Consider the following 57269-nt stretch of genomic DNA (forward strand, 5'->3'; position numbering starts at 1 on the left):
GACCAGGCGGGCCGCCGCGGCGGCGGCCAGCAGGTCGCCGTCGCGGTGGACCACCACTTGCGGATTGCTCACGAACTCGCCTTCGCCTTGGACTTCTTCGCAGCGGCGGCCGGGGCCTTGCCGTTGGCGGACTCCTCGGCGGGAGCCTCGTCCGCGGGCTTCGCGGCGGAGTGCGTGCGGCCCTTGGTGACCTTCGACAGCGACTTCAGCGCCGCGGCGTAGACCTCGTCCGGGTCGAGACGACGCAGTTCCTCCGCGAGGCAGTCACGGATCGAACGGCGCTGCAACGCCACCCGGCGCGACGGCTGGCCGGGCTGCGCGAGCGTGCCCACCTTGCCGTCCGGGCGGACCAGTTCGACGGCACCGGACGCGCGGTCCAGCTTGACCTCCACGATGCCTTCGCCCGTGGTCGCCTTGAAGCGCTTCGCGGAGACCTTCAGGCGATCCGTCAGCCAGGCGGCCAGCAGATCGGTGGACGGCGAGTCGGCCTCACCGGTCACCTCGGCGTCGATGATCTTCTCGTACGGCGGCAGGTCCAGCGAGGCCGCCAGCATGGCGCGCCACAACGTCAGACGCGTCCACGCCAGGTCCGTGTCACCGGGCGCGTAGTGCGCACGGCGGGACTCCAGGGCCTTGATCGGGTTCTTCTCGGCGGCCGCGTCGGTGATGCGGCGCTGGGCGAGCTGGCCGATCGGGTCCTTCGACGGCGACACCGGCGCGTCGAACGGCCACCACGCCACCACCGGGGTGTCCGGCAGGAGCAGCGGCATCACGCAGGACGCGCCCTCCTTGGCGAGCTCGCCGTACAGGCGCAGGACGACGACTTCGGACGCACCCGCGTCGCCGCCGACGCGGATCTGCGCGTCCAGGCGAGGTGCCGCCTGGCGAGCGCCGCGGGCCACGACGATCACGCGACACGGGTGCTCGCGCGAAGCGTCGTTGGCCGCGTCGATCGCGGCGTCGGTGCGCTGGCCGTCCTCGGTGACGATCACGAGCGTGAGCACACGGCCCAGCGTCGTGGCGCCACCCTCGTCCCGCAGCCGGACCAGCCGCGAGTTGATCTGGGACGTGGTGGTCGAGGGCAGGTCGATGATCACGGACGCCTCCAGTGCCTTCCGGTCCTGGCGGTCATCGCGTCCGCCGACGGCGGGCCCCAGGTTCCAGCCTTGTACTTCTCGAGCGCGGGTTCGTCCTTGCGCGCCCAGAAGTCGAGGATCGGGTCGAGGATCTCCCAGGAGAGCTCGACCTCGTCGTTCTTCGGGAACAGCGAGGGCTCACCGAGCAGGACGTCCAGCAGCAGCCGCTCGTAGGCCTCCGGCGACGACTCGGTGAACGAGTGGCCGTAACCGAAGTCCATCGTGACGTCGCGGACCTCCATGGTGTTGCCCGGCACCTTCGACCCGAACCGGATCGTCACGCCCTCGTCCGGCTGAACCCGGACCACCAGGGCGTTCTGGCCGAGCTCCTCGGTCGCGGTGTCGTCGAACGGCAGGTGCGGCGCCCGCTTGAACACGACTGCCACCTCGGTGACGCGGCGGCCCAGGCGCTTGCCGGTGCGCAGGTAGAACGGCACCCCGGCCCAGCGGCGGGTGTTGACCTCGCAGGTGATCGCGCCGAACGTCTCGGTCTTCGACTCGGGCGAGAAACCGCCCTCCTCCAGCAGACCGGGCACCTTCTGGCCGCCCTGCCAGCCACCGGTGTACTGGCCGCGCGCGGTGGTCTCCTCGAACGGCTCCGCGGGACGCGTCGCCGAGAGGATCTTCACCTTCTCCGCGCGGAGGTCGGCAGGCTTGAACGAGACCGGCTCCTCCATCGCGATCAGCGCGAGCAGCTGCAGCAGGTGGTTCTGGATGACGTCCCGCGTGGCACCGATGCCGTCGTAGTAGCCGGCGCGGCCACCGAGACCGATGTCCTCGGCCATGGTGATCTGCACGTGGTCGACGTAGTTCGAGTTCCAGATGGGTTCGTACAGCTGGTTCGCGAACCGCAGCGCCAGGATGTTCTGCACGGTCTCCTTGCCGAGGTAGTGGTCGATGCGGAACACCGACTCCTCGGGGAAGACCTCGTTGACCGTCTTGTTCAGCTGCTTCGCGCTCGCCAGGTCATGACCGAACGGCTTCTCGATCACGACCCGGCGCCACTGGTCGGCCTGCGTCTGCGCCAGGCCCGCGCGCTTGAGCTGGTTGACCACCGTCGGGAACGCGCCCGGCGGGATCGACAGGTAGAACGCGTGGTTGCCGCCCGTGCCGCGGTCGGCGTCCAGAGCGGCCAGGCACGACGCGAGGTTGTCGAACGACTGGTCGTCGTCGAACGTGCCCTGCACGAACCGGATGCCCTCGGCGAGCTGCTGCCACACGGACTCGTTGAACGGCGTCCGCGCGTGCTCCTTCACCGCGTCGTGCACGACCTTCATGAAGTCCTGGTCGGCCCAGTCGCGGCGGGCGAAGCCGACGAGACCGAAGCCCGGCGGCAGCAGACCCCGGTTCGCGAGGTCGTAGATCGCGGGCATGAGCTTCTTGCGCGACAGGTCACCGGTGACACCGAAGATGACCAGGGCGCTCGGGCCCGCGATGCGGGGCATGCGCTTGTCGCGCGCGTCCCGCAGCGGGTTGCGCCACTTGGCGGCGGATGAGGTCACGAGCCGTCCTCCTGGACTGCCTCGACGAGCTGGGCCAAGCCGGCGATGCGGTCCTCGAGGTGGAGACGCAGCACCGGACGACCGTGTTCGACCAGCACCTGACCGTCGCCGAGTGCCTGCGCGAGCTGCAGCTGCGCCAGCGTGTAGGGACGGCCGGGCACCTCCAGGTCGTCACCGGACTCGCCGGTGATCTGGATGAACACGCCGTTCTGGTGACCGCCCTTGTGGTACTGGCCGGTCGAGTGCAGGAAGCGCGGACCCCAGCCGAACGTGGTCTGCAGGTGCGTCCGCTTCGCGATCTCCGCCCGGAGCAGCGCGAACGACGCGTCGTCGATCCTGTCCAAGTACGCCTGAACCGAGATGTAGCCGTGGTCGGGCGCCACTTCAACGAGGGCCGCAAGCGCTTCCGCGACGGTGTTCACCTTGCGCGGGGCCCAGTCGGTGCCGTGACCCTCGACCGGTCCATCCACAAAGGACGGGACGGTCGCCGCCGCGGCCGGCGCGTCGAGCAGCGCACGGGAGGCCTTCTTCGCGGCCTCGACGTCGGGCTGGTCGAACGGGTTGATGCCGAGCACCCGGCCGACGAGCGCGGTCGCGTACTCCCACAGCAGGATCTGCGCGCCCAGCTTGCCCTCGACGGCCACGTTGGCCGAGCCGGTGGCCGGTCCGATCGCGACTGTCGTCGCGTCCGAGCGGGCGTCCACGAAGCCGGGAGCGCCGGGACCCTCGACGACGACCGGCAGCAGGCCGGTGCCGTTCTTGCCGGTCGACTCGGCGATCAGCTGCTCCGCCCAGTCACCGAACCCGACGATGCCGGAACCGGTGTCGGCGAACACGATCTTCTCCGCGCCGTGCGCGTGCGCGGCACCGAAGATCGCGGCCAGCACCACGGCGGGGTTCTCGACCGAGTCCTGCGACACGAGCTTCGCGACCTCGGCCGCCTCGTCCAGCAGCGACTCGACGTCGGCGCCGGCGAGGTAGGACGGCACCAGGCCGAACGCGGTCAGGGCCGAGTAGCGGCCACCGACGTTCGGGTCGGCCAGGAACACCTTGCGGTAGCCCGCTTCCTCGGACGCCTTCTGCAGGGGCGAGCCGGGGTCGGTGACCACCACGATGCGCGACGCGGCGTCGATGCCCGCGTCGGTGAAAGCCTTCTCGAAGATGCGCCGGTGGCTGTCGGTCTCGACGGTCCCACCGGACTTGGACGACACCACGATCACCGTGCGCTCGAGATCACCGGCGAGAGCGTCGGCGACCTGGGCGGGATCGGTGGTGTCCAGCACGATCAGCGGCACGTTCTGCGTCCGCGTGATCACCTCGGGGGCCAGCGACGAGCCACCCATTCCGGCGAGCACCACGCGGTCGACGCCCTCGGCGTGCAGATCGGCGCGCAGGGCGACGAGTTCGGGGAGCAGTGAACGGGACGTCTCGTGCAACGTCGTCCACGAGAGGCGGATGCTCGCCTCGGACTCGGCTTCCGGCCCCCACAGGGTCGGGTCCTGCGCGGTCAGCTTGCTCGGCACCGAATCCGCGACCAGGTCAGCAGCGATGATGCTGACCTGGTCGGCGTTCGGTGACCTCACGATTTCGACGGAGGTCACTTCGTGATCAGCCCTTCAGTTGAGCCAGTTGGTTCGTCACCGTCTCGAGCAACTCTTCCCAGGACTTCTCGAACTTCTCGACACCCTCGGTCTCCAGGACCTTGAACACGTCCTCGAGGTCGATTCCCACGGCGGCGAGCTGGTCGAACACCTCCTGGCCCTCAGCGGCGCGTCCGGTGACCGTGTCACCGACGATCTTGCCCCCGTCGGCGACGGCGTGCAGCGTCTTCTCCGGCATCGTGTTCACGACGCCGGCGACGACGAGCTGGTCGACGTAGAGGGTGGGGGAGTAGCTCGGGTCCTTCACGCCGGTCGACGCCCACAACGGACGCTGCGCGTGCGCGCCGTCCGCCTTGAGAGCCTCCCAGCGCTCGCCCTGGAACTTCTTCTCGAACGCTCCGTAGGCGATCCACGCGTTGGCGAGAGCGGCCTTGCCCTTCAGCGCCTTCGCCTCGTCCGTGCCGATGGCGTCCAGGCGCTTGTCGATCTCGGTGTCCACCCTGGACACGAAGAACGACGCGACCGAGTGGATCGAACGCAGGTCGTGGCCGTTCGCCTTGGCCTGCTCCAGCCCGGCGATGTAGGCGTCCATGACCTTCTCGTACCGCTCGGTGGAGAAGATCAGCGTCACGTTGACGCTGATGCCCTCGGCGATCGTCTTGGTGATCGCGGGCAGACCGGCCTCGGTGGCCGGGATCTTCACCAGCAGGTTCGGCCGGTCCACGGTCTTCCACAGGTCCTGCGCCTCGGCCACGGTCTTGTCCGTGTCGAACGCCAGGCGCGGGTCGACCTCGATGGAGACGCGGCCGTCCACACCACCGGTCGAGTTGTAGATGTCGCGGAACTTGTCGCACGCGTTGCGCACGTCGGTCGTGGTGACCTCGCGGATGGTCGCCTCGGTGTCGGCACCCCGGTTGGCGAGCTCGCGGACCTGCTCGTCGTAGGACTCGCCCTTCGACAGCGCGCCCGCGAAGATCGTCGGGTTCGTCGTGACCCCGACGACGTTCCAGTCGCGGATCAGCTCGTCGAGGTTGCCGCTGGTGAGACGCTCGCGGGACAGGTCGTCCAGCCAGATCGAGACACCAGCGGACGACAGCGCGTCGAGATTCGGCTTGCTCACTGGATTAACCCCTCACTCGGTCAAGGGAACGGCGGGCGGCGGCGACGACGTTCTCCGTCGTGAAGCCGAACTCCTTGAACAGGACCTGGTAGTCGGCCGAGGCGCCGAAGTGTTCGATCGAGACGATCTCGCCCGCGTCGCCGACGTAGCGGTACCACGGCTGCGCGATGCCGGCCTCCACCGCGACGCGCGCCTTGACCGACGACGGGATGACCGACTCGCGGTACTCGGCGTCCTGCTTCTCGAACCACTCGATCGACGGCATCGACACCACACGCACTGCAACGCCGTCCGCCTGCAGGGCCTTCCCCGCCTCGGCGGCGACCTGCAGCTCGGAGCCTGTGCCGATGATCACGATCTCGGGGTTCTCGTCACCGAAGAGCACGTAACCACCACACTTGACGCCCTCGGCGGAGGTGCCCTCGAGGGTCGGCAGGTTCTGCCGGCTCAGCGCGAACCCGACCGGGCCGAGCTGCTCGATGACGGCCTTCCACGCGAACGCGGTCTCGTTGGCGTCGCCGGGGCGGACGACCGTGAAGTCCGGGATCGCGCGCAGGGCGGCGAGGTGCTCGATCGGCTGGTGCGTCGGGCCGTCCTCGCCCAGGCCGATGGAGTCGTGCGTCCACACGTACGTGACGGCGGCCTGCATGATCGCGGCGAGACGCACGGACGGACGCATGTAGTCGGAGAACACGAGGAACGTGCCACCGAACGGGCGGGTCGGGCCGTGCAGCGCGATGCCGTTGAGGATCGCGCCCATCGCGTGCTCGCGGACACCGAAGTGCAGCACGCGGCCGTACGGGTCGGCCTTCCACATGCCGGTGGAGATCGACTCCGGGCCGAACGACTTGGCGCCCTTGATGGTCGTCAGGTTCGACTCGGCGAGGTCGGCGGAACCGCCCCACAGCTCGGGCAGGTGCTTCGCCAGCGCGTTGATGACCTCACCGGAGGCCTTGCGGGTCGGCACGCCCTTCGCGTCCACCGGGTAGGTCGGCAGGTCGGCGTCCCAGCCCTCGGGCAGTTCGCGCGCCACCAGGCGGTCCAGCAGCTTCTTGGCCTCGGGGTTGGCCGACGCCCACGCGTCGAACGAGGACTGCCACTGCGCCTTGGCGTGCTCACCGCGCTTGACGACCTCGCGGGCGTGCGCCAGCACCTCGTCGGCGACCTCGAACGTCTGCTCGGGGTCGAAGCCGAGGATCTTCTTGGTGGCCTTGACCTCGTCGACGCCCAGCGCGGCGCCGTGCGCGGCACCGGTGTTCTGCTTGTTCGGCGCCGGGTAGCCGATGATCGTGCGCAGCAGGATGAACGACGGCTTGTCGGTGACGGCCTTGGCCTTCTCGACGGCATCGAGGATGCCCTTGACGTTCTCGCCGGACTCCACGACCTGGACGTGCCAGCCGTAGGCCTCGTAGCGCTTCGCGGTGTCCTCGGACAGCGCGATCGTCGTGTCGTCCTCGATGGAGATCTTGTTGTCGTCGTAGAAGACGACCAGGTTGCCCAGCTGCTGCGTGCCCGCGAGCGAGGACGCCTCGGAGGTGACGCCCTCCTCGATGTCGCCGTCGGAGGCGATCACGAAGATGTGGTGGTCGAACGGGCTGGCGCCCTGTGCGGCGTCCGGGTCGAACAGACCGCGCTCGCGCCGGGCGGCCATCGCCATGCCGACCGCGGAGGCGAGACCGGAGCCCAGCGGGCCGGTGGTGATCTCGACGCCCCTGGTGTGGCCGTGCTCCGGGTGACCCGGCGTCTTCGAGCCCCACTTGCGCAGGTTCTTGAGGTCGTCGAGCTCCAGGCCGTAGCCCGACAGGAACAGCTGGACGTACAGCGTCAGGCTGGAGTGGCCGGCGGAGAGCACGAACCGGTCGCGGCCGATCCAGTCCGGGTCGGCGGGGTCGTGCCGCAGGACGCGCTGGAACAGCGTGTAGGCCAGCGGCGCGAGGCTCATCGCGGTGCCGGGGTGCCCGTTGCCGACGTTCTGCACGGCGTCCGCAGCGAGCACGCGCGCGGTGTCGACAGCGCGCTTGTCGAGGTCGGTCCAGTCGTCGGGCAGATCGGCCTTCGTGAGCCGGGTGATGTCGTCGGTGACGGTCACGGACTACAGCTCCACTCTTATCGCTTGGGCGGGCCAGGTGTATCGATACCGAAAGGCCTGACCCGCGTCTCTCCCACGTCCGCGGTCAAGCCTAGTCCTGACAGTTGCCGATGTTGCTCTGAAAGGTCCCAGCTGGGTGTGTGCCCAGGCACACCAGCACCCAAACGGGCTGTGAATTCTGTGCGCGGTTACCATCAGTCGCTGGAATTCCCACCACTTCCACTGCCAGGAGCGTTCACGCGATGAGTGCCGACAGTCTCGTTGCCGAGGCCCCCGCCAGGTCGCCTCGCCAGGTTGTCGGCGCCTACGTGGCACTCACCAAGCCGCGGGTCATCGAGCTCCTGCTGATCACCACGATCCCCGCGATGCTGCTGGCCCAGCACGGCCTCCCGCCGCTGTGGCTGATCGCCTGCACGCTCACCGGCGGCACCCTCGCCGCGGGGTCGGCAAATGCCCTCAACTGCTTCGTCGACGCCGACATCGACTCGGTCATGAAGCGGACCACGGCCCGGCCGCTCGCTCAGAACACCATTCCGCCGCGCAACGCCCTGATCTTCGGCATCGTGCTCGGAATCGTCTCGTTCGCGTTCCTCTGGATCTTCGTCAACCTGATGTCGGCCGCTTTCGCCGTCGCGACGATCCTCTTCTACATCTTCGTCTACACGCTGGTGCTCAAGCGCCGCACCTCCCAGAACATCATCTGGGGCGGCATGGCGGGCTGCATGCCGGTCATCATCGGCTGGAGCGCGGTGACGGGCACCGTCGAGTGGCCGGCGCTGGTGATGTTCGGCGTCATCTTCTTCTGGACGCCGCCGCACACCTGGGCCCTCGCGATGAAGTTCAAGGAGGACTACGCCCGCGCAGGCGTGCCGATGCTGCCGGTGGTGGCCACAGCTCAGCAGGTGACGCGGCAGATCGTGATCTACAGCTGGATCACCGTCGTCTGCACGCTCGCTCTCGCTCCCGTCACCTCGTGGATCTACGTGGCCGTGGCGGCCCTGTCCGGCGTGTGGTTCGCCGTCTTCGCGCACAAGCTGCACAACGTCGTGCGTCGTGGCGGGTCCACGAACACCATGAAGTTCTTCCACATGTCGAACCTCTACCTGATGCTCGTGTTCTGCGGTCTCGCCGTGGACGCCGTGGTCGGGTTGCCGGTGCTTGGCTGGCCGTTCTAGCTGCACCTCCAGGCGTACGGCTGTGGCGCCCGTTGAGTTCACCGTCACCGGTGGTGAAGGTTCACCGCTGGACTTCGCCGCCGCGTTCGTCCCCGGCAAGTCGCTCGTCGTTCTGACCGATCCGGGTGGATGGGCGCTGGTCAGCAAGGGGCTTGTCCCTGGTCACGCCGCGTCCACCACGGTCGCCACACGGGTGCGTGCGCTCAAGTTCGCCGTGCTGGACCTGAGGCACTTCTCGTCCGCTTCTCAGCTGCCGCCGATCACGGACGTGCCCGGCGACGTCGTGGCGCTGCACGACACGCGTGCCTGGGACACCACCTCCTTGGTCCAGGCGCTGCGCGGGCTCGGCCGGCCGGTCCTGCTGTTCACCGCCGTGCACACGTGGGTGTCCGGAGTGGACTCCGCGTCGGTGCTGATGGGGTGGAGCGCCCCGCACGTGGTGCTCGCGGTGCCGGCCGGCTCCGGCGAGGGCAGGGTCGAGGACGTCGTCTGGCAGTTCCGCGAACTGGAGCGGCGCAGGCTGGTCCGCTACACCGCGCTGCCGGAACCGGTGGTCGTCGAGGACCGCGCGGTGACCGTCGTGGTCGCGCTGCCCGGTGCGACCGAGGGGATCGCGGGGACGTTGCGACCGGGCGCCGAGTACGAGGTGTGGGTGCACGTCGGCGCCCATGCCGCGGCTCTGCCGGGCGACCTGGAACTGCGGGCGGTGCTCGGCATGTCCGGCCGCGAGGTGCAGGCCGAGTCGTTCGTGCTGCCGGCGGAGGGATCGAGCCCGTGGGTGAGCTTCCCGGTGACCACGCCGTACGCGTCCGTGCCGTGGGCCGGTGAGCTGGTCATCTATCGCGGCGCGGTGCCGGTGCACGTCCAGCACGTCGTCCTGCCGGTCGGTGCGGGAGAGTCCCAGTCGCGGCTGAGGTTCCGGCTGTCGCGGACGTTCGCGGATCTCGCGCCGCTGTCGTCGCGGGTGGCGTCGGTCCTGGTGCTCGGCGAGCGCGCACTGGTGGCGACCGGCGGCGTGCCGTCGTGGATCAGCCTGGACGGCGCCGGCGCGCTGCCGCCGGTGTCGGGGCTGGATCCCTGGTACGGCAAGGACTTCCCGTCGTACTGCGCGGATCTCGCCGCGGCCGCGGTGCGCGGTGCCGCGTTGCACGGGATGTTGTTCCCCGACGGCGCGGTGGTCCGGCGCGGCGGCGTGATCACGGTCGTCGGTCAGACGAAGGTGTCGTGGGCCGGCGTGTACGACCTGCCGTTCGCCGACGGGCCGTACCGGGTGTGCGCGTCGATGGCGAGGTTCGGGCCGTTCGGAGCAGGAGGGCCGGTGCCCTCGCGGTGCCCGGATCCGGACCACAGCGGGAACGTGTTGTGTCCCTTCGGTTTCTGGGGCCTGTCGAGCGTGCTGGAGCACCCGCCGGGACCATTGGCGTGGCGGGTGGCGCCCGGTGCACGCCCGGTCGAGGTGGCGCTGTCCGTCGATCCCGCGCTGGACCGGACGCTCACCCAGCGGCACGTGGCCGAGCTGATGTCGTTCCTGCCGCCGGAGTCGATCTCCTCCGCGTACGTCAGTCCGTCGGGGCTGGCACGGGCGTTGGAGGACGAACGCGCGGACGTCGTGCACCTGGTCTACGACGAAGGCGTGCTGGAGGCCGTGGACATCGACGCCTGGCCGCACCGGCCGTTGGTCGTGACGACCTCGCCGTCGGCGGACCTCGTGGACGCCTTCGTGAACCAGGCCGGCGCCGCGGGCGTGATCTGCCCTGAGGTGCCCGTCGACCAGGGCATGGCGGGGTGGGTGAGCGGCATGCTGCTGGCCCGGCTGGCCGAGGGGATGCCGGCGGGGGAGGCGCTGCGGCGCGCCCGCTGGGAGATGCTCGGCCGCGGCAACGTCCTGGGCCTCGCCTACACGCTGCACGCCGGCGCGGATCTCCGGTTGCGCTGATCTACCGCCGCCGTGCGTTCAGGTGGTTCTGGTTCTCGACCATCTGCCACTGGCTCAGGATCGCCGAGCACATGATCGTGCCGGCCGCGACGATCGCCGCCGTCGCGTTGACGCCGCCCTGCAGGTACAGCCAGCAGCCGGTACCGATCACCAGCAGGCGCCACCATCTCAGCCAGTGGAAGTAGGTGTTGGAGACGTAGTACGCGAGCTGGTGGAAGGCGAGCACGATCACCGCGACGACCCAGCGCCAGTCGTGGGTGAACGTCAGCCAGACCAGCACGGCGAACGAGCCGAGGAAGAACGCGACGAGGAAGACCACCTTGACCCCGAGCGTGGTCCGGGCGGTCCGCAGCATCGCGTCCCTGGTCCGCTGTCTCCTCTTCGGCCACATCAGGTAGGTCGGGCACCACCTGGCCAGGTGGAAGACCGGGAAGAGCGTGTTGTCCTCGTCGGTGTTCCGGTTGTACGCGGTGACCTCGTAGCCGTCCCGCGGCTCCTGCCGGCGCCAGCGGAACAGCGCGGTCGGCGGCCACGTCTTCAGGCCGTGCAACGTCACGAGCGACTCGCGCAGCGATCGGGGGTTGCCGAGGGTCGCGAGGTACATCACCACCGACCCGGCGGTGATGACCTGGACGGCGAGTCGCAGGGCAGGCAGCAGCGTGTCGAGCGCGAAGTCCATCAGCCGAACAACCAATCCACGAGGTCCGCGGCGACGTCGGTCAGGTCGAGCGGATCACCAGGACCGGTCGCCAGGTCCACCATCACCTCTCCGAGGATCCGGGTCGCCCGTGAGTCGGTGTGCCGCAGTGCGTGCGCGAGCGTGGCGCCGCCCGCGATGACGAGCGCCCACACCGCGACTTTCCTGCCCGCGCCACGTGCGGTCGGCGGCGCTTCGAGCCCACCGGCGAGAGCCATCGCGGTCAGCAACGCGCCACCGCGGCGGGGGTCGGCCAGGTCGTCGAACAACATGGCCGTCGCGGAGGTGAACGACCTGCTCGCCAGGGTGCGCGCGAACTCCTCGGGGGCTGGAGGCTGTTCGCGGGCGCGTTGCACCAGCACCGCGAGCCGGGGTGAGGTGAGCTGGGCGAGCTGACCCTCCCAGCCCGGCGGCAGCTTCTTCGCGGTCACCACGGGCCACAACGCGAAGACGACGAGGTCGAGCACGATCTGGGCCGCTACCGGCCGGTCGGGAGGTGCGCCCGGCCGGGCGAGGTAGCCGACCATGCCGGCGATCATGAGCCGCCGCACCGCGTCCGCCGAGGAGGGATCGGCCACCGCTGCCCGTACCTGATCCAGCTGGCGTGCGTGCTGGTCCTGCCCGGCGGCGATGTGCTCGACCCACTGCCGCAGGGTGAGCAGGTCCAGCGGTTGCCTCGGGGCGGCGTGATGGTGGATCTGCCCGGAGAAGGTGCCCGTCTGCACCACCGGCCCGATGATCACGGCGTTGTCGGCGATCTCGTTGCGGACCTGGTCAGGTTCGTTCGTCCCCACTCCCTGACAACGCCTCCGGCCGCCCGGCCGTAACGCTTCCGGCCGAGTGAATCGTCGTCTCAGGTGGATCACGGGGTGAACCACCGGTACCTCGTGGTCCGTTGTGCTGGGCATGCTGAACTCGGAGGCTCAACTGCGTCAGGCGATTGAGGAACTGACCGTCCGCTTCGGTGACCGGGTCTCGGATCACGAGATCTTCGAGGCCGCCGCGGCCGCGTACGACGGTCTTAGCCGCGCGTCGACCGTGCACGCTCATCTCGCCGTGTTGACCGTGCGCCGTGCCGCTCGCGAGCTGGCGCTCACGGCCGTTGGTGTGCAGATGCCGACTCAGCAGACGGCTGGGCTCACGCCGGCTCGGTGACCTCGACGTAGACGTGCTGGGCTCGGCTCACGGCCGTGCGCGCGAGTTTCGACAACTCGCTGAGGTGCGCGAATGCCTCGTGGAAGCCCATGTCGATGAGGGGCGCCCACGACAGCGCGACGTCGTGCATGCGTGCGGGGTCTGCTTTGACGAGCTGTGCCACCAGTGCGTCCGGGAGTGGGAACACGCTGTCTTCCGGCTGCGGTTCCCACACGCCGTTGAACACCTCGTGCCACACGACTACGGCGTCGCGTGCGTCGTAGTCGCCGGCGGTCACGGACTCCGCGCGGTCGGAGTCGCCGGCTTTGATGAAGAACGTGCTAGGACGCCACCTTGGTCAGCAGGTCCTCGACGCACGGGTCGTCGAGGGACTCGACGATGCACTTCCACAGCAGGAGGTTCGTCTCGGCCCACTTGGTGTAGGTCGCGGCGGCCTCCGCGTCGTAGAAGTAGTAGCCCTCGTCGGCCTTGCCCACCTGCTCGCCCACGATCTTGTACGCGAGCTCGCGCAGGGTGATGCCGTTCTCCTGGAGGTACTTGTGCGCCAGCACGACCGGCGTGACGGGGAGCGCCTTGAACAGCGTGTCCGCGTCCGACAGCGCCTGCGCCTCCAGTGAGATGTCGCGGCCGCGAGTGCGCATCTCGGCCTCGACCACGATCCGTTCGATCCACTCGATGTCGCCCTGGGAGACACCCGCGACGAAGAGGACCTTCCTGCGCAACGCCTCGCCGTCGGTCGGCAGCGAGTTGCGGCGGACCATGTAGTTGAGGTCGTGCACCAGTGCGGCGACCTCGACGACGTCCCGCGCGGCGCCGTTGCGCCCGGCGAAGTGCACGGACTTGTCGCGGACGAAGCTCACGTGGTGCCAGCCGTGGAACTGCAGCTTCGCGGCCAGGTCCTCGCACAGCCGCCTCACGCGCTGCTCCACGTCCGCGATGACAGACCTAGGAATAGTTGTGCGCGTACGCATCATCAGCCCTCCCACCGGGTGGGCTGATGGTAGGCGTGCCGCAGGGCGTTTACAGGTTGTTCGTCAGATCCTCCAGCCGATCCTCGACCGGCACGTGCCGGTGGCTGATCCCGGTGTCCGGGTCGTAGCTGAGGCTCCACGGCGTGACGGCGCGGGACTTGACGAGGAACGTCATCGTCCCCTCCGCGGCGCGTGGAATGCGGTGGAACTCGTGTGCGAGCAATGTGCCGGTGGTGCCTTCGGCGCACTGAGTGCGATTCGTGAGCTCTGTGGCGACGATCGTCCGTCCGCCGAGGCCGAGCCGGGCGTCGAAACGTTCGTGCAGGTAGGCGCCGCTCAGGATGGTGGTGCAGAAGTGGTACCGGTGGTTGTGGACCGAGTCCGCGTAGCCGGCGCGCCAGTCCGTCAGCGGTTTGTACTCGTGCAACCAGAACGTGAACGGTTCGTCCGATTCGTCTCTCAAGCACCACGCGAAGTGCGTCGTCGTCTCACGCGAATGCGCGATCACCCATGTCGCCTCCTGCGGGGTGAGCCCGTCGATGTACGCACGCAGCTCCTTGCGCAGATCCGGCCGGGAAGCCCACTCGCGAAACCACGAACCGACTTCGGTCCAGTGGTCCACGACGGGAAATTCGGCGCGCTTCACCCGAGCGGCGAGCTCCTCGAGCGCGGACAACCCGGTGAACTCGGCTAGCAAGATCGATCAGCTCCTCAACTGAGCGGATGTGGAGAATTCGCGACGGAATGCGTGGAACTTCTCTTCCAGTTCCTTGAACCCGTCCGCGTTGAGAGTGTCGCCGGTGATCTTCTCGTACAACGCCAGAAAGTCGTTTCTCGACGTACCTGGCGTGATGACGAAGTGGTAGCCGGCCCGGGAATTGCTGATCCGCAGGAACTCGGCGCGTTCCATCGAGTACAGGAACGAGCTCTCGGTGAACCTGAGCGTCCGCGGATATGGTCTCAGCACTCCGGCGGTGTTGCTGTAGAGCGTCATCCAGACCGAGTCGTCGAACAACTCGAGCCGGTCGAGCGGTGGATCCGAAACGATGGTGACGTCGATCCTCGTGCACCGGCTGCGGGCCGCGTAAAGCCCCACGAGCCCGATGCCGATCTGTTCCTTGAGCCGCGTCTGGATCTCGCCGTAGTCGCCGTCGGCACCTTCGTTGCGCAGCAGGTACCGCGCCCGGCCGCTGATCGCGTTGTCGTCGCGCGGATCCGCCAGCACGGCCCTGAGCTCGCATTCCGTCTGCGAGAGCAGCACTCTGCCCGCCGCGTACCGCCCGGCGAACCCGCGGAAGCAGTACAGCCGCGTCCGCTCCAGGTCCTGCATCATGAGCTGGTTGAACACCGGATCGGGCTTGGCCGTCGGCTCGAACACGTGACTGGGGAAGAACTCCCGGTCCAGCGCCCGATACTCCGCACTGAGCTCCTCGAGAGCCTTGCGGGTCTCCTCGACAACCGGCGTGAGAAGAGCCTTCTGCGTGGCTCTCGACGTGATCAACGTCTGCGTGAAGCTCACCACCGCGGAAATGAGCGTGCCGGTGCCCAACGCCGTCAGGAAGTTTCTCCCTGCCCCGGAATCCATTTGACTGGAAATGGCCAGCGACGCACCCGACGTCACGACGAGTATGAGGAGGAGCAACCCGGTCCGAGTCCAGAACAACTCCTGGATCAGGTTGCTGCGGATGCCTCCGGCCTCCGCGGACACGTGTCCCACCTCCTGGGTCACCTCAACGGCTGCTACCCGAACGGACGAATGCGGTCGGTGTCCGATCAAGTGCGCGGAGTTACTGTACGCGTCGGTCAAAAGATAAGGAAGCTGCTATTCGTGCGACATTTAGTCCCGGAATAACCGCCTTTGAGCCCAGCTGTCGGCCCGCACTCGTGCACTTCGGTGACGCCCTGTCGCGGGTGGCGCCGAACGAGTCGGATGAGGGTGACCCACCACCCGAACGCACTCACGCCGAGTGTCTTAGCCCGCTCGGCGCCTGCCCGCGTTCGCCCGGCAGGCCGAGCCCTCCGCCCGCGACCGCCGCACCGACTTCCCAGCGGGCTGGACGCCGCCGGCCGGGCCCGCGCACCCCGCCCCGGCAACGCCGAGGAGGCGTGTCGGCGCCCGCCCTGCCGCCGCACCCAGTACGACAACGCAGAAGAGGTGTGTCGGTACGCCCCGCCTGCCCGCCGCACCCGCCCCAGCAAAGCCGACGAGGCGTGTCGCGGTGCCCACCTGCCCGCCGCACCCGCCCCGGCAACGCCGACGAGGCGTGTCGCGGCGCCCGCTTGGGCGCTGCCCCCGCCACGGCGTCACCGCGCAGGCGTGTCGGCACCCCGCTCGGGCGCCGCGCGACCCGTGAAGCCGAAGACGACCTCAAGGTCGTGAGACGCGAGCCGCGATCCCCGATGCCGTGATGGGTGCGCCGTGTGGCGATGCGAAGCGAGCCGTGAAGACTTGTGCCGCGCCGGCCAAGCGGCGATGAGGTGACCACACGCGGTACGGGCCTGCGCGGCGACCTGCTACACCCCGCTAACACCCCTCCGAATACGCTCACCCACCATGCGTAACGTCCTGCTCATCGCGTCCCTGGCGCTCGTAGCGGCCACCGGCCTCGCGGGCTGCGGCAGCTCGGCCCAGCCCTCGACGGGCTCCGGCGCGCCGACCTCCCCCTGCAAGGCCGACGACTTCAAGGTCACCGGCGAGTTCGGTTCGGCGCCCAAGGTCGAGATCCCCGCCTGCAAGCCCACCGACGAGCTCATCATCAAGGACCTGGTGCAGGGCACCGGTGCCGAGGTGAAGGCGGGCACGACGGCCACGGTCAACTACCAGCTCACCACCTTCTCCGACAAGAAGGTGCTGGACAGCTCGTTCGAGCGCGGCCAGCCGTACGACGTCGAGAACGTCGGCCAGGCGCCGGTCATCGACGGCTGGAACGAGGGCATCGTCGGCCTCAAGGAGAAGGGCCGCCGTCTGCTGATCGTGCCGCCGGCCAAGGGCTACGGCCAGGGCGGTCAGGGCATCCAGCCCAACGAGACCCTCGTGTTCGTGATCGACGGCGTGAAGGTCACCCCCGCCGCCTGACACCGCGGCGGAACGGCCCCCGACCGGGTCAGAGGTCGGGGGCCGTCCGCACCAAACGCCAAACGTCACGGCGTCACGGCGTCACGGCAGGAGCAGCAGCTTCCCGGTGGTCCGGCGCGACTGCAGGTCCGTGTGCGCCTGCGCCGCCTCCTCCAGCTTGTACCGCCCGCCGATCCGGATGTTCAGCGTCCCGTCCACGATCGCGCCGAACAGGTCCGCGGCCCGCCACTCGAACTCTTCCCGGTCCAGCAGGTACGCCCCGGTCGACGGACGGGTGAGGAACACCGACCCGGCCGCGTTCAGCCGCTGCGGATCCACCGGCGGCACCGGCCCGGACGACGCCCCGAACAGCGCCAGCAGACCGCGTGGCTTCAGCGACGCCAGCGACTGGTCGAACGTGTCGCGCCCCACGCCGTCGTACACGACGTCGACCTTCTCGATCTGCGACGCGAAGTCCCCGTACCGCAGCACCTGGTCCGCGCCGGCCTCGCGGGCCAGCGCCTCCTTCTCGTCGGTCGACACGGTCGCGACGACGAAAGCGCCCTTCGACTTCGCCCACTGCGTCAACAGCAACCCGACGCCACCGGCCGCCGCGTGCACCAGCACCCGGTCGCCTTCCTTCACGGCGTGCGTCGAGTGCGTGAGGTAGTGCGCGGTGATGCCCTGCAACAGCGCGGCCGCGGCCACTTCCACGTCCAACCCGTCGGGCACCCGCACGGCGGACGCGGCCGGCACCACGACCTCGGACGCGTAGCTGCCCAGCACGGTCATCCACGCCACGCGGTCGCCCACGGTGAAATCGGAAGAGTTCGAGGCGACGACCACGCCCGCGCCCTCAAGGCCCAGAGCGGTGGGCAACGGCACGGCGTACTGCCCGCTGCGCTGGTAGGTGTCGATGTAGTTGACACCCGCCGCGGCGACCCGCACCAGCAGCTCGCCGTCACCGGGCACGGGCGACGGCACGTCGGAGTGTTCCAGCACCTCCGGGCCACCGGCCGAACGCACCACCACTGCCTTGGGCATCTGTCCTCCTTGATCGACTCAACCCGGTCAACCCCGGCCGGGACCGCGATGTTCCCGGTCCCAGCACCTGAGAACGATGCCGTCAGTCCTCGCCCAGCGCCACGCGGCGCGCGAGTCCGAGCGGCAGCGCACCCGACCCGGCGATGCGGTCGTGGAAGTCGCGCAACGACCCCAGTCCCGCGGCCAGGTACTCCTCCCGGATCAGGTCGATCTCCAACGCACCGGTGAGGTACGACGGCGCCTGCGTCGGCCACGCGCAGTACCGCTTGACCTCGCCAACGGCCGTGCCCGGTGTCAGGGCCGTGCGTGCCACCATGAACGACTCGGCTTCCGCCGGTGTCATGTCGCCGCAGTGCAACGCCGTGTCGACGACCATGCGCGCCGCACGGAACAGCCGTGCCTCGACGTGTCCCATCAACGAGGCCTTGGTCGTGTAGTAACCGACCGACCGCAGCAGCTTCTCCGAGTACAGCGCCCAGCCCTCGGAGAAGTACGACGTCCGGAACACCTTCCGCAGCGGGTGCGCCGAGCCCTGCGCCGCCACCCAGGCCGAGTGCCAGTGGTGACCGGGGTAGGCCTCGTGCACCGAGATCGTCGGCATCTGCGGCCGCGCGTTGGTGCGCAGGCGGTGCGTGATCTCCTCGTCCGTGGCGTTGTCCGGGGTGAACGGCACGAAGAAGTAGCCGGCCCGCCTGGACGTCAGCGGCGGCGGGCCGAGGTAGCTCGCGACGGCCATGATCGCGCGGTGGAACGGCGGCGACGGCACGACGCTGCACTCCTCGCCGTCGGGCAGCGTCACCAGCGAGTGCTCGACCAGCGCCGCACGTGCCCGTCGCGTCTCGGCCTCGTACTCGGCGCGCATCGCCTCCAGCGTCGGCGGGTGGTCGTCCTGCAGCGAACTCATGACCGTGCGCCAGTCCGCGGAGCCGGCCAGTTCGATCAGCTCTGCTTCCAGCGACGCGTAGGCGTCCTGCCCGCGCTGGTGCAGCTCCGGTGCGCCGTACCCGAGCAACTCCTTGTCCTGCAACAGGGTCGAGTAGAGCTTCTCGCCCATCCGCCAGTCGCCACCGGCCCGCAGTGCGAGGTCGTCCAGGAACGCCGCGTGCCGGTCGAACGCCTCGGCGGCGGGCACGGCGGCCTCGACGAGTTTCGCGCGCAGTTCGGGGGAGGACACCTCCAGCGGCAGCGAGTCGAGCACGAACGAACGCCCCGTCTTCACCTGGTCGCCCGCCCGCCGCACGACCAGCGCCGACGCCAGCGACGCGTCGAGGTTCGCCTCGGCGGCGGCGAAGACCGACGGCACCTCGCGCAGCTTCGCGATGGCGCACGCGACGAGTTCGGCTTCGGGCAGCAACCGGTGCAGGAACGGCGCGAGCAGTCCGAAGAAGACCATTCCCGAGTACTCGTGCGGGTCACGCCGCCACCCCGGCCACGTCTCCGCCGCCAGCGAGCCGCGCAGCACCGACAGCGCGAGATCGCGGTCCACCGACCTCGGCAACGGTTCCAGTCGCGCCAGCCACTCGCCCTTGTCCCTGGCCCGCTGCTCGAACGCCGTCGCGGAGAAGTCCCCGAACGTCGAGTAGTGCTCCAGTGAGCCGACCTGCGCCGCGTGGGCGGGGTGGTGGTCGAAGTACCACGAGAGGAACGACGTGAGCGTGTCGGTGGTCACCCGACTGAAGTTACCCGGTGGTTTTACAGTGTGGGGGTGTCTGATCAAACCACGCAGAAGCGCATCGCCGAGTTCGTGAAGGCCCACGGCAAGCCGGGGACGGCGGTCAGGGCGGTCGTCGAGCCGATCGGCCGGGCCGGCGCGCGGATCGTGCTGGTCGGCGCGGACGGCGCCATGGGTGACGTGATGGCGAAGGACGTCGAGTCCGCCACCAAGGCCGTCGAAACCGCCGCCGACGTCGAGCAGGCCGAGTGGGACCGCGAGACCACCGCCGCCACCCGGATCGGCTCCGCACACCGCCGCAAGATGGCCAAGATGCAGTCATGAAGGTCGTGCTCGCCTCGTGCGACCGGCTGCCCTCCGGCGACGGCGACGAGGAGTCGTTCGTCGCCGCCCTCGAACGGGACGGCGTCGACGTCTCCTGGCAGCCCTGGGGCCTCGAGGTCGAGGCCGACCTGGTGGTCCTGCGCACGACCTGGGACTACCCCGACCGCCTGGACGAGTTCCTGGCCTGGTGCGAGAAGGTGCCCACGCTGGCGAACCCGCTGAGGGTGGTCCGCTGGAACATCGACAAGTCCTACCTCGTCGAACTCGCCGAGCGCGGTGTCGCCGTCGTGCCCACCGCGGTCGTGGAGCCGGGTGCCGAACCCGTCTGGCCCGAGGGCGAGTTCGTGGTGAAACCGGTGATCGGCGCGGGTTCGCGCGGCGCAGGCAGGTTCACCGGCCACGCCGAGGCCCGCGCACACCTCGCCGCGCTTGGCGTTCGTGCGCTGGTGCAGCCCTACCAGTCCAGTGTGGACGCTCACGGCGAGACCGCGCTGGTGTTCTTCGCCGGTGAGTACTCCCACTCGTTCCACAAGGGACCGATGCTGGCGCAGGGCCTGGCCGAGGCGGAGTCGGGGCTCTACGTCGAGGAGAAGCTGCGCGGCATCGAGCCGACCCCGCGGCAGGTCGAGCTCGCGAACCAGGTCCTCGACGTGGCCGCGGAGCTGCTCTCGTTGCAGCGCAGTGACTTCCTCTACGCCCGTGTGGACGTCGTCGAAGGTGCGGACGGCTCGCCGTTGCTGCTGGAACTGGAGCTGACCGAGCCGTCGCTGGGCTTCAAGCTCACCACCGAAGAGGCCGCGTCCCGGTTCAGCAAGGTTGTCCAGGCGGCCGCGTCCCGGTCCTAGTCGGCGCTACGGTCAGATCATGACCACTGCGAACGTCAACGGCATCACCATCGGCTACGACGACGAAGGCACCGGCGACGACGTGCTGGTACTGGTGCACGGCCATCCGTTCGACCGCTCCATGTGGCGGCCGCAGGTCGAGCACTTCGCCGGCGCGGGGTGGCGGGTGATCACCGCGGACCTGCGCGGCTACGGCGAGAGCACCGTTGTGCCCGGCATCACGCCGTTGCCGGTGTTCGCCGACGACATCGCCGCGCTGCTCACCCATCTCGGGATCGACGCGTTCGTGCTCGGCGGCCTGTCGATGGGCGGGCAGATCGTCATGGAGTGCGCACGCCAGTTCCCGCAACGGATTCGCGGCCTGATCCTCGCCGACACGTTCGCACAGCCGGAAACCCCGCAGGGCCGCCAGATCCGCAACGACATGGCGGACCGGCTGCTGCGCGAGGGCATGTCCGGCTACGCGGACGAGGTGCTCTGGAAGATGGTGGCACCGCACAACATCGCGCCAGGCGAGCACGTCGCGAGGATGATGCACAACGCACCGCCGGAAGGTGCCGCGGCGGCGTTGAGGGGGCGCGCGGAACGCCCGGACTACACCGCGGTGCTCGGCACCATCACCGTGCCGACCCTCGTGGTGGTGGGCAGCGATGACGAGTACACGCCGGTTGAAGACGCGAAGTACATGCACGACCGTGTTCCAGGCTCGACGCTGGTCGTGGTCGACGGCGCCGCGCACATGCCGAACCTGGAACGCCCCGAGGAGTTCAACAGGGCTGTAGCTGAACTTCTAGCGCAGACCTGAGCCGATTCCGGTCAGGCCGCGGACCTCCATCTCCGACTGCTTCGCGGGGTCCGCGGGCTCGCCGCCCAGGATCGTGCCCAGGAACCCGGCCAGGAACGACAGCGGGATCGACACGATGCCGGGGTTGGAGAGCGGGAAGAACGCGAAGTCGGCGTCCGGGAACACCGACGACTTCGAGCCCGAGATGGCGGGGGAGAACACGATGAGCAGCACGCAGGACGTGAGGCCGCCGTAGATGCTCCACAACGTGCCGCGCGTGTTGAAGCGCTTCCAGAACATCGAGTACAGCAGTGTCGGCAGGTTCGCGGACGCGGCGAGCGCGAACGCCAGCGCGACCAGGAAGGCGACGTTCTGCCCGTTCGCCGCGATGCCGCCGACGATCGCGAGCACGCCGACGCAGACCGCGGTGATGCGGGCGACCCGCACCTCGTCGCGCGGGTCCGTCTCGCCGTGCTTGATGACGTTCGCGTAAACGTCGTGCGCGAACGAGGCCGAGGCGGTCAACGTCAGACCGGCGACCACGGCGAGGATCGTCGCGAACGCCACCGCGCACACGATGCCGAGCAGCACCGTGCCGCCGACCTGGAACGCCAGCAGCGGTGCGGCCGAATTTTCGCCTCCGGGAGCACCGGTGATCTTGTCCGTGCCGACCAGCGCCATCGCGCCGAAGCCGATGACCAGCGTGCACGAGTAGAAGATCGCCATCATCCAGGTGGCCCACACGACGGACTTACGGGCTTCCTTCGCGTTCGGCACCGTGTAGAAGCGCATCAGCACGTGCGGCAGCGACGCGGTGCCGAGCACCAGAGCGAGCGCCAGGGACAGGAAGTCGATTTTCGAAAGTCCCGTCGCGCCGTACTTCACACCCGGCGCCAGCACGGCCTCGCCCAGCGGCGACTTCTGCGTCGCGCGGTCGAGCATCGAGGAGAAGTCGAAGCCGAACTTGCCGATCAGGAAGATCGTCAGCAGTGACACGGACAGGATCAGCAGGACGGCCTTGATGATCTGCACCCACGTGGTGCCCTTCATGCCGCCGACCAGCACGTACAGCACCATGACGATGCCGACGACCGCGATGATGATGGCCTGGCCGATCTTGCTGTGCACGTCCAGCAGCAACGCCATCAGGCCGCCGGCGCCCGCCATCTGCGCGATCATGTAGAACAGCGAGATCACCAGGGTCGCGTTCGCCGCGGCCGCGCGCACGGGGCGCTGGCGCATGCGGAACGCCATGACGTCGCCCATGGTGAAGCGGCCGGTGTTGCGCAGCCGTTCCGAGATGAGCATCAGGCCGATCAGCCAGGCGACGACCCACCCGATCGAGTACATGAAGCCGTCGTAACCGTTCACGGCGATCGCACCGGAGATGCCCAGGAACGACGCCGCGGACAGGAAGTCACCCGACAGTGCGATGCCGTTCTGCGTGCCCGTGAAACTGCTGCCCGCCGCGTAATAGTCCGACGCGCTGACGTTCCGCGTCGACGCTCGATACACGACGTACAGCGTGAGCAGCACGAAGATGCCGAAGACGGACAGGTTGATCGCGGTGTTCGCCCCGGTCACGCGTGCTCCTCATCGGTTTCCACGAGCGCGCGCACCTTCTCGACCTGGGGGTCGAGACTCTTCTTGGAGTAACGGGCGTACGCCATTGTGATGATGATGGTGGTGACGAACTGGAGGAATCCCATCGTCAAGCCGACGTTCACCGTTCCGAAGAGCGGAGTGCTCATGAAGTCGGCGGCGTAAGCCGAAAGCAATACGAACGTGACATACCAAGCGAGGAACAGCAGTGTCGCGGGGAGAATAAATCGCGTCACCCGCCGCTTCAGCGCGAGAAAATCCTCACTCGTTTGGATGGCACCGAAATCAGGCTCACCGTCACCATCTATGAGCAATGAGTGATGGGGCTCGTCAAAGGTCGCGAATCCGGGCGTGGCCGGGCGTGACACGGAGGGCAACGCCTTCGTCATCAACCGCTCGCATTCGTTACGGGGAGTACCCGGCGCGGCTCTGTCTAGAGGGCGCGGCTGAACCGGGGGTGGGAGGCGCAAGCGTAACCACGCGTGGCGACGAGTCAATCCCCACAACCCGCAGGACCACCCCATGAGGTGGGCTGTCACCGTGGGTGATCAGTCGTGCACGCCCCAGGTCGTTGTCGCGTCACGCTCTCTGGCCTACTATCCGCTAACACCCGATACGGCTGATCTCGATATCAAGCGGCGGGTGTCTCGACTCGCGGGGATTCACCAGGCCAGGAGGTAGCCGATAGTGGGGCACTTCGAGCGCGCCTTGGGGATCATTTCGTGAATGTCGAGTGGAGAAAGATCAGCGACTGGCGCAACTGGCGCCTGCCGGTCAAGCTCGGCGTCGTGCTGCTCGTCCCGGTGGCCGTCGCTGTCGGCGCGGGCGCACTGCAGATCTCCGGTTACGTCGACCGGTCCAACAACTACGTGCAGATGCAGGGCCTGGTCCGGCTGCGGGCGGATCTCGCGCCATTGATCTCCAGCGTCCAGCAGGAACGCACGCTCGCCGCGCAGAGCGCGACCAGTGGTTCCGGCGTCGGCGCCTACCAGAACCAGATCAGCGCCACCGACAACGCCGCCGCGACCGTGCGCCGCCGCGTCGACCGCACCGCCGGGCTGGGCGACGTCGCGCGCAACCGCTTCGCCGAACTCGGCGGCCAGCTGGAGACGTTGAAGAACCTGCGGGAGAAGGTGGCCCAGGGCGGCGACGGCGGTGACCCGTCCGGCGGCACCACCGGCTACACCTCGGTCGTGAAGTCGTTGCTGGACTTCGAACAGGCGCTCGTCGGCCAGTTCGGCGACGAGGCCATCTCCGGCACCGCGATGGCGTTGCACAACATGGTCATCGCGCAGGAGCAGGTCTCGCTGCAGCACGCGGTCGTCTTAGCCGGGATCGGCCGGGGCAAGCTGCTCGGCCCCGAGGTCCGCACGCTGGAGCAGTCCGACATCCGCCTCCAGGACCGCCTCAACGACTTCCAGGCGATCGGCACGACCGAACAGCGCCGCGCCTACGACCAGACCGTCACCGGCGCCGTCGTCGCGAGCCGGACCGCTCTGGTGGAACGCGCGCTCACCCAGCCCGACGGCACCCCGGTGACCACGCGTCCGGGCCAGCCGAAGCCGCCGCCGTCGTTCGGCATCGCCGTCGAGGACTGGAACAAGGCCTCCGGCACCACCGGCCGCTTCATGGAACAGGTCGTCCGCGAACTGCAGGACGAGCTCGCGAACTCCGCCGCCCGGCTGCAGGACGACACGTCCAACAAGGCGGGCGCGGCAGCGGTCATCCTGCTCGCGATGCTGCTCGTCGCCGGCACGCTCGGCTTCGTCATCGGCCGCTACCTGCTGCGCTCGCTGTCCGAGCTGCGCCGGTCCGCGCTCGACGTGGCGCACCACCACCTGCCAGAGGTCGTCGCCGCGATCCGCGCCGACCGCAAGCCGGACACCGAGATCGAGCCGGTGCCCGTGCACACCAGCGAGGAGTTCGGCCAGCTGGCCCGCGCGTTCGACGCCGTGCACGAGCAGGCGATCCGGTCCGCCGTGGAGCAGTCGTCGCTGCGGTCGGGCATGAAGAACATCTTCGTCAACCTGTCGCGCCGCTCGCAGGGCCTCGTCGAGCGCCAGCTCAAGCTCATGGAGGAGCTCGAGCGGCACGAGGAGAACCCCGAGCAGCTCGCCAACCTCTTCAAGCTCGACCACCTCGCGACGCGCATGCGCCGCAACAACGAGAACCTGATGGTGCTGTCCGGCACGGACGTCGCTCGCCGGTTCCACCAGCCGGTGCCGCTGGCCGACGTGCTGCGCGCCGCCGCGTCGGAGATCGAGCACTACCAGCGGGTCGTCGTGAAGTCGACGCCGTCGGTCGAGATCGTCGGCTACGCGGCCAGCGACCTCGTGCGCCTCGTCGCGGAGCTGCTGGACAACGCCACCGCGTTCTCCGCGCCCACCACCCAGGTCATGATCGGCTCCCGGATCGACCAGCAGGGCTCGGTGCTCGTCGAGGTCGCCGACCAGGGCATCGGGATGGGCTCCGCCGAGCTGACCGAGGCCAACGAACGGCTTTCCTCCGGCACGGAAGAAGACGTGCCGGTCTCGCGCCAGATGGGCCTGTTCGTCGTCGGCCGGCTCGCCGCCCGCCACGGCATCACCGTCCGGCTGCGCGGAGCGGGAGAGGACAGGGAAGGCCTGCGCGCGTTCGTGCTCGTGCCGGCGGAGCTCGTCCGTTCCCACGAGGACGCCCCCGCGGCCGCCCAGCCGCGCCACGCCGCGCTGCCCCAGCCGAAGCAGATGGCCAACGCCAGGCAGCCGCACGTCGTCGTGAAGACCCCGAACCTCGCCCCACCGCCCGCGCCCGCACCGGCCATCGAGCACCCTCGTGAGTCGGGCGAATGGACCTCGTTCCGCGGCGCCGCGATCGACGAGTCGCTGCCGCAGCGCAACCCGCGCCCGGCGCCCGTCGTTGGAAATCCCGTGCCAGTCGAGACACCAAATGAGACGACGTCCTCCTGGTTCGCCGGGAGCGCCGTCTCTGGCGAAACGGTCAACGGTGACCATTCGCCCCCACCTGCGTCGTCACCGTCCGTAGTGGCGTCCTGGTTCGGCAAGAAGCCCGGCGGGACGGTCTGGGAACAGGCCGGCGACCCCGCCACGGACGCCGGCGAGACGGATGCCGGGTTGCCGAAACGCGCACCGCGTAAGAATCTGCTTCCCGACCTCGCGGAACGTCCCGAGAACGGCACACGGCCCGCCGTGGCCCAGAAGCGCGATCCGGAACGAGCACGAGGGTTTCTGGCCAGCTACCAGACGGGTCTGCGTCAGGCCCCGCTGGGCAGCAGCAGGAACGTGAACGGCCAGGGGAACGGGGAGAAGGCATGAGCACGCCTCAGTCGCGCCAGGTGGACCAGTTCGGCTGGTTGATCACGAACTTCACCGATCGCGTGGCCGGAGTCGCCCACGCGATCGTCATCTCGGTGGACGGCCTTCTGCTCACCAAGTCGACAGGCCTCCCACCGGACCGCGCCGAGCAGCTCGCGGCCATCTCGTCGGGCGTCACGGCGCTCACGATGAGCGCGTCGCGTTGTTTCGAGGGCGGCGGAGTGTTGCGCACCGTGATCGAGATGGACTACGGGATCATGCTTCTCATGTCCATTCGAGACGGGTCTTGTCTGGCGGTTCTCGCCGCCCCCGACAGCGACGTCGGCCAAGTCGCCTACGAGATGACCGTGGTCGTCGAGCAGGTCGGCCAGATCCTCACCCCCGAACTGCGAGCGCAGCTGCACAGCGTGAGGTGATCCATGAGTTCGGCCGCTGACGCGCACCGACGACGCAGGCGGGCTGAGACGCCCGCCGAGCAGACCTTCGCCGACCTGATGAACGGGTTCTCCCTGGACTCCGGCCGGAAGCGATCGCGCACGTCGTCCTCCCCGGTGCCCGCGCGGGAAGCGACTCCCGTTGTACCGCAAGAAGAATTGCCGGCGTATGAGTCTCCAGCACTGGAGCCCCAGGACGCCTCGATCGTGCGTGCATATGCCTGGACGGGCGGGCGCACTCGGTCGAACATCAGCCTCGAGATCGAGACACTTGTCTCCGCCAATGATCAGAGTCGGCAGTCTGCAGGTATCTTGCAGGCTGAGCACCAACACGTCGTCGAGTTGTGCCGCTCACCGCGATCCGTCGCGGAGGTGGCCGCACTGATGCGCCTCCCACTGGGAGTCGTCAAGGTGTTGCTCGGCGACATGGCGGAACGAGGTCTGGTGGACGTGCACCAGACCGCTTCCGCAGGCGGTGACACGCCGGACCTCGGGTTGATGGAGAGAGTGCTTAGTGGACTACGTCGGCTCTAGATTTCCCGACTTCGGGCCTCCCGGTCCGCCCGGTCGGGAGCTGACCTCGGCCAAAGTCGTCGTCGCCGGTGGATTTGGCGTCGGTAAGAGCACTTTCATCAGGACGATCATCGAAAACGATCTGCTGACGATGACCGCGCTCCCGCCGGAACGCGCCGGCCTGGTGACCGAGCTGGTGCGCATCCAGTTCGGCCGGGTGTGGCTGGACTCCGGTCTCGCCCTGCACCTGTTCGTGGCCCCGCAGTGGCAGGACCCGCGCGCGGGCTGGGGCGACGTGGTGCGCGGCGCCGTGGGTGCCGTGGTGCTCTTCGACGTGATGCGTCCCGCGGACTCCGTGGACGCCATGCGGTACTTCGAGGACCACCGGATTCCTTACGTGCTGGCGCTGAACAACGTGCACGCGTCCGTTCGGTCGGACGTGAAGGCCATCATTCGCGGGATGGGCATTGACCCCGCGGTGCCGGTCGTGAACTGCGACCCGCGCGTGCGCCTTTCCGTCCGGGAAGCGCTGATCTCGCTGGCCGAGCACGCGAAGCTGGACCGGTGGCGTCGGAGGCCGGGGCCTGACGAAACGACCCCGCTCGCGCCTGTCTGCTGACTTGGAGCTTCTCCAAGCGCTCACACTTTCTGGTTGACGTACTGACGAAACTCAGGCTGGGAGACATTTGTCTTCTAGCCTGAGTTTCGTTGGGGCGTGCTTCGGGGCAAGGGGTGAGATGACCACCGCGCGGCGTCTGGAGAGCTACACGCTGAAAGACTGGGAGAGTCTCGACCCTCAGCCCGGTCGTCGGGTCGAGCTCCACCAGGGACGTTTCGTCGTCACCGGCGTACGGGCGGTGAAACACCAGCGAGCAGCCGACAGGCTGGCGACAATTCTCGACGATGCTGTTTTCTCGGACGGGATGGAAGCCGTCACGGCTGTTGGCGTCAGGGTCGGCGAGCACTTCGGCTACATCCCGGACGTGGTCGTGACGACCGAGTTCGTCGAGACCGTGTCCGTCGACGTTGCGAACGTCGCGCTGGTCGTCGAGATCGTCAGCCCGTCCACGAAGAAGAGCGATCGCCTGGAGAAGCCCGCCGCTCTCGCCGCGGTCGGCGTACCCGCGTACTGGCGAGTCGAGCTCGATGGCGCGGACGGTCCGGTCATCTACTGCCACCGGCTGAACGGTGACGTGTACTCGGCCGTCGTGACGCTGACTCCTGGCAGCCAAGTACCGGTGCTCGTCGCGGGCACGATCTCCGTCACCTTCGACCCGGCCGATCTCCACAAGCCTCGTCGCTGACGGGATCACCTTCCGCGAGTGGGCCTCAGGTCGAGAAGCTGCTGGGTGTGCCCCGGTACGTGGCTCTCAGCGAGCCCTTTGACGAGATCGGCGAGTGAGACCGGCTGGTCCAGCACGAGCTCGTCGCCGGACATCAGGAACGACGGCACCAGGACCGCGGCCGCCTGCTCGGTCAGCTGGTCGGCGATGTCGCAGAGGATGGCCGCCTGGCGACGGGCCTGAGCGATCAGACCGGCCCGGCCGGGGTGTTCTCCGATGACGCGGTCGAGGTTCCAGCTGTCGAGGCAGGGCCGGTTGTCGAAGGTCGGGCGTGAGCCGGACACGACACCGAGCGCGACAGCTGCGGTCGCGGCGTCGACGCTGAGGACGTGGGCCAGCACCTGGTCCGCGTTCCACCCTCCGTCGGCGGCGTCACCGAGATCGGGAGCCGCTGCCGCTTCGAGGAACTTCTCGTAAGCGCTGCGAAGTGCGGTCGTGTCCATTGGTCCGTCCTTGTCGTTCGCCGGGAAGTCAACGTGCAACCGATGGTTGCACGTGGCCTGCTGTCGCGCAACTGCAAGGTTGCACATCGGTTGTTGACAAGATCGCTACGATGACTTCAGTGTTGACCGAAGGGAATCTTCGAGAGGAACGCTGTGAGCGTCGGTAGGGAAACAAGGCTCTCCGCCTGGATCGAGCGGTTCGCCGCCCACTTCGCCGAGGAGGGCATTCCGCTGATCGGCGGCCGCATCCTCGGCTACCTGCTGATCTGCCAGCCGGTCGAGCGCACCGCGGCCGAGCTGTCCCAGGAACTGGAAGCCAGCAGCGGGTCGATCAGCACGAACCTCAAGTACCTCGTCAACGTCGGCCTGGTGACCAAGCGGACCCGGCGCGGCAGGCAGGCCGCCGAGTACCGGATCAACGAGAAGGCCTGGTCGGAGTTCGTGCAGCGCAAGCTGAACGCGATCGCCAGCGTCCAGATCCTGACCGACGACGGTATGCGGTTGCTCAGCGGCGACCCGGAGCGTTCGATGCGGCTCAAGACCGTCGACCACCTCTACGGTTGGCTCTCAGAGGAACTTCCCGCTTTGTGGGAGCGCAGGCCCGCTTCACCGAAGTAGCGTGGTGCCATGTGGCACCCGTTTCGCGATGACATCGAGTACTACGAGGAGCGAGCCAGAGGTCTGCTCGCTTCCGCGTGGGACGGCGTGCCCGGTGCGCTCGAGGTCTTCGACGACGTGCCGCTGACGGACGAGGGTGCGCACAGCGTGCTCGCCCAGGCTCACGGTTGTGAGGACTGGAAGGCGCTCAAGGCCAACATTCGCAAGCCGCGGCCGTTCGCGCGTGCCTACCAGGCCATCGAGATGCAGAACGCCGGTGAGCTCAAGGCGATCATCACGCGCGACCCGTGGCTGGTGAAAGCCAGCGGTACCAACGGGAACGACCTGCTCGGGCTCGCCACGGCCAAGTGCGACGAACGCCTCGTCGAGGTGCTGCTCAACGACGGCGCGGACATCGACCACCAGAACGTGCACGGCTGGACCGCGTTGCACCAGACGGCCTACGCGAACCTGCCGGGCCTGGCCCGGCTGCTGCTCGGCAAGGGTGCTCGCATCGACCTGGACGCGCGGGGCGAGGGCGGCACGCCGCTCACGGTCGCGTTGTTCTGGGGCAACAGGGAAACAGCCGAACTCCTGGCACAGCACGGAGTTCACCCGCCGAACCTGCGCACCGCCGCCGGCCTGGGCGACCTCGACCTCGCCGCCGAACCAGAGGCCCAGCGCGGCTATTACCGGCCGCACAGCGGTTTCCCGCGCTGGTGGCCCACGAACGACCCGCAGGAAGTCCTCGACGAGGCGCTGTCCTGGGCGGCCCGCAACGATCGCACCGAGGTGTTCGGCGCTCTGCTCAAGCGCGGCGCCAGGATCGACGCGGACGTCTACCGCGGCACGGCGCTCGCGTGGGCGGCGTGGTGCGGGCTGGAGAACGCCACCCGCACGTTGCTCGACCTGGGCGCGAATCCCAACCAGCGCACGGGATTCGGCGGCCCGATGCACGGCGAGGGCGTGACGGCGCTGCACCTCGCGGCCGAACGCGGCCACCTGCCGGTCATCCGGATCCTGCTCGACGCGGGCGCCGACCGGACCATCACGGACGCGAACTTCGACTCGACGCCCGCCAACTGGGCCGGGCACAACTCGCAGGACGACGCTCAGGCCTTGCTGAGCGCCTGATCGCCGGAGGCGGGCAGCTCGACCTCGTGCGTCCGTTCCCGTGACGACGTCCAGAGTGCCGCCGTGGCAACGACAACCGCGCCGGCGCCCAGCACGTGGATCGACACGAGCACCTCGGGCACTCCGGTCCAGTACTGGACCATGCCCAGCGCGCCCTGAGCGAGCACGACGCCGACCAGCGTCCAGTACGCGCGGGTCCGGGTGAAGAACCCGACCGCGATCAGCAGGCCGAGGAACAGGAACAGCAGATCCGCGTGGATCTGCGCGAGCGTCGCCACCTCGATGCCCAGGCGCGGCGTCGAGGCGTCACCGGCGTGCGGCCCGGCGGCCGTCACCCAGGTGCCCGCGAGCAGCAGCGCGCTCAGCACGGCGGCCATGACGACCTGGAGCTTCATCAACGGGGCCGGCACCAGCAGCCGCGCCGGGCCGTCGCCCTCGGAGAGCGAGCTCACCAGCAGCACGGCCATCCAGACCAGGGCCATCGAGATCATGAAGTGGATCGACACGGTGTACCAGGCCAGACCGGTCAGCACCGTGATGCCGCCGACGACCGCCTGCACGGCCACGCCGACGAGCTGGACGAGCGACAGCTTCAGCACCCGCTTGCGCCGCGGGAGGGTGAACCACGCCGCCAGCACGCACAGACCCGCGATGACACCGACGACACCCGTCAGCGTCCTGTTGCCGAACTCGACCCACTGGTGCAGTGCCGCGACCTCGGGGTGCTGCACCGGGACGACGCTGCCCTCGACGCACTCCGGCCACGTCGGGCAGCCGAGCCCCGACCCGGTCACGCGGACGATCGAGCCGGTGACCGCGATTCCGGCCTGCGCGATGACGACGGCAATCGCGAACACGCGCTGCCAGGACACGAGGAAGGCGGTCAGCTTCGACACGCCTAGATGGTAGGTCCCGTCAGGTCAGGCGAGTCGTCCGGGTCGCCACTGCGCCCGCGACAACACCCCAGGCCACGAGCACTGCGACGGGGCCCACACCGGGCGCCGTGCCGTGCACCACAGCGGTTTCCAGCGCCTGTGCCAGCGCGGCGGACGGCAGCAGGTGCACGAACCCGACGGGGACGCTCAACGCCACACCACCGACCATCAGCAGCACGAACCAGATGATGTTCGCCAGCGCCAGCACGATGTCCGCGCGCAGAGCCCCGCCCAGCAGCACACCGAGCGCGCCGAACGTCAGCGTGCCCAGCACGATCAGCAGCACCACCCACGGCAGCCCGGCCAGCGGGAAGCGCCAGCCCAGCAGCAACGCCGTGACCGCCAGCATCGCGATCTGCAGCGCGACCACGACCAGCGCCCCGCAGACCCGTCCGGCGACCAGCAGCCACCGGGGCAGCGCGGAGGCCGAAAGCCGCTTCAGCACGCCATAACGCCGGTCGAACCCGAGAGCGATGGCCTGCCCGGTGAACGCCGAGGAGATGATCGCCAGCGCGAAGATCCGGGCGGTCGCGGAACCGACGCGCGGCTCCGGCATCGGGATCACCGACATCACTGAGAGAGCGATCAGCAGCGCCAGCGGGATGATCACCGTCAGCAGGATCTGCTCGCCGTTGCGAAGGGTGAGCGTCGCCTCGGTGCGGGCGTGCACGAACAGCATGCGCGCCAACGAACCGCGGCCGGGCGCGGGCTTGAACGTGCCGGGAGCGAAGGTCTTCACGAACGCAGCTCCCTGCCGGTCAGCTCCAGGAAAACGTCTTCGAGGCTGCGCTTGGCCACCGTCAGCTCCTCGGCCAGCACACCCTGCTGCGCGCACCACGACGTCACGGTCGACACGACCTGGGGATCGATCAGGCCCTCCACGACGTACGCGCCCCGCGTCGCCTCACGCACCTTCAAGCCCTCGGGCAGCGCGGCGGACAGCAACGACGTGTCCAGGCCGGGCCGGGCGCGGAACCGCAGCTGCTGGTCGTCCGGACGGTTCGCGGTCAGCTCGGCGGGCGAGCCGTGGGCGACCACCCGGCCCTCGTCGATGATCACGACATCGTCGGCCAGCGCCTCGGCCTCGTCCATGAGGTGCGTCGTCAGCAGCACGGACACGCCGTCGTCCTTGAGCGCGTTCACGAGGTCCCACACCAGATGGCGTGCCTGCGGGTCCATGCCCGCGGTCGGCTCGTCCAGGAACACCAGCTCGGGGCGTCCGATCAGCGCGCAGGCCAGCGAGAGCCGCTGCTGCTGACCACCGGACAGTCGCTTGTACGGAGTGCGCACGGCGCCGGACAGCCCGAGGACCTCGATCAGCCACTTCGGATCGAGCGGGTGAGCCGCGCACGCCGCCACCAGGTTCAGCATCTCCTCGGCGCGGATGCCGGGATAACCGCCACCGCCCTGCGGCATCACGCCGATGCGCGGCCGCAACGCCTCTGAGCCGGGTTCGAGACCGAGGACGCGCACCGAGCCGTCGTCGGCCGAGCGGAAGCCCTCGCAGATCTCGACGGTCGTCGTCTTGCCGGCGCCGTTGGGCCCGAGCAGGGCGAGAACGGTGCCGGGGTGCTGGACGAGATCGAGGCCGTCGACGGCGGTCTTCGAGCCGTACCTCTTGACCAGCCCCGACACTTCCACCGCAGGCTGGGGATTCGGGCTCACGAGCACGCAGCCTAGGCGGTCCGGCCTGCTGAATCGCACGCGGGGACCCTCCGTACCTCCCAACGGTACGAAAGCTCCCCGCGTGCGATTCCTGAAGGACGGCTGAAAAAGGTGGGGCTGGCCCTACCCCTGGTACTCAGGGACACCTCAGGGTTTGCTCGGGGGAGTTCCCCATTGGTTGATCACCGAGTTCGCAAGAGACTTTTGTCGTGATCCAGGTGGGGGAGAAAAGACGGGGACTGGCGGTCGGGGGACTGGTGTTCTCACTGGTCCCGATTTTCTACCTGCATGTGATGTCGGCAGGTCAGCTCAACCCGGTCACGGACGTGATCAGCGACTACGTGTTCGTGCGCAACGGCACGGGCTGGCTCGCGGCGACTTCTCTTAGCCTCGCGGCCGTTTCGGCGTTGCTCGCCGTCAACCTGCGGGGTGTAGGCAGGTCAGCGCAGTGGCTGATCGGCATCTGGTCGGCAGGTCTGACCGTGTCGACGATCTTTCCGACCGACCCCACGGGAGCGCCCACCTCTGTGTCCGGCTACGTCCACCGGTACGCCGGCGCGGTCATGTTCGTGGCGTTGCCCGCCGCCGGAGTGCTCATCGCCCGCAAATTTCCGGCTCTGCTCGGTATCGCAATAACGGCGAGCGTGTCGAGCGCGGCGTTTCTGGTCAGCCACGTTTCGTTCGCCGGTTTCGAGGCGCGCGGGCTGACCGAACGCGTTTTGTTCGCATCGCTTTACGGACTCCTTTTCGCCATCGCGGCACTACAGGTGAGGCGCACGTCATGACCATGCTCGCCATCACACTCGCCGTGTTCGGCGCCGTGTGCTTCGCGCTCGCGGCGCGCATGCAGCACGACGCGATCGCCGAGACCGGTGCCCGCGTCGGTGTCCTCAAGCAGCCGCGCTGGCTGTGCGGGCTCGCCCTGCTCATCGCCGGTGCGGGGGTGCACGCGGCCGCGCTCGGCATGGCGCCGCTCACCGTCGTCCAGCCGATCGGTGTGCTCGCGATCGGGATGACCGCGTTGCTGGACCGCCGTTTCCGCGAACTGCCCGCGATTTTGATCACGACCGTTGGCGTGGGTGCGTTCGTGTTCCTCGCGTCCGGCAGTGCGACCGCGACGCAGGTCGCGCCCGATGCCGAACTCACCGCCGGTTTCGTCGTCCTCGGGGCGATCGCGGTGCCTGGGGTCGTGGCCGCTCTCACAACGAACGCGCGCATCCGTGCCGTGGCGTTCGCATCGGCCGGTGGTGTGGCCTACGGGTACGTGTCAGTCCTCATGCGCGCCGTCTCACAGTCGGTGCAGCAGGGCGGGTTCGGGCTCTCGCACGTCGCGTCCGTGCTCGGTATCGCGCTTTCGCTCGCCGTCGGCGGCTGGCTGGTCCAGCACGCCTACGCCGGTGGGCCCCCTCATCTCGCCGTCGCCTGCCTGACCGTGGTGGATCCGCTGGTCGCGGTCGGCATCGGCGCCTTCCTCCTCGGCGAGGCCGCGCACCTGTCCGTGTGGACCGGTGCCGCGCTGATCGCCTGCGCGTTCGCCGCAGCCAGCGGTGTGTTCGCCCTCGCTCGTCAACCTCGTGTCTCTACTCGATCGGAGCTTCCCGTGAACACCTCCAGCGCGTTGCGCGTCGTCATCGCCGCCGACACGTTCCCGCCGGACGTCAACGGAGCGGCGCGGTTCGCGCAGCGCCTGGCGGTCGGCCTGGCCGAGAAGGGCCACGACGTCCACGTCATCGCACCGGACTCGCCGAAGGCCACGGAGATCGAGGGCGTGACGGTGCACCGGCTGCGCTCGCACCGGCTGCCGTTCTACCCGGACTTCCGCTTCTGCCTGCCGTGGCAGGCGTCGAAGGAGGCCGACGAGCTGATCAAGTCGCTCAAGCCGGACGTCGTGCACGTCCAAGCACACTTCGTGGTGGGCCGGTTCGTCCTGAACTCCGCCGTCGCTCAGGGCATCCCCACGCTCGCCACGAACCACTTCATGCCGGAGAACCTGTTCAGCCACGCGCACGTGCCGGCGTTCCTGCAGGGCATGGCACGCAAGTTCGCCTATCGCGACCTGGCGCGCGTGTTCGGACGGGCCGACATGGTGACCGCACCGACACCGCGGGCCGTGCAGCTGTTGCACGAGAGCGGTTTCCCCGAACGCGCGGTGCCGGTGTCGTGCGGCATCGACATCGCCCGCTACCAGCGCGAGGTCACGCACAACGACCGGCCGACCGCGCTGTTCGTCGGGCGGCTGGACGAGGAGAAGCGCGTCGACGAGTTCCTGCGCGCACTGGCCCGCGTGCCCGGCGCGTTCGGCGAGATCGTCGGTGACGGCACGTGCAAGGCCGAGTGGGAGCTGCTGGCCCGCGACCTGGAGATCTCGGACCGCGTGCGGTTCCACGGGTTCGTGTCCGAGGACGACCTGCTCGACGCCTACGCCCGTGCGGACCTCTTCGTGATGCCCGGTGTCGCAGAACTGCAGAGCCTCGCCACGATGGAGGCCATGGCCGCGGGCAAGCCGGTGATCGCCGCGAACGCCATGGCGCTACCGCACCTCGTGCACCACGGCCGCAACGGCTGGCTGTTCGAGCCGGGTGACGTGAACCAGCTGGCCCAGCGCCTGCACACGCTGGTTCACGACGAGCCGATGCGCGCCAGGATGGGTGCCGCCAGCAGCGAGATCATCTCGCACCACACGCTGGCGACGACCCTGGAGCGCTTCGAGGCCCTCTACGCGCGGGCGATGGGCCGCACCGCGCCGATCGTCGCGCTGGCCGCCTGAGCGATCATCGCGCCTGCTGCCGCAGCTTCTGCTCGATCCGTTGCGCGACAACGAGTCCGGTGTGGGAGAGGGTGAGCTTCGAGGGGTGCTCGCCCTCTCCCTTGATGAGGAACCGGTACAGCGACGCGTGGCCCTCCAGCCGTTCGTGCAACGTCTGCGCGATGTCGGAGCCGTCCGGGTAGATCGCCGGAATCGCCTCGCTGACCAGCTGCTCGCGGATCCTCCTGCGTTCCACCCGCGGCACGTACCAGGAGGTGATCAGCAGCAGCGTCAGGCCGAACACCAGCGCCGTGCCGATCACCGCCTGCCAGCCCCACCCGCGCGGCCCGATGATCAGCAGCACGTCGGCGATCGCCAGGTAGACGACGCCGTAGACCACGGCCCAGCCAGCGGTCGCGGCGGCCGGCGGCTCGGCGCGTTCGGTGCCCCACACGCCCTCGACCCGGCGCCACCGCTGCAGCGACTTGCCGCCGGACAACGCCATCCAGATCCCGAACGCTCCACAGAGGACCGAGGTCGGGATCACCAGCCAGGGCCTGGTGTGCAGCTCGAACTGCCAGACCGCCCAGACCAGGCCCGCGGCCGCCAGCACCACGGCCACCTGCTTCCAGCGGCGTTTGACGATCCGCAACGGCCTGAAGTCGGCCAGCACCGCGAGCGGTGTGCGGATCGGCGCGGGTAGCGAACCGAGGACGAGCAGCGCCGTGACGACCAGCGCGACGCCGGCCACCGTGACCGTGCCGGTGGTGATCTGCGAGCGGTCGCCGGGGAGTCTGTCGACGGCGATGGCCACCAACGGGATCACCGGTGACAGCAGCACCAGCCCGTGCAACATGGTGCCGGAACGCAGTGCCGCGTAACCGAAAGCGGCGAGCAGACTGGCGGCACCGAGCGCCGCGCCCGGTCCGGCCGCCCACGCCGGCAGCATGCCGAACAGCGCCATCACGACCAGGGCGCCGCCGACCGCGAGGCCGAGAAGTCCCAGGAACTGGGCGAGTTTGCCGCCTCTGGTGAGGCCGGTGATCGTCCAGTAGGGCAGCAGCGCCGCTCCCCGCATCACGCGGGTCACCGGGCGGACCGCGGCGAGCCCTGACCGTTCGGAGTCGGCGACCGTGACCGCGACGGCCGCGGCGGTGGCGGCCGTGCGGATCATCTGGTCCGACGCGGCCTCCTGGGTGAGGGGCTCGCGGCCGATCCCGGCGCGGTCGAAGGCGTTGAGCGCGGTCATGCCCGTCGTGACCGTGTGCTCCTCGGGATATTCCAGGCGCCGCAACAGGTCCGCGTGCTCCTCGAGGAACAGCTCACCGCGCGACCGCGCGTCCGCGCCGTCACCGCGGTCGGCGATGATCGCCGCGCGGAGCCTCGGCAGCTCCTCGCAGATGATCCGCCAGTGCAGGCCCCACGCGGCCAGTTCGGCGAGCTTCATCGACGACGGCGACAGCTCGCCCTCCGCCTGGTAGATGCCCGCGAGTTCGTTCTTGGCCTCCTCGGCGCACGCCGCCACCTTGATCGGCAGCTCCAGCCCGAACATCGCCTCGACGACCTCGTCGACCACGGCCGCGGCGCGTTCCTCCGGCGTGCGCTGGTCGCCTTCCGGCCGGCCGAGCGTGTCCATCCGGCGCAGCCGGCGCGGGTCGAACAGCACCCGGCAGAGCATCGTGGCGCCGTCGAGCCGGCCCCAGATCCAGTCGTTGACCCGCCACGACCGCTTGAGGAACCCGGAGAACCGCGACAGCGACGCCCCGCCGGCCTTGTCGTCGGCGGTGATCGACTGCTGCGCGAACGCGTTGCGCGTCTGCAGCGACACCTGGACCAGCTCGACCGGTGTGTCCAGCCCGGTCGACGCGTCGTCGGACAGGCAGGTGCCGGCGATCTCCAGCGCGAGGAGCCGGCTCAGCCACCGTTCGTTCGGCCGCAGCCCTGTCTCACCCTTGGTCTCGGGACCGAGCAACGCCTTCCACGGCGCGAGCCCGCCGAGCTCGAGCCGGTGCTCGTCGAGCCCGCTGATCACTTCCTGGGCCTCGCCGACGATCCGGCCGATCTCGGCGACCTGCGCCTTGACCTCCAGGCCGAGGTGCCCGTCGATCATGTGCTCGTGGTAGCTGGCGAGCCGGCCGGTCCAGTACGTCTCACCGAGCGAGTCGGACGGCTTCCACGCGAAGAGCTCCTCCCTCAGCCGGCGCAGTTCCGCCCGCACCTGGTGCAGCTCGCGGCGAGCCTCGGCGATCTTGTCCGCGCTGCCGTCCGGCGCCACCCACACCAGCCGCTTGAGCAGGTCGAGTGCCGACGCCCCGAGGCGTTCGGCCATCGTGATGCCCCACTCCCAGCCGACGTCCGCGCGGCACACCGGCGCGGGCAGCCGCACCCCGGGCACGTACGGGAGCACCCCCAGCTGTTTCTTCCACTTGCGCTGCGCCGTCTCCGCCGCGCGCCGGGCCCGTTCGAAGGACCAGTTGCAGGGATTGCCACCGGGAACGGTGAACTGCTGGGTCGTCACCTGCCGCGCCGCCAGCCGGATCTCGACGTCCTCGTAGTGCCCGAACAGCTTGTCCGCCAACGAGTACACCTCGTCGACCACGTCCTCGTCGTTGGTGTGCAGGCGTTCCAGCAACGCCATCCGCCCACCCCTGGAGCTCGCCGCGCGCCGGTTGTGCTCCTCGATCTTCTCGACGTACGTGCGGTTGGCCTGGCTGGACATGGCACCGAGCAGCCTGGCACCGGACCCGACCGTCGTCAGCCCCTTGCCGAGGGTGTCCGCGACCGGCTCGGACCCCAGCGGCTCGGCGTGCGGGAAGACCAGCAGCATCACCCGCCGCACCGGCCCGTCCGCGGGCATGCGGTCGATGGCTTCGAGGGCTTCCTTCGTCGGCGTGTTCACCAGCACCCCGCCGTCGACCGCGAACCTGCTGCGATCACCGCCGTTCGCCCAGCTCGCGACGTCCGCCATGTCCGGACGGTCCGGTGATCCCTGGCCGCCGACCGGGATGAAGCTCGGCTCGAACGCGAAGGGGAAGCTGGCACTGCTCCGCGCCGCCAAGGCGAGCTGCTGGACGCGGTCGTTCAGCGTGGCGGGCGTGAAGTCGTCCCTGGTCTGCTCGCTGACCCAGGTGTACGGGTCGCGGCGGAACGAGAACGAGCCCTGGTGCACCGACTGGGTCAGCGGCTGGCCCAGGTCGTCGTAGGTGATGGTCGGGACGCCGCCCAGCAGCGTGGTCGTGATGCGCAGGTCGATCGGCCGCTCGTAGGCCTCGGTGGGCTCGAAGTCGCTGGTCAGCCGCGCAAGGGCTTCCTGGAGCCTTGGGAGGAAGAACTCGTCGCCCTTGAGCAGCGACGCGGGCTCGCCCCGGAACGGCGTCCTGAGCAGCTGCTCCATCCGCCCCTGCTCGGCCCACAGATCTCGGAGCCTGCTCAGGTCGGCCTGCTTGTTGACCTGCGACAACGCCAGCGCGGCCCCGTTGATGCCGCCCGCCGACGTGCCGGAGATGACGTCCGCTCGCGCGGTGCAGCCGACGAGGTCCAGCAACGGCTGATACGTGGTTCCCGGCCTGGTCAGCCGGTCCAGCTCCAGCACCACGCCGCCCATCCAGACGGCAAGGCTGACGCCGCCGTTGAGCACCACGGCGAACCGGACCTCTTCCCGCGACATGGGTTTCCCGGTCAAGCCGCACCACCCCCTCCGGCGTCGATCTTCCCCTCTTGAGTACAGGGTCGTCCGCCGAAGGGTTGTGGTTACTGACCCGATTGCTCCATCACACGGGGTCGGACTTGAGGAACGGCCCCACCCGCTTGCGCGCGATCAGCACGCAGATCGCGAACGTGATCACTGCCCCGGCCACGGCCTGCGGCACCGTGTAAGCACGCCCGTCGAAGGCCGACCCGGTAGGCGGCAGGATCACCGCGATCACCGCCGACGTCACCATGGCGAACATCCGGAACTTGGGCCCGACCACGGCCGTGGCCAGCGGAATCGCCGCCCACAGCACGTACCAGGGTTGCAGCACCGGGCCGAGCACCAGGATCGCGCCGAGCGCCGCGCCCAGGCCGTTCATCGCCTTGATCCGGCCCTTGAAGCTGCGCCACAGCAGGCCCACGGTGATCACCACGTAGATGCCCTGCCCGAGCAGGCGGGTCAGCGCGATCATCGACTCGGTGTGGTTGCCCAGCCCGAGCATGATCCCGGTGCCGGCGCCCAGGAAGCCCAGCGCGGTCGGCGGCGACATCCACGACTTCACCGTCGAGGCCACGTTCAGCGTCTCCATCCAGCCGAACCCGAACCCCGTGCCGAGGCAGATCGCCACGATCCCGACCCCGGCTATCGCGGCCATCACCCCGGCCACGAGGGCCAGGTGTTTCAGCTGCCCGCCGAGTTTGCGCGCCACCATCACGCCGAGGAACCCGAGCGCGGCCAGGGCGGGGATCTTGACCATCGCCCCGCACACGATCGTCGCCGCGCCCAGTGTGATCCACGACCATCGCAACGGTTCCAGCCCGCGCATCGCCAGCTCCAGGCCGACCAGCATCAGGCCGAGCGCGAGGCCGTCGTTGTGCACGCCGATGACGATGTGGAACAGCACCAACGGGTTCAAAGCGCCCAGCCACAACGCGCCGACCGGCGGGACACCGAACCGCGCGGCCAGCCGGGGGAGCGCCCACACGATCATCGCCAGGCCGCACAGCACCAGCAGCCGGTGCACGAACACGCCGGACACCACGTGGTCGCCGGTGATCATCGCGGTGACCCGGCCGAACGCGAGGAACAGCGGTCCGTACGGCGCGGGCGTCTCACGCCAGATGTTCGGCACACCGCGGGTGAGGATGTGGTCGACGCCCAGCGCGTTGGCCGGGCCCAGGACGTACGGGTCGAGGCCGCGCGCCGCGATCTCGCTCTGCGCCAGGTACGAGTAGACGTCGCGGGAGAACATCGGCACGCAGAACACCAGCGGAACGGTCCACATCAGCAGCGTGCGGTCCATCTGGCTGCGCGAGACCAGCCTCGGTCTGCCGGGACGCACGAACCGGCCCAGCGCCAGCCACGCCGACACGATCATGAAGATGCCGGTCCAGACGACCCCCATCGCGACACTGGGCATCCTCGAGAAAAGCCCGAGAACAGGCACGCCGTACAGCGGCGAGTAGATGGGCGCGGCGCCTCCGCCGAGGGATCCGACGGTCAGGAGCAGGGCGCCGATCGTGCCCCAGCGGCGGACGATGTCCAGCTGACGACGCTCTCGACCGTTCAAGAGGTCGCTCTCCGGAGTCACGGCTCCGCCGGAAGTGGGCATGGCCGCAGCGTATCCAGCCCCACTCAGCCGTGAGTCAGGTCACCCTGTGACCGCGATCTTTGCGACCTCCGGCTAAATACGCAACACTGGTGTTGTGAAAAACGCCGAGACCCACCTTGACGCCGTGCCGCAGCACGACGGCAAGACTCGGCGTGCTGTCGCCAGGCTCCTGTTGGAGCAGGGCCCGGTCACCGCGGCGGGTATCGCCGAGGAACTGGGCATCAGCCCCACGGCGGTGCGTCGTCACATCGACGGACTGCTCGCGGACGGCGAGGCGACGACGAGGGACGCACCGCGGCAGACCCAACGTGGCCGTGGCCGTCCCGCGAAGCTCTTCCTCCTGACTGACGCCGGACGCGCCCGGTTCGGCCACGCCTACGACGACCTCGCGGTCGCCGCCCTCAGGTTCCTCGCCCAGACGGGTGGGGAAGAGGCAGTGCGCGCCTTCGCGCAAAGTCGGGTCGACGCACTCGTGGACGGTCATCGTTCGACGATCGTGGCCCAGGTCACGCCCGCCGAACGGGCCAAGGCCCTTGCTACCGCGTTGACCAGGGAGGGCTACGCTGCGGCGGCGCGAAACGTGGGTACGGGTGAGCAGTTGTGCCAGCACCACTGCCCGGTCGCCCACGTTGCCGCCGAGTTCCCTCAGCTGTGCGAGACCGAGACGGAGACGTTCGCGAATCTCCTCGGTACCCACGTGCAGCGCCTCGCGACGATCGCCCGCGGCCACGCCGTGTGCACGACGCACATCCCGAACGTTCAAACCGGCTCTGCCGGAAAGCTCATCCCAGATGATGGAGGGGAGCCCGCATGACTGCCGCTGCCGAGCAGCGCACGCCCACCACGGTGCAGTCTCCGCTCACGCAGGAAGAGACCATCGCGTCTCTCGGCAACTACGAGTTCGGCTGGGCCGACTCGGACACTGCCGGCGCGAGCGCCCGCCGAGGCCTCAGCGAGGATGTCGTCCGCGACATCTCGGCGAAGAAGAGCGAGCCCGAGTGGATGCTCGAGTACCGGTTGAAGGCGCTGAAGCTCTTCGACCTCAAGCCGATGCCGAGCTGGGGCGCTGACCTCTCTGGGATCGACTTCGACTCGATCAAGTACTTCGTGCGTTCGACCGAGAAGCAGGCCACCTCGTGGGAGGACCTGCCCGAGGACATCAAGAACACCTACGACCGCCTGGGCATCCCGGAGGCCGAGAAGCAGCGCCTCGTCGCGGGTGTCGCCGCCCAGTACGAGTCCGAGGTCGTCTACCACCAGATCCGCGAGGACCTGGAGCAGCAGGGTGTCCTCTTCCTCGACACCGACACCGCTCTGAAGGAGCAGCCGGAGCTCTTCAGGGAGTACTTCGGCTCCGTCATCCCCGCGGGTGACAACAAGTTCTCGGCGCTCAACGCCGCGACGTGGTCCGGTGGCTCGTTCATCTACGTGCCGAAGGGCGTGCACGTGGACATCCCGCTGCAGGCCTACTTCCGGATCAACACCGAGAACATGGGCCAGTTCGAGCGCACGCTGATCATCGTCGACGAGGGTGCCTACGTGCACTACGTCGAGGGTTGCACCGCGCCGATCTACTCGTCCGACTCGCTGCACTCCGCGGTCGTCGAGATCATCGTGAAGAAGGGCGGCCGCTGCCGCTACACGACGATCCAGAACTGGTCGAACAACGTCTACAACCTGGTCACGAAGCGCGCCAAGGCCGAAGAGGGCGCGACCATGGAGTGGGTCGACGGCAACATCGGCTCCAAGGTGACCATGAAGTACCCGGCCGTCTTCCTGATGGGCGAGCACGCCAAGGGCGAGGTCCTCTCGATCGCGTTCGCGGGCGAGGGCCAGCACCAGGACGCCGGCGCCAAGATGGTCCACATGGCACCGCACACCTCTTCGACGATCATCTCGAAGTCGGTGGCGCGTGGCGGTGGCCGCACGTCGTACCGCGGCCTGGTCCAGGTCAACAAGCGGGCGCACCACTCGAAGTCCACGGTGAAGTGCGACGCGCTGCTGGTCGACACCATCAGCCGGTCGGACACCTACCCGTACGTCGACGTCCGCGAGGACGACGTGCAGATGGGTCACGAGGCCACGGTCTCGAAGGTCTCCGAGGACCAGCTGTTCTACCTGATGTCGCGCGGCCTGAACGAGGACGAGGCCATGGCGATGATCGTGCGCGGGTTCGTCGAGCCCATCGCGCGCGAGCTCCCCATGGAGTACGCCCTCGAACTGAACCGCCTGATCGAACTGCAGATGGAAGGGGCCGTCGGCTGACATGGCCGCCCTGTCTACGAAACCTCACTCCCACGGAGCTGTCGTTCCCGTCTCCTCGCGCGCGGCGCACTTCACGTCCTACGACGTGGACGCGTTCGAGGTGCCGGGCGGCCGTGAGGAGATCTGGCGCTTCACGCCTCTCAAGCGTCTTGCCGGTCTGCACTCCGGCGCTGCGGCAACGGGTTCCGCTGCCGTCGAGGTGAAGGCCTCCGAAGGCGTCACCGTCGAGACCGTGGGTCGTGACGACTCACGGCTCGGCACCGCCGGCGTTCCCGGTGACCGCGTCGCGGCGCAGGCGTACTCGTCCTTCGAGAACGCCACGATCGTGACGCTGCCCGGTGACGCGAAGTCCGAGCCGACCACCGTCACGGTGACCGGCGCGGGCGTCGGCGCCGTCGCCTACGGCCACATCCAGGTCAAGGCCTCGCAGTTCGCCGAGGGCACCGTGATCCTGGACTTCCGCGGTTCCGGCGCGTACGCGGACAACGTCGAGTTCCTCGTCGCGGACGGCGCTCACCTCACGGTGATCACCATCCACGACTGGGCCGACGACGCCGTGCACGTCTCGCAGCACCACATGAAGCTCGGTCGTGACGCGACCCTGCGGCACACGGTCGTGACGCTGGGCGGCGACGTCGTCCGGGTCACCCCGGTCGTGCAGTACGCGGGCCGCGGCGGCGACGCGGAGCTGTTCGGTCTGTACTTCGCGGACGCGGGACAGCACCAGGAGCACCGGCCGTTCATCGACCACGGGCAGCCCAACTGCCGCAGCAACGTCGTCTACAAGGGCGCGCTGCAGGGCGAGGGCGCGCACACCGTGTGGATCGGCGACGTGCTGATCCGCGCGGCGGCCGAGGGCACCGAGACGTTCGAGCTGAACCGGAACCTGATCCTGACCGACGGCGCGCGCGCCGACTCGGTGCCGAACCTGGAGATCGAGACCGGCGAGATCGAGGGTGCGGGCCACGCCAGCGCCACCGGCCGGTTCGACGACGAGCAGCTGTTCTACCTGCAGGCGCGCGGTATCCCGGAGGACCAGGCACGGCGTCTCGTCGTGCGCGGTTTCTTCCAGGAGCTGATCGCGAAGATCGCCGTCCCCGAGGTGCGCGAGCGTCTCGAGGCCGCCATCGAGGCAGAGCTCGAGGCGGTCGGCGCGTGATCAAGGTGTGTGCACTGTCCTCGTTGGACGACCGCAAGCCGTTCGCCGCCAGCGTCGACGACGTCGATGTCGTGCTGGTGCGCGACGGCGAGCGGGTGCACGCGCTCGCTGATCTGTGTTCGCACGCCGCGGTGTCGTTGAGCGAGGGCGACGTTTCCCGCAAGGGGATCGAGTGCTGGTTGCACGGGTCGTGCTTCGACCTGGAGACCGGCAAGCCCTCCTCGCCGCCCGCCACCGAACCGGTCGACGTCTACGCCGTCGACATCCGTGACGGCGATGTTTTCGTCGACGTCACCGTCACCACGAACTGACTTCGTTAGACCACCAGGAGAAGTACGAGTCATGGCCACCCTTGAGATCAAGGACCTGCACGTCTCGGTCGTCAGCGAGGACGCTCCCAAGGAGATCCTCAAGGGCGTCGACCTGACGATCAAGGCCGGCGAGACCCACGCCATCATGGGCCCCAACGGCTCCGGCAAGTCCACGCTGTCCTACGCGATCGCCGGTCACCCGAAGTACACGATCACCTCGGGCACCGTCACGCTCGACGGCGAGGACGTCCTGGAGATGTCCGTCGACGAGCGCGCCCGCGCCGGCCTGTTCCTCGCGATGCAGTACCCGGTCGAGGTCCCCGGCGTCTCGATGTCGAACTTCCTGCGCACCGCCGCCACCGCCGTCCGCGGCGAGGCCCCGAACCTCCGCCACTGGGTGAAGGAGGTCAAGGGTGCGATGTCCGAACTCGACATCGACCCCGCGTTCGCCGAGCGTTCGGTGAACGAGGGCTTCTCCGGCGGCGAGAAGAAGCGCCACGAGATCCTGCAGCTGGGCCTGCTCCAGCCGAAGATCGCGATCCTCGACGAGACCGACTCCGGTCTGGACGTCGACGCGCTGCGCGTCGTGTCCGAGGGCGTCAACCGCTACAAGGCCTCCGGTGAGGTCGGCGTCATGCTGATCACGCACTACACCCGGATCCTCAAGTACATCTCGCCGGACTTCGTGCACGTGTTCGCCGGTGGCCGGATCGTCGAGTCCGGTGGTCCCGAGCTCGCGAACCAGCTTGAGGCCGAGGGTTACGTGAAGTACACCGGATCCAAGGAAGCCGCAGCCCTTTCCTAACGTTGCAGGTGTTGAGAGGAGGCGCTGTGACCACCACCGCAGCACCATTGGACGTAACCGCTCTCCGAGCGGACTTCCCCATCCTGTCTCGCACCGTTCGTGACGGGAAGCGCCTGGTCTACCTGGACTCCGGCGCCACCTCGCAACGCCCGACGCAGGTTCTGGACGCGGAAAAAGCTTTCCTGCAGCAGCACAACGCCGCTGTGCACAGGGGTGCCCACCAGCTCGCGGAGGAAGCGACCGACGCGTACGAGGGTGCGCGTCAGCGCATCGCGGACTTCGTCGGCGCCGACTTCGGCGAGCTGGTGTTCACCAAGAACGCCACCGAGGGCTTCAACCTCGTGGCGTACGCGATGGGCAACGCCGCCACTTCCGGCCCCGAGGCCGCGCGCTTCGTGGTCGGTCCCGGCGACGAGATCGTCGTGACCGAGATGGAGCACCACGCGAACCTCGTGCCGTGGCAGCAGCTCGCCGCCCGCACCGGCGCGACGCTGAAGTGGTTCAAGCTCACCGCAGACGGCCGTCTCGACCTGTCCGATGTGGACAGCGTGATCACGCCGCGCACCAAGGTCGTGGCGTTCACGCACCAGTCGAACGTGACCGGCGTGATCAACCCGGTCTCGGTGCTCGTCGCGTCCGCGCGGAAGGTCGGCGCGCTGACCGTGCTGGACGCGTGCCAGTCCGTTCCGCACAGCCCGGTCGACTTCCACAGGCTGGGTGTCGACTTCGCGTCGTTCTCCGGCCACAAGATGCTCGGCCCGTCCGGCATCGGTGTCCTTTATGGACGTCGTGAACTGCTGGAGGCGTTGCCTCCCTTCATCACCGGTGGCTCGATGATCGAGCTGGTGAAGATGGAGGGCTCGACGTTCGCGCCACCGCCGCAGCGCTTCGAGGCCGGTTCGCCGATGACGTCCCAGGCCGTGGGTCTGGGTGCCGCGGTGGACTACCTGAGCGTCGTCGGCATGGAGCGGATCAACGCCCACGAGCACGCGCTGACCGTTGCGGCGCTGGAGGGATTGTCCGCGATCCCCGGTGTTCGCCTGCTCGGGCCGCAGGACGCGGTCGATCGAGGCGGCGCCGTGCCGTTCGAGATCGAGGGCGTCCACCCGCACGACGCCGGCCAGGTGCTCGACAGCCTGGGCATCGCCGTCCGCGTGGGTCACCACTGCGCGTGGCCGCTGCACCGCTGCCTGAACGCCCAGTCGTCGGTGCGCGCATCGTTCTACCTGTACAACACGCTGGACGAGGTCGACGCACTGGTCGACGGCGTCCGCGAGGCGCAGAAGTTCTTCGGGGTGGCCTGAGATGCAGCTCCAGCAGATGTACCAGGAGATCATCCTGGACCACTACAAGAACCCGCACGGCCGAGGCCTGCGCGACCCGTTCGACGCCGAGTCGTTCCAGGTCAACCCGACCTGCGGCGACGAGGTGACGCTGCGGGTCCACGTGGTCGACGACGTCGTCAAGGACGTCTCGTACGACGGCCAGGGCTGCTCGATCAGCCAGGCCAGCACCTCGGTGTTGACCGACCTCGTCGTGGGGAAACCGGTGGGTGAGGCGTTCAAGAAGCTGGACGCGTTCGTCGAGCTCATGCAGGGCCGCGGCCAGGTCGAGCCCGACGAGGACGTCCTCGAAGACGGCATCGCCTTCGCGGGCGTGGCGAAGTACCCGGCACGCGTGAAGTGCGCGCTGCTGGGCTGGATGGCCTTCAAAGACGCAGTAGCACGGAGCCAGGGAGCAGCATGAGCACGGAGTCGGAAGAAGTGGTTCGCGGCGCCGAAGGCATGCCCGTCTTCGAGCCCAAGGCGGACGTGGCGGCGCTGGACGACCTGGAAGAGGCGATGCGCGACGTCGTCGACCCGGAACTCGGCATCAACGTCGTCGACCTCGGCCTCGTCTACGACATCCACGTCGACGAGAAGAACGTCGCCACCATCGACATGACGCTCACCTCGGCGGCCTGCCCGCTGACCGACGTCATCGAGGACCAGACCCGCGCGGCCCTCACCGGCGGCGGGAGTGGCGGCCTCGTGGCGGACTTCCGCATCAACTGGGTGTGGATGCCGCCGTGGGGCCCGGAGAAGATCACCGACGACGGCCGCGAGCAGCTGCGCGCGTTGGGCTTCACCGTCTGAGTTCTCAAGCATTGGAACGGCGCGCATCCCACTGGGTGCGCGCCGTTTTCTTTGGTTCAATAAATGCGTTGCGGGCCCGCGCGCCCCTCGCCTAACTTGATCCCATCACGACAACAAGAGATCAACCGGAGGAAGACATGCTTGCCAACGCGGAGCTTGCGGGATGGCGAATTCTCGCCCTCGTCGCCGGCGTGCTGCTGGCGGTGGCGTGGGGCTCCACGCCATGACCTGATCCCCAGGTCATGACCTCGGAGCCGCCCACGGGAAACCTGGGCGGTTTTCTTTTTGTGCTACCCAGAATACCGGCGAGCTTTGGAAGCGGAACTGCCTCCAAAACAGTTTCCCGAGGGTTCGACTCCTTCCGTCGGTGCGACCCAACTGAACAAACGATCGCTCGCCCTCGTAGCCCAACGGGAGAGGCAACGCGCTCAGAACGCGTCCAGTCCAGGTTCGAATCCTGGTGGGGGCACGCCACAACTGAATCAGGGGGACGCGCCGGCGCGCAGATGATCCTTGCAAGATCGTCCTGGAGGGTTCGACACCCTCGTCTTCCATCCGTCCCGTAGCTCAGTCCGGTGAGAGCGTCCGTCTGATACGCGGTAGGTCCCAGGTTCAAATCCTGGCGGGACGACCAAACCACGGCTAAACCACCCGGCAGGGTGGTCCGCTGAACGGCCTAAACCCTTGCTGGCCGGATGGCCCAGAGTGCTACTCTCTGTGGTCGTAGGGTTACGCAGTTGCTATCTCCGGGGGCCGCGATGAGCCTGTTAGCGCAACTGGCAGACGATCCCTTGAGCGGCGTTTCACCGTCCGTGTACGAGACCGGCCGACTCGTCGCGCTCGCACCCTGGCTGAAGGGCCACCACGCCAGAGTCCGCTACCTCCTCGACGCCCAGCACCCGGACGGCACGTGGGGCGGACCCGGCGAATACGCGCTGGTCCCCACGCTCAGCGCGGTCGACGCGCTCGGACGGCACCCGGCAGCGCGCAGAGGCCTGCAAGCGCTCCGCAAGCTGCTCAGCCGTCCGCTGAAGCTGCCGGACACGGTCGCGGTCGAGCTCATCGTGCCCGCGCTCGCGGAGAGACTCGGCCTGCGCACGCCACTGGACCCACGCCCGTTGCACGTCCTGAGACACCGTCCGTTGCCGGAGAAGCTCTGGCACACCCTGGAGATCTTCGGCCCGCGTCCCGAGGTCAGAGCGGTCGGCGGCATCGTCGCCGCGAGCCCTGCCGCGACCGCCGTCCAGCTGCGAGGCCCCAGACCAGGCGACAGCCTCGACTACCTGGAGGCCGTCCAGCACCGGCACGGCGGCCCGGTCCCCGCGGGTGTGCCGGTCCCGCTGTTCGAACGGTCCTGGATCATCGTCGCCCTGAAGTCCGCCGGCCTCGACGTCCCCGACCCGATGGCCGGTCGGCTCCAGGCCGCGTTCACCGAGGCCGGCGCGGCCGGCGGACCAGGACTCCCCGCCGACGCCGACGACACCGCCACCGCGCTGCACGCGCTCGCGTTGTGCGACAGTCCCCGTCCCACCGAAGTCCTCGACCGCTACCGGGAAGCCCGCCACTTCGCCTGTTTCCCGAACGAGCGCACGCCGTCGACCAGCACGAACGCCCACGCGTTGCAGGCGCTCGGCCACGACCGGCAGCTCGAGGAGTGGTTGCGCGACATGCAGCAACGCGGTGGCTACTGGCTCGACAAGTGGCACGCGTCGCCCTACTACGCGACCGCGTGCGTGACGAACGCCCTGCGCGGCAACGAAAAGGCGGCGGACTGGGTGCTGGCGACGCAGCGCCGCGACGGCTCGTGGGGCCGGTGGGAAGGCACGTACGAGGAAACGGCCTACGCCATCCGAATACTGTCGTGGTCACGACAGGACGTCAGCGAGGCCATGGGCCGCGGCGCGAAGTTCGTGCAGGACTGGGGAGACCGCCCGCACCCGCCGCTGTGGCACGACAAAGACCTTTACACCCCAACGCGAATCGTGCAGGCGGAAGGCCTGGCGGCGCTGCACCTCGCGTGCGCGGTGTGCCGATGAACCGCACCGAGCTGAGGTTCGCGCTGCGACTGATCCCGTTTCTCGACTCGGTGGAGAACGTCGAGGACGGCCTGGTCAAGCTGCGGGACCGGCGCTGGCTCGTCTGGCACCCGGACGTGATGGCCGCGTTGTTCCGCAACGACCGCCACCTGCGGCACCCGCCGAGCCGCACGCTGAGCGCGTTGCTGGGCAACCGTTCGGTGCTGTGGCTCGACGGCGCCGAGCACACCGCGTACCGCCGCACGCTCGCACCCATGTTGCGCGGCAACAGATATCAGGCGTTGATCGAGGAACTGGTCGAACGCGCCATCGCCGAACTGCCCGGCGATCCGGTCGGTCTGGCGGCGTGGACCCGCGAGGTCACGCTGAAGATCACCGGCCGCATCGTCTTCGGAGTGGACGACGACGAGCTGCTCGCCGCGTTCACCCGCTGGCTCGACCGCCGCCTCGGCAGCCGCGTCCGCACCCTCGCGCACCGCTACCTGACGCCCGGCACCACCAGGTTCGACCCGGAACTCGACCGGAAGCTCCTGCACCGCGCCAGCACCGCCGAGCCACCCGCGCTGGCCGCCTGCCTGCCACCAGAGGACCTGCGCGACCAGGTCGTCTCACTGCTGTTCGCCGGCCACGAGACAACAGCGTCGGCAACTGCGTGGACCGTGTTCTGGATCGAGCGGACACCGGGCCTGGCCGAGCGGGTGCTCGACGACGGGGACCTGCTCGATGCCACGATCATGGAGTCGCTGCGGCTGTCCCCGCCCGCGACGCTCGCCGGGAACCGGATGAGCGCGGACGGCATGGTGCTCACCCCGAGCATCTACCTGGCCCACCGCCGCGCCGCGACCTACGAGCACCCGCACGTCTTCGACCCGGCCAGGACACCACCGCCGCCCGGCGCGTTCTTCCCGTTCGGCGGGGGAGTGCGGCACTGCCCAGGCAAGGACCTGGCGCTGCTGGAGATCCGCACGATCGTGACGGCTCTGCTGCGGCACCGGCGGATCCGGCTCAGCATCCCCGACCCCCGCTCACCCCAGCTGCGGGGCGCCGCGATGGCGCCGCCGCCGAGCCTCGCGATGGTGGCCACTTGCCGGCGTTGACCTACCTCCACCGACTGGAACACCCCTTCGGCGTGCACTACGCGTGCTGCGCCGCCTGGGGTGCCTGCTACGCGACGAGATTCGACCTCGCCGTGGTGATCGCGGTGCTCGCGAACTTCGTCGCGATCATCTCCGGCAACCCGCTCAACGCCTACGCCGACCTCCGCAACGACATCCACACCGCGGAGAAACGCCATCTGGCACAGGCGGTGCGGGAGATCGGCGCGAACAGGGTCCTCGCGCTGGCGATCTTCGAGATGATCTTCGCCGAGGCGCTGGCGATCGCGGTGTCGTGGCGGGTCGCGATCGGCGTCGGGCTGATCCTGGTGCTGTACCTGGCGTACAACCTCGAGCCGATCAGGCTGAAACGGCGTGGCTATTCCGGCCCGGTGGTGCTGGCGATCGCCGCCGGGCTGTTGCCGAGCATCACCGCCTACTCGGCGGCCGGGGGACAGGCGGACCCGGCGGTGTGGCTCGTCTTCTCCGGTGTCGCCGCTCTCGCGACCGGCCGGGCCCTCTGGTGGGCGGTGCCGGATCGCGTGGGGGATGCCCGCGTCGGGTCCAGGACGCCCGCTGTCGTGTACGGCACAAGACATGCGGTCAACGCGACCACACAGCTGACCGTGGGCGGGCTGCTGCTGGTCGGCGGTGGGTTGTGGTTCAGGTTCGGGCCGTTGTGGGCGGCCGTCGGTGTCGCGGCGTGCTCGGCGTTCCTGCTCGCGCGCGACCTGCCGACGGCCAGGCAGCAGCTGCGTTACGGCATGTCGATGGCCGTGGTGTCGACGATCGTGCTGGCCGCGATCCCCCTGCTCGCCTAGACCTTGCGGGCCAGGCCGCCGCATCCCTGGAAGTTCTCCGGATTGCGGTCCCGCACCTCGTCGGGATCCGGTTCCCACAACGGAATCGGCACCACGCCCGGCGCGAGGATCTCCATGCCGTCGAAGAACTGCACGACCTGCTCCGGGTACCGGAACGTGAAGGCGGGCAACGGCTGGTCTTCGTACATCGCGCCGAAAAGCCCCACGGCGGCCAGCATGAACGGGTCCCGGCACGTGTGCGAGAGCCCGAGGTAGCTGCCGGGCGCCAGCGCGTCCATGTACTGGGCCAGCACCTTGTACGGCTCGGCGCTGTCCGGGACGAAGTGCAGCACGTCCAGCACCAGCACGGCGACCGGCTCGGACAGGTCCAGCGTCGTGCGGACCTCCTGCGACTCCAGCACCTTCTCCGGCTGGCTGAGATCCGCGCACAGGTACGAGACGTGCGGGTCGCCCGCGACGACCTCGCGGCCCTCGCTCGCCACCGCGGGGTCGATCTCCACGTACACCACGCGTGCGTCCGGCGCGACGAGGTGCACGTTGCCCGCGGTGGGCAGGCCGGAGCCGAGGTCGATGAACTGGCGGATCCCCAGCGCGGTCAGCCTTCTGACGACCCTGCCGAGGAACGCGCGGTGCGTGCGGCACAGGTACGGCAGGTGCGGAGCCGCGGACACGAGGTGCGCCGCCAGTTCCTGGTCGGCCTCCGTGTTGCGGGTGCCGCCGAGCCAGTAGTCCCTGACCCGTGCGGTGTTGGGTTTGTCCGGACCGTTCACTCCCGGTGCCCAGATGGGGGTGGCCACGGGGACTACCTACCGGATCCGGCCTTGGAGGCACACCAAGCCGGCCCGAGATCTACCTGATCGAGTGAACCGGCCCGGCTTTCAGGCCGGCGCGGTCTGCGCGACCAGGAATCCGACGACGTCGTCCAACCGGCCCCGCCGCGCGAACGCCCTGCGCTGCCTCGCCGCGCCCGTTCCGTCGAGCAGCAACCGGTCGATGCCGTCGGTCACCATCTCGTAGTCGCCGGCGAACTCCAGCATCGGCCGCACCCAGCGCAGCAACGACGCGGCGATCGTGGACGCGGGCGTCGGCGCGCCGGTGACCGGGTCGATGCCGAACCCCGCCAGGCCGTCGCGCGCGGCACGCCACATCGCGACCTTCAGCAGGTGCGGCGGGACTTTCACCGGCGTGGCACCGGAACTCAGCGCGGTGGCGGCGATCGCCCGCACCAGCGCGGCCATCAGCACGGCTTCCTCGACCGTCGGCGCGACGTCGGACACCCGCAGTTCGAGCGTGGGGTGGTTGGCGGAGAGCCGGATGTCCCAGTAGAGCATCCCGGCGTCCATCGCCGCGCCGCTCGCGACGATCTCCTCCCGTGCCGAGTAGTACTCGGCCGCGGAGTCGAAGTGCGGCGGCGCTCCCGAAGTGGGCCAGCGGTTCCAGACGACGTAGCGCCAGCTCGCGTACCCGGTGTCGCCGTCGAGCCAGTACGGCGAGTTCGCGCCCATTGCCAGAATCGTCGGCAGCCACGGCCGCAGGTGGTTGCTCACGAAGATCTTCGACTCGTCGTCAGGCAGCCCGATGTGCACGTGGCAACCGCAGATCGCGAGATCGTTGGTGAGCGCGCCCATCTCCTGCGCCATCCGGTGGTAACGCGGGGAGTTCGTCAACGGCGTGGGCATCGTCAGGCCCAGCACCGGCGTCCCGGTCGCGGCGAGCCTGGCGTCGTGGCGCGCTGCCCGTTCGATCAACGCCCGGCGCGCGGCGGCGAGTTCGTCGCGCAACGCGGTCATGTCCGTGCAGATGCCGCTGGCCGATTCCACCTGATACTGCGCGATTTCCGGCTGCAGGTCGACCTCGTACCGGTCCGCTCCGGCGAGCACTTCCTTGGCGCGATTGGCCAAATGGCCGGTGGACGCTTCAACGAGAACGAATTCTTCTTCCACCCCAACGGTGAGGAGGCCGTCGATGCTCGTGCGTTGCGCGGGTACCGCTTGAGTTCTGCTGCCAACGTGCACGCCGAACCTCCTGTGCGCTGAGTAGCGACCTCGATGCTATGAGTGATCAGGCCGTCGCACAGGAGGCGTTCGGTTGTACTTGTCAACTCACCGCGCGTTGCGCGACACCACGCAGCACATCGCGTCGGTCGCTGCCCGGCCGGCCCATGACCCAGCTGGACCCGGCGAGCGACTTCGCGTGTTCCTTGACTGGTGCCAGCAACCGCGACACCTCGCGATACGACCCCACTGACCCCGGAGCACAGATAAGGGTCGCAAGAGAGAGGGTGACGTGTCGTCCCTCGGCCGTGTACGACTTGTCCAGCAAACGGGCGGACAACGGCACCGTCTCGTCGAGCCCGGCGAGAATCAGGAAGTCGTCGCCACCGACGTGCCCGACCTGCACCCCGGGAAACGCGTGCGCGAGGTCCGCCAGGTCGTGCCCGATCTCACGGATCAGGTCGTCGCCGGCCGCGAACCCGACCGAGTCGTTCACGAGCTTGAAGCTGTCGACGTCCAGCCACGACACCGCGAAGATCTCGTGGACCTCGATGCGCCGCTCGACCTCCTTGGCGATCGCGTCGCTGCCCGGCAGGCGCGTGAGCGGGCTCAGCGCGGCCGCCTGCTCCACCTTCAGCTCGGCGACACCGCGCACAACGTCCGCAACGCGCACAACACCCATGCACCGCTCGTTGTGGTCCACGACGATGAGGTCGTCGTTGGTGCGCTCACGGTTCGCGTGCGCCACCACGTCCAGCAAATCGAGCGCGGACGACTCAGTGCCGATGACGTGCGGCTTGTCGGCAAGCCGCGCCGCCTCACGCTTGGCGTGCAGGGCATGCCCGTACGGCCCGGTGACCGCGAGCAGGAACCGGTTGCGGTCCACCGACCACTTCGGCCGCCCCTCGTCGTCCACGAGCACGACACCCGTGACCGACGGCTGCGACGCCAGAACCTCACGCACCTCCTCGCTGGTGGCGTGTTCCGGCAGCGTCGTGGCGGGGTGCAGGAACGCCGTGATCCGCGGACCGGTGTTGGTGCGCCGGATCTCCCCGGTCTCCGTGACCGCCTCGGGCGCGATGCGGGCGTTCACCGCCGGCCGCCGCTGCGGAGGCGCGAGCATGTTGCCCTGCGCGTGCCCCACCCCGAGCTTGCGCAGGTACGTCAGCTCCGCCTCGGTCTCCACCCCCTCGGCCACGACCTGACTGCCCGTGTACTCGCCCAGGTGCACCAACGACTTCACCAACGCACCCCGCGCGGCGTCACCGGGCAACGTCCGGACGATCTCGCGATCGAGCTTGATGTAGTCCGGCGAAGCGCTCGTGAGCATCCCGAGCGGCACGTCGCCCTCGCCCACGCAGTCGAGCGCGATGCGGAAACCGTTGTTCCGCAACGTCTGCATCCCCCGCGCGAGCCTCGCGCGGTTGGCCCGCGAATACGGCTCGCCCACCTCGATGACGATGCTGTCGGGCGACCGCCCGGCATCCCGGAGCGCGCCGTACAACGGGCTCATGATCTCGGGCTTGTCCGCCACCGTGATAGCGAGCAGGTTCACGTGCAACGGCAACATGAGGTCGAAATCGGCTGCGGACCGAACGGCACGGCAAGCGAGTCCGACGTCGGCATTGGTCAGCAGACCGGCCCGGAAGGCGGCCTGAAGCAGATCCTGCACGCTGCCGTCGTGCGGCCGGGCCAGAGCCTCCACCGCCACGACGCCCCCGGTGTTCAGGTTGAACAGCGGCTGGAAGGCGAACCTGACGTCATCCAGCAATGCGGGCACATCTCAAATCGTGCCGGTGCGAACGACTCGCACCAATAGGGTTAACCAGCTGTTCACGAGGTTGGCGACGATCCGCCATGGCACGGCTGCGCTCGGTGATCCCGTGCTCACGCTGGGAGTTTCGCTCCGGCCGGCCTGGAATACGAATACGCCGTTCGGCTGGTAGGTCGGTTTCGCGGAAACCTTTTAACGCATGAGCGTGACGCGTAGCCGCCAAGGCGCCCGCCGGAACAACGCTGTCATGGCCGCGACGGTGCCTCCCACGTCCTCACGGCCCGAGAGGTAGGCGCGCTGCAGCTCCACGTCGAGCTGGAAGAAGAGCTCGAAGAAGTCCCTTGTCTCGTCGGCGTTCATCCGAAGCAGCGCTTCCAGGCCTCGCCGCCGCAGGGCGTGCACGATGCGAGCGTTGCGGGACCAGATGACGTGCTCCGGGTCCTCGCCTGCCTTGACGGCGCTGGCGACCTCCGGGGCGAGGACCAGCGAGGTGGCGACGCTGTAGCCGGTGGCCGGGTGGATGAAGCCCGCTGCCGCGCCGAACGCCCGGTCCTTCGCTCGTGGTGCGTCGAGGGGGAAGCGGACGCGCTCTTCTCGTGTGCCAGGTTCGAGGTGGGTGTGGAGCCTCGCGCGGAGTTCGCTGAGCGGCATGCCTGGGCGTCTGGCCAGGCACGTCGCCTCGACCAGGAACTTGTTGTCGCCGAGCGGGACCTTGTAGAGGAACGTGTCGCCGTTGCGCCAGTCCATCAGCGTGGTCTCGGTGCAGCCGGACTCGATGACCGTGCCCACGGCCGTTTGTTCGGCACGGCCCTTGCGTGCACCGGTGGCGTTGAACGTGTAGCGCGCCTCTGTTGGTCGTTGGAGCACTGTCACGTCGTGCGGCAGTTCGTGGAGGCGTGCGTTGTCGAGGACGACGTAGGTGCGGGGGATGAGGTGCTCCTCGCGCGCGTAGGCGCGAACCACTGTGCTTGTGGCGGCTACCGGTGTGTGTGGTGGGAGCTCGTCGGCCCACGCGCCGTATGTGGCCGTCCAGGTGCGGTGCGGGTGACGGTCGACGATCGCCGTGTGGAGGCCTTCCTGTGCGCAGGCGCGAGCCAGGGCGCGGCCGGCTGGGCCGCCACCGATCACGAGCACGTCGAACATGAGGTCCATGATTGACGTTGTGGCCAAGACCTTCCGCTCGACCCTCATCCGCCGTGTCGGCAACGTCGTGATCGGTGGCGTTGTGAAGCTCGGTGTCGGTCCCTCCTACTACGTGTTGCTGTCCATCCGTGGGCGGCGCAGTGGTGTCGAGCGGACGATCCCCATCCGGCTGATGCGCCATGACGGGCAGGAGTGGTTCGTCGCGCCGTACGGAGTTCGCGACTGGGTGCACAACGCACGCGCTGCTGACTTCGCCGTCGTGCGAAGGGGACGTAGGTCACGTCAAGTGCGTTTGGTGGAGGTTTCCGCGGCCGTTGCGGCACCAGTGCTGGCCGCTTATGTGCGCAAGGAGCCCGTGACTAGGCCTTTCTTCGACGCACGCGTCGGCGACCCGGTCTCGGCGTTCGAAGCGGAGGCGGACCGCCATCCGGTCTTCCGGGTGGAGAACGTGCAGGTCAGCGGTGGTACTGGTGCTTAGGTGACCCCCCGATTTGGAGATCGAAACAGGCCTGTGTAATCTTCTCCAAGTCAGCGCAGAACGGGCCGGGAAACACCGGAACGGAGCGGGACGAAAAGCCGGAAGACAAAGAGCCTCTA

The 57269-nt window shown here is 68.8% G+C and carries 54 protein-coding genes and 2 tRNA genes (1 of these 56 only partly in view); 30 read left to right on the forward strand and 26 right to left on the reverse strand.

Features of this window, described 5'->3' with window-relative positions:
• The 6 genes in view from pgl to tkt are tightly spaced (at most 53 nt apart) and all read right to left on the reverse strand, a layout consistent with a single transcriptional unit that may run on beyond the window.
• Positions 1 to 72, reverse strand: partial view of a 6-phosphogluconolactonase gene (pgl, locus tag SK803_RS38430; protein ID WP_319971118.1) — the 5' portion only. Its footprint begins 708 nt before the window's first position; only the first 72 of its 780 coding nucleotides appear in the window; it begins with the start codon at positions 70 to 72; its stop codon lies beyond the left edge, outside the window.
• Positions 69 to 1097: a glucose-6-phosphate dehydrogenase assembly protein OpcA gene (opcA, locus tag SK803_RS38435; protein WP_319971119.1), complete on the reverse strand. Its 1029-nt coding sequence runs from the start codon at positions 1095 to 1097 to the stop codon at positions 69 to 71. Before opcA ends, pgl begins: the two co-directional genes overlap by 4 nt.
• A complete protein-coding gene (gene zwf, locus SK803_RS38440; RefSeq protein WP_319971173.1) occupies positions 1094 to 2581 on the reverse strand; it encodes a glucose-6-phosphate dehydrogenase in 1488 nt (495 codons plus the stop codon). The genes opcA and zwf overlap by 4 nt, the downstream gene beginning before the upstream one ends.
• A 53-nt stretch (positions 2582 to 2634) precedes the next feature.
• Entirely contained in the window at positions 2635 to 4221 is a 1587-nt protein-coding gene (locus tag SK803_RS38445) for a glucose-6-phosphate isomerase (RefSeq protein WP_319971120.1), read from the reverse strand.
• A 25-nt stretch (positions 4222 to 4246) separates the two neighbouring features.
• On the reverse strand, positions 4247 to 5359 hold the full coding sequence (gene tal, locus SK803_RS38450) for a transaldolase (RefSeq protein ID WP_319971121.1): 1113 nt from the start codon (positions 5357 to 5359) through the stop codon (positions 4247 to 4249).
• 4 nt (positions 5360 to 5363) lie between these two features.
• The gene (gene tkt, locus SK803_RS38455) at positions 5364 to 7448 is read right to left on the reverse strand and encodes a transketolase (protein ID WP_319971122.1); all 2085 of its coding nucleotides are present in this window, start codon (positions 7446 to 7448) and stop codon (positions 5364 to 5366) included.
• Between the two features lie 242 nt (positions 7449 to 7690).
• On the opposite strand from tkt, the gene SK803_RS38460 reads away from it, so the two are divergent.
• Complete coding sequence (locus tag SK803_RS38460) at positions 7691 to 8623, forward strand: heme o synthase (RefSeq protein ID WP_319971123.1); 933 nt, start codon at positions 7691 to 7693, stop codon at positions 8621 to 8623.
• 22 nt (positions 8624 to 8645) lie between these two features.
• Positions 8646 to 10559, forward strand: coding sequence for a hypothetical protein (locus tag SK803_RS38465; protein WP_319971124.1), 1914 nt, complete (start codon positions 8646 to 8648; stop codon positions 10557 to 10559).
• A 1-nt stretch (position 10560) separates the two neighbouring features.
• Here SK803_RS38465 and SK803_RS38470 read toward each other — a convergent pair whose 3' ends face one another.
• Both SK803_RS38470 and SK803_RS38475 read right to left on the reverse strand, forming a co-directional pair.
• A complete protein-coding gene (locus SK803_RS38470) occupies positions 10561 to 11238 on the reverse strand; it encodes a hypothetical protein (RefSeq protein WP_319971125.1) in 678 nt (225 codons plus the stop codon).
• Entirely contained in the window at positions 11238 to 12050 is an 813-nt protein-coding gene (locus tag SK803_RS38475; RefSeq protein WP_319971126.1) for a hypothetical protein, read from the reverse strand. The genes SK803_RS38470 and SK803_RS38475 overlap by 1 nt, the downstream gene beginning before the upstream one ends.
• Positions 12051 to 12162: 112 nt before the next feature.
• Here SK803_RS38475 and SK803_RS38480 point away from each other — a divergent pair, with 112 nt between their 5' ends.
• Complete coding sequence (locus SK803_RS38480; protein WP_319971127.1) at positions 12163 to 12411, forward strand: three-helix bundle dimerization domain-containing protein; 249 nt, start codon at positions 12163 to 12165, stop codon at positions 12409 to 12411.
• Here the strand turns inward: SK803_RS38480 and SK803_RS38485 are convergent.
• From SK803_RS38485 to SK803_RS38500, 4 genes are read right to left on the reverse strand one after another with little or no spacing between them, the layout of a single operon-like run.
• Positions 12395 to 12688: a hypothetical protein gene (locus tag SK803_RS38485; RefSeq protein ID WP_319971128.1), complete on the reverse strand. Its 294-nt coding sequence runs from the start codon at positions 12686 to 12688 to the stop codon at positions 12395 to 12397. The two genes, SK803_RS38480 and SK803_RS38485, sit on opposite strands and share 17 nt — an antisense overlap.
• 43 nt (positions 12689 to 12731) lie before the next feature.
• A complete protein-coding gene (locus SK803_RS38490) occupies positions 12732 to 13382 on the reverse strand; it encodes an HD domain-containing protein (protein WP_406601646.1) in 651 nt (216 codons plus the stop codon).
• A 49-nt stretch (positions 13383 to 13431) separates the two neighbouring features.
• Positions 13432 to 14079 (reverse strand): hypothetical protein, encoded by a 648-nt coding sequence (locus SK803_RS38495; RefSeq protein WP_319971130.1) that lies wholly within the window; start codon positions 14077 to 14079, stop codon positions 13432 to 13434.
• A gap of 6 nt (positions 14080 to 14085) precedes the next feature.
• On the reverse strand, positions 14086 to 15099 hold the full coding sequence (locus SK803_RS38500; RefSeq protein WP_406601648.1) for a hypothetical protein: 1014 nt from the start codon (positions 15097 to 15099) through the stop codon (positions 14086 to 14088).
• Between the two features lie 837 nt (positions 15100 to 15936).
• Here SK803_RS38500 and SK803_RS38505 point away from each other — a divergent pair.
• On the forward strand, positions 15937 to 16458 hold the full coding sequence (locus tag SK803_RS38505) for an FKBP-type peptidyl-prolyl cis-trans isomerase (protein WP_319971132.1): 522 nt from the start codon (positions 15937 to 15939) through the stop codon (positions 16456 to 16458).
• An 81-nt stretch (positions 16459 to 16539) separates the two neighbouring features.
• Here SK803_RS38505 and SK803_RS38510 read toward each other — a convergent pair whose 3' ends face one another.
• Together SK803_RS38510 and SK803_RS38515 are read right to left on the reverse strand one after the other, a co-directional pair.
• Positions 16540 to 17481, reverse strand: coding sequence for a quinone oxidoreductase family protein (locus SK803_RS38510; protein ID WP_319971133.1), 942 nt, complete (start codon positions 17479 to 17481; stop codon positions 16540 to 16542).
• 82 nt (positions 17482 to 17563) lie between these two features.
• Positions 17564 to 19150, reverse strand: coding sequence for a DUF885 domain-containing protein (locus SK803_RS38515; protein WP_319971134.1), 1587 nt, complete (start codon positions 19148 to 19150; stop codon positions 17564 to 17566).
• A 36-nt stretch (positions 19151 to 19186) separates the two neighbouring features.
• Here SK803_RS38515 and SK803_RS38520 point away from each other — a divergent pair, with 36 nt between their 5' ends.
• From SK803_RS38520 to SK803_RS38530, 3 genes are read left to right on the forward strand one after another with little or no spacing between them, the layout of a single operon-like run.
• The gene (locus SK803_RS38520) at positions 19187 to 19477 is read left to right on the forward strand and encodes a hypothetical protein (RefSeq protein ID WP_319971135.1); all 291 of its coding nucleotides are present in this window, start codon (positions 19187 to 19189) and stop codon (positions 19475 to 19477) included.
• Entirely contained in the window at positions 19474 to 20322 is an 849-nt protein-coding gene (locus SK803_RS38525; RefSeq protein WP_319971136.1) for an ATP-grasp domain-containing protein, read from the forward strand. Before SK803_RS38520 ends, SK803_RS38525 begins: the two co-directional genes overlap by 4 nt.
• Before the next feature lie 19 nt (positions 20323 to 20341).
• On the forward strand, positions 20342 to 21127 hold the full coding sequence (locus SK803_RS38530) for an alpha/beta fold hydrolase (RefSeq protein WP_319971137.1): 786 nt from the start codon (positions 20342 to 20344) through the stop codon (positions 21125 to 21127).
• On the opposite strand, the gene SK803_RS38535 is transcribed toward SK803_RS38530, so the two are convergent.
• Both SK803_RS38535 and SK803_RS38540 read right to left on the reverse strand, forming a co-directional pair.
• Positions 21113 to 22690: a solute symporter family protein gene (locus SK803_RS38535; protein WP_319971138.1), complete on the reverse strand. Its 1578-nt coding sequence runs from the start codon at positions 22688 to 22690 to the stop codon at positions 21113 to 21115. The two genes, SK803_RS38530 and SK803_RS38535, sit on opposite strands and share 15 nt — an antisense overlap.
• Complete coding sequence (locus tag SK803_RS38540) at positions 22687 to 23097, reverse strand: DUF485 domain-containing protein (RefSeq protein ID WP_319971139.1); 411 nt, start codon at positions 23095 to 23097, stop codon at positions 22687 to 22689. Before SK803_RS38540 ends, SK803_RS38535 begins: the two co-directional genes overlap by 4 nt.
• Before the next feature lie 333 nt (positions 23098 to 23430).
• Here SK803_RS38540 and SK803_RS38545 point away from each other — a divergent pair, with 333 nt between their 5' ends.
• The 5 genes from SK803_RS38545 to SK803_RS38565 all read left to right on the forward strand — a co-directional run bounded on the left by SK803_RS38545 (position 23431) and on the right by SK803_RS38565 (position 28273).
• Positions 23431 to 26022 carry a sensor histidine kinase gene (locus SK803_RS38545; RefSeq protein ID WP_319971140.1) on the forward strand — a complete coding sequence of 864 codons (2592 nt, stop codon included), beginning with the start codon at positions 23431 to 23433 and terminating at the stop codon, positions 26020 to 26022.
• Positions 26019 to 26438 (forward strand): roadblock/LC7 domain-containing protein, encoded by a 420-nt coding sequence (locus SK803_RS38550; protein ID WP_319971141.1) that lies wholly within the window; start codon positions 26019 to 26021, stop codon positions 26436 to 26438. The genes SK803_RS38545 and SK803_RS38550 overlap by 4 nt, the downstream gene beginning before the upstream one ends.
• A 78-nt stretch (positions 26439 to 26516) precedes the next feature.
• Entirely contained in the window at positions 26517 to 26990 is a 474-nt protein-coding gene (locus tag SK803_RS38555; RefSeq protein ID WP_319971174.1) for a DUF742 domain-containing protein, read from the forward strand.
• Between the two features lie 130 nt (positions 26991 to 27120).
• Positions 27121 to 27588 (forward strand): ATP-binding protein, encoded by a 468-nt coding sequence (locus SK803_RS38560; protein ID WP_319971142.1) that lies wholly within the window; start codon positions 27121 to 27123, stop codon positions 27586 to 27588.
• Positions 27589 to 27706: 118 nt separating this feature from the next.
• The gene (locus tag SK803_RS38565) at positions 27707 to 28273 is read left to right on the forward strand and encodes a Uma2 family endonuclease (protein WP_319971143.1); all 567 of its coding nucleotides are present in this window, start codon (positions 27707 to 27709) and stop codon (positions 28271 to 28273) included.
• A 5-nt stretch (positions 28274 to 28278) separates the two neighbouring features.
• On the opposite strand, the gene SK803_RS38570 is transcribed toward SK803_RS38565, so the two are convergent.
• The gene (locus SK803_RS38570; protein ID WP_319971144.1) at positions 28279 to 28755 is read right to left on the reverse strand and encodes a hypothetical protein; all 477 of its coding nucleotides are present in this window, start codon (positions 28753 to 28755) and stop codon (positions 28279 to 28281) included.
• Between the two features lie 153 nt (positions 28756 to 28908).
• Here SK803_RS38570 and SK803_RS38575 point away from each other — a divergent pair, with 153 nt between their 5' ends.
• Entirely contained in the window at positions 28909 to 29373 is a 465-nt protein-coding gene (locus SK803_RS38575) for a GbsR/MarR family transcriptional regulator (RefSeq protein ID WP_319971145.1), read from the forward strand.
• Between the two features lie 9 nt (positions 29374 to 29382).
• The gene (locus tag SK803_RS38580) at positions 29383 to 30486 is read left to right on the forward strand and encodes an ankyrin repeat domain-containing protein (RefSeq protein WP_319971146.1); all 1104 of its coding nucleotides are present in this window, start codon (positions 29383 to 29385) and stop codon (positions 30484 to 30486) included.
• Here the strand turns inward: SK803_RS38580 and SK803_RS38585 are convergent.
• From SK803_RS38585 to SK803_RS38595, 3 genes are read right to left on the reverse strand one after another with little or no spacing between them, the layout of a single operon-like run.
• Positions 30465 to 31382, reverse strand: coding sequence for a COX15/CtaA family protein (locus SK803_RS38585; RefSeq protein WP_319971147.1), 918 nt, complete (start codon positions 31380 to 31382; stop codon positions 30465 to 30467). The two genes, SK803_RS38580 and SK803_RS38585, sit on opposite strands and share 22 nt — an antisense overlap.
• Positions 31383 to 31401: 19 nt before the next feature.
• Complete coding sequence (locus tag SK803_RS38590) at positions 31402 to 32160, reverse strand: ABC transporter permease (protein WP_319971148.1); 759 nt, start codon at positions 32158 to 32160, stop codon at positions 31402 to 31404.
• Positions 32157 to 33086 (reverse strand): ABC transporter ATP-binding protein, encoded by a 930-nt coding sequence (locus SK803_RS38595; protein ID WP_319971149.1) that lies wholly within the window; start codon positions 33084 to 33086, stop codon positions 32157 to 32159. The genes SK803_RS38590 and SK803_RS38595 overlap by 4 nt, the downstream gene beginning before the upstream one ends.
• A 209-nt stretch (positions 33087 to 33295) precedes the next feature.
• On the opposite strand from SK803_RS38595, the gene SK803_RS38600 reads away from it, so the two are divergent.
• Both SK803_RS38600 and SK803_RS38605 read left to right on the forward strand, forming a co-directional pair.
• Positions 33296 to 33871, forward strand: coding sequence for a DUF998 domain-containing protein (locus SK803_RS38600; RefSeq protein WP_319971150.1), 576 nt, complete (start codon positions 33296 to 33298; stop codon positions 33869 to 33871).
• The gene (locus tag SK803_RS38605) at positions 33868 to 35853 is read left to right on the forward strand and encodes a glycosyltransferase (RefSeq protein ID WP_319971151.1); all 1986 of its coding nucleotides are present in this window, start codon (positions 33868 to 33870) and stop codon (positions 35851 to 35853) included. Before SK803_RS38600 ends, SK803_RS38605 begins: the two co-directional genes overlap by 4 nt.
• A 4-nt stretch (positions 35854 to 35857) precedes the next feature.
• On the opposite strand, the gene SK803_RS38610 is transcribed toward SK803_RS38605, so the two are convergent.
• Positions 35858 to 39514, reverse strand: a complete 3657-nt coding sequence (locus SK803_RS38610) for a patatin-like protein (RefSeq protein WP_319971153.1) — start codon at positions 39512 to 39514, stop codon at positions 35858 to 35860.
• An 88-nt stretch (positions 39515 to 39602) separates the two neighbouring features.
• On the reverse strand, positions 39603 to 41135 hold the full coding sequence (mptB, locus tag SK803_RS38615) for a polyprenol phosphomannose-dependent alpha 1,6 mannosyltransferase MptB (protein ID WP_319971154.1): 1533 nt from the start codon (positions 41133 to 41135) through the stop codon (positions 39603 to 39605).
• 94 nt (positions 41136 to 41229) lie between these two features.
• Here mptB and SK803_RS38620 point away from each other — a divergent pair, with 94 nt between their 5' ends.
• The 13 genes from SK803_RS38620 to SK803_RS38680 all read left to right on the forward strand — a co-directional run bounded on the left by SK803_RS38620 (position 41230) and on the right by SK803_RS38680 (position 51761).
• Positions 41230 to 41949, forward strand: a complete 720-nt coding sequence (locus tag SK803_RS38620; RefSeq protein WP_319971155.1) for a helix-turn-helix transcriptional regulator — start codon at positions 41230 to 41232, stop codon at positions 41947 to 41949.
• A complete protein-coding gene (gene sufB, locus SK803_RS38625; RefSeq protein WP_319971156.1) occupies positions 41946 to 43400 on the forward strand; it encodes a Fe-S cluster assembly protein SufB in 1455 nt (484 codons plus the stop codon). The genes SK803_RS38620 and sufB overlap by 4 nt, the downstream gene beginning before the upstream one ends.
• A gap of 1 nt (position 43401) precedes the next feature.
• Positions 43402 to 44559, forward strand: a complete 1158-nt coding sequence (gene sufD, locus SK803_RS38630) for a Fe-S cluster assembly protein SufD (protein WP_319971157.1) — start codon at positions 43402 to 43404, stop codon at positions 44557 to 44559.
• The gene (locus tag SK803_RS38635; protein WP_319971158.1) at positions 44556 to 44870 is read left to right on the forward strand and encodes a non-heme iron oxygenase ferredoxin subunit; all 315 of its coding nucleotides are present in this window, start codon (positions 44556 to 44558) and stop codon (positions 44868 to 44870) included. The genes sufD and SK803_RS38635 overlap by 4 nt, the downstream gene beginning before the upstream one ends.
• A gap of 31 nt (positions 44871 to 44901) precedes the next feature.
• Positions 44902 to 45675 (forward strand): Fe-S cluster assembly ATPase SufC, encoded by a 774-nt coding sequence (sufC, locus tag SK803_RS38640; RefSeq protein ID WP_319971159.1) that lies wholly within the window; start codon positions 44902 to 44904, stop codon positions 45673 to 45675.
• A gap of 26 nt (positions 45676 to 45701) precedes the next feature.
• The gene (locus SK803_RS38645) at positions 45702 to 46979 is read left to right on the forward strand and encodes a cysteine desulfurase (RefSeq protein ID WP_319971160.1); all 1278 of its coding nucleotides are present in this window, start codon (positions 45702 to 45704) and stop codon (positions 46977 to 46979) included.
• A gap of 1 nt (position 46980) precedes the next feature.
• Positions 46981 to 47421 carry a Fe-S cluster assembly sulfur transfer protein SufU gene (gene sufU, locus SK803_RS38650; protein WP_319971161.1) on the forward strand — a complete coding sequence of 147 codons (441 nt, stop codon included), beginning with the start codon at positions 46981 to 46983 and terminating at the stop codon, positions 47419 to 47421.
• 38 nt (positions 47422 to 47459) lie between these two features.
• Positions 47460 to 47810 carry a metal-sulfur cluster assembly factor gene (locus SK803_RS38655; RefSeq protein WP_319971175.1) on the forward strand — a complete coding sequence of 117 codons (351 nt, stop codon included), beginning with the start codon at positions 47460 to 47462 and terminating at the stop codon, positions 47808 to 47810.
• A gap of 396 nt (positions 47811 to 48206) precedes the next feature.
• Positions 48207 to 48279: transfer RNA gene (locus SK803_RS38660), tRNA-Leu, on the forward strand.
• 87 nt (positions 48280 to 48366) lie between these two features.
• A tRNA-Ile gene (locus SK803_RS38665) sits at positions 48367 to 48444 on the forward strand.
• A gap of 124 nt (positions 48445 to 48568) precedes the next feature.
• Positions 48569 to 49846, forward strand: a complete 1278-nt coding sequence (locus tag SK803_RS38670; protein WP_319971162.1) for a prenyltransferase/squalene oxidase repeat-containing protein — start codon at positions 48569 to 48571, stop codon at positions 49844 to 49846.
• Positions 49843 to 50943 carry a cytochrome P450 gene (locus SK803_RS38675; protein WP_319971163.1) on the forward strand — a complete coding sequence of 367 codons (1101 nt, stop codon included), beginning with the start codon at positions 49843 to 49845 and terminating at the stop codon, positions 50941 to 50943. The genes SK803_RS38670 and SK803_RS38675 overlap by 4 nt, the downstream gene beginning before the upstream one ends.
• Entirely contained in the window at positions 50931 to 51761 is an 831-nt protein-coding gene (locus tag SK803_RS38680; RefSeq protein ID WP_319971164.1) for a UbiA prenyltransferase family protein, read from the forward strand. The genes SK803_RS38675 and SK803_RS38680 overlap by 13 nt, the downstream gene beginning before the upstream one ends.
• Here the strand turns inward: SK803_RS38680 and SK803_RS38685 are convergent.
• From SK803_RS38685 to SK803_RS38700, 4 genes are all read right to left on the reverse strand, one after another.
• Complete coding sequence (locus SK803_RS38685; RefSeq protein WP_319971165.1) at positions 51758 to 52558, reverse strand: SAM-dependent methyltransferase; 801 nt, start codon at positions 52556 to 52558, stop codon at positions 51758 to 51760. The genes SK803_RS38680 and SK803_RS38685 overlap by 4 nt on opposite strands.
• A gap of 81 nt (positions 52559 to 52639) precedes the next feature.
• Positions 52640 to 53776: a carboxylate-amine ligase gene (locus SK803_RS38690; RefSeq protein WP_319971166.1), complete on the reverse strand. Its 1137-nt coding sequence runs from the start codon at positions 53774 to 53776 to the stop codon at positions 52640 to 52642.
• An 82-nt stretch (positions 53777 to 53858) separates the two neighbouring features.
• Positions 53859 to 55535, reverse strand: a complete 1677-nt coding sequence (locus SK803_RS38695) for a GGDEF domain-containing protein (protein ID WP_319971167.1) — start codon at positions 55533 to 55535, stop codon at positions 53859 to 53861.
• Between the two features lie 186 nt (positions 55536 to 55721).
• Complete coding sequence (locus SK803_RS38700) at positions 55722 to 56681, reverse strand: lycopene cyclase family protein (RefSeq protein ID WP_319971168.1); 960 nt, start codon at positions 56679 to 56681, stop codon at positions 55722 to 55724.
• On the opposite strand from SK803_RS38700, the gene SK803_RS38705 reads away from it, so the two are divergent.
• Positions 56680 to 57150, forward strand: coding sequence for a nitroreductase/quinone reductase family protein (locus tag SK803_RS38705; protein WP_319971169.1), 471 nt, complete (start codon positions 56680 to 56682; stop codon positions 57148 to 57150). The two genes, SK803_RS38700 and SK803_RS38705, sit on opposite strands and share 2 nt — an antisense overlap.
• Positions 57151 to 57269: the final 119 nt, after the last annotated feature.

Source organism: Lentzea miocenica (assembly GCF_033949945.1).
In the GTDB taxonomy this organism is placed as follows: domain Bacteria; phylum Actinomycetota; class Actinomycetes; order Mycobacteriales; family Pseudonocardiaceae; genus Lentzea; species Lentzea miocenica.

Bases quoted from the DNA above. Each gene is read 5' to 3' on its own strand.
- SK803_RS38580 (WP_319971146.1), top strand. From the start codon at position 29,383: ATGTGGCACCCGTTTCGCGATGACATCGAGTACTACGAGGAGCGAGCC.
- SK803_RS38655 (WP_319971175.1), top strand. From the start codon at position 47,460: ATGCCCGTCTTCGAGCCCAAGGCGGACGTGGCGGCGCTGGACGACCTG.
- SK803_RS38670 (WP_319971162.1), top strand. From the start codon at position 48,569: ATGAGCCTGTTAGCGCAACTGGCAGACGATCCCTTGAGCGGCGTTTCA.
- SK803_RS38510 (WP_319971133.1), bottom strand. From the start codon at position 17,481: ATGCCCAAGGCAGTGGTGGTGCGTTCGGCCGGTGGCCCGGAGGTGCTG.
- zwf (WP_319971173.1), bottom strand. From the start codon at position 2,581: ATGCCCCGCATCGCGGGCCCGAGCGCCCTGGTCATCTTCGGTGTCACC.
- sufD (WP_319971157.1), top strand. From the start codon at position 43,402: ATGGCCGCCCTGTCTACGAAACCTCACTCCCACGGAGCTGTCGTTCCC.
- mptB (WP_319971154.1), bottom strand. From the start codon at position 41,135: ATGCCCACTTCCGGCGGAGCCGTGACTCCGGAGAGCGACCTCTTGAAC.
- SK803_RS38705 (WP_319971169.1), top strand. From the start codon at position 56,680: ATGATTGACGTTGTGGCCAAGACCTTCCGCTCGACCCTCATCCGCCGT.
- SK803_RS38560 (WP_319971142.1), top strand. From the start codon at position 27,121: ATGACCGCGCTCCCGCCGGAACGCGCCGGCCTGGTGACCGAGCTGGTG.
- SK803_RS38525 (WP_319971136.1), top strand. From the start codon at position 19,474: ATGAAGGTCGTGCTCGCCTCGTGCGACCGGCTGCCCTCCGGCGACGGC.
- SK803_RS38675 (WP_319971163.1), top strand. From the start codon at position 49,843: ATGAACCGCACCGAGCTGAGGTTCGCGCTGCGACTGATCCCGTTTCTC.
- SK803_RS38470 (WP_319971125.1), bottom strand. From the start codon at position 11,238: ATGGACTTCGCGCTCGACACGCTGCTGCCTGCCCTGCGACTCGCCGTC.
- sufU (WP_319971161.1), top strand. From the start codon at position 46,981: ATGCAGCTCCAGCAGATGTACCAGGAGATCATCCTGGACCACTACAAG.
- SK803_RS38460 (WP_319971123.1), top strand. From the start codon at position 7,691: ATGAGTGCCGACAGTCTCGTTGCCGAGGCCCCCGCCAGGTCGCCTCGC.
- SK803_RS38555 (WP_319971174.1), top strand. From the start codon at position 26,517: ATGAACGGGTTCTCCCTGGACTCCGGCCGGAAGCGATCGCGCACGTCG.
- SK803_RS38505 (WP_319971132.1), top strand. From the start codon at position 15,937: ATGCGTAACGTCCTGCTCATCGCGTCCCTGGCGCTCGTAGCGGCCACC.
- sufC (WP_319971159.1), top strand. From the start codon at position 44,902: ATGGCCACCCTTGAGATCAAGGACCTGCACGTCTCGGTCGTCAGCGAG.
- sufB (WP_319971156.1), top strand. From the start codon at position 41,946: ATGACTGCCGCTGCCGAGCAGCGCACGCCCACCACGGTGCAGTCTCCG.
- SK803_RS38570 (WP_319971144.1), bottom strand. From the start codon at position 28,755: ATGGACACGACCGCACTTCGCAGCGCTTACGAGAAGTTCCTCGAAGCG.
- SK803_RS38700 (WP_319971168.1), bottom strand. From the start codon at position 56,681: ATGGACCTCATGTTCGACGTGCTCGTGATCGGTGGCGGCCCAGCCGGC.
- SK803_RS38530 (WP_319971137.1), top strand. From the start codon at position 20,342: ATGACCACTGCGAACGTCAACGGCATCACCATCGGCTACGACGACGAA.
- SK803_RS38480 (WP_319971127.1), top strand. From the start codon at position 12,163: ATGCTGAACTCGGAGGCTCAACTGCGTCAGGCGATTGAGGAACTGACC.
- SK803_RS38605 (WP_319971151.1), top strand. From the start codon at position 33,868: ATGACCATGCTCGCCATCACACTCGCCGTGTTCGGCGCCGTGTGCTTC.
- SK803_RS38550 (WP_319971141.1), top strand. From the start codon at position 26,019: ATGAGCACGCCTCAGTCGCGCCAGGTGGACCAGTTCGGCTGGTTGATC.
- SK803_RS38490 (WP_406601646.1), bottom strand. From the start codon at position 13,382: ATGCGTACGCGCACAACTATTCCTAGGTCTGTCATCGCGGACGTGGAG.
- SK803_RS38565 (WP_319971143.1), top strand. From the start codon at position 27,707: ATGACCACCGCGCGGCGTCTGGAGAGCTACACGCTGAAAGACTGGGAG.
- SK803_RS38540 (WP_319971139.1), bottom strand. From the start codon at position 23,097: ATGACGAAGGCGTTGCCCTCCGTGTCACGCCCGGCCACGCCCGGATTC.